Annotated in this window: 60 protein-coding genes and 1 pseudogene (2 of these 61 cut by a window edge); 27 read left to right on the forward strand and 34 right to left on the reverse strand. The window is 58.9% G+C overall.

The window, feature by feature from the left end; genetic code table 11:
* Positions 1 to 755: the 3' portion of an aldehyde dehydrogenase family protein gene (locus IEQ42_RS22415; protein WP_210705276.1), read on the forward strand. The gene continues 748 nt to the left of window position 1, outside the view; 755 of the gene's 1503 nt are visible here — the last part of the coding sequence; its start codon lies beyond the left edge, outside the window; it ends in the stop codon at positions 753 to 755.
* A gap of 108 nt (positions 756 to 863) precedes the next feature.
* On the opposite strand, the gene IEQ42_RS22420 is transcribed toward IEQ42_RS22415, so the two are convergent.
* Together IEQ42_RS22420 and cynS are read right to left on the reverse strand one after the other, a co-directional pair.
* The gene (locus tag IEQ42_RS22420) at positions 864 to 1517 is read right to left on the reverse strand and encodes a carbonic anhydrase (protein WP_210705277.1); all 654 of its coding nucleotides are present in this window, start codon (positions 1515 to 1517) and stop codon (positions 864 to 866) included.
* A gap of 60 nt (positions 1518 to 1577) precedes the next feature.
* Entirely contained in the window at positions 1578 to 2045 is a 468-nt protein-coding gene (cynS, locus tag IEQ42_RS22425) for a cyanase (RefSeq protein WP_042559621.1), read from the reverse strand.
* A gap of 121 nt (positions 2046 to 2166) precedes the next feature.
* Here cynS and cynR point away from each other — a divergent pair, with 121 nt between their 5' ends.
* Complete coding sequence (cynR, locus tag IEQ42_RS22430; protein WP_210705278.1) at positions 2167 to 3054, forward strand: transcriptional regulator CynR; 888 nt, start codon at positions 2167 to 2169, stop codon at positions 3052 to 3054.
* A gap of 232 nt (positions 3055 to 3286) precedes the next feature.
* Here the strand turns inward: cynR and IEQ42_RS22435 are convergent, their stop codons facing one another.
* The 3 genes from IEQ42_RS22435 to IEQ42_RS22445 all read right to left on the reverse strand — a co-directional run bounded on the left by IEQ42_RS22435 (position 3287) and on the right by IEQ42_RS22445 (position 6624).
* Positions 3287 to 3616 carry a hypothetical protein gene (locus tag IEQ42_RS22435; RefSeq protein WP_150592228.1) on the reverse strand — a complete coding sequence of 110 codons (330 nt, stop codon included), beginning with the start codon at positions 3614 to 3616 and terminating at the stop codon, positions 3287 to 3289.
* Positions 3617 to 4125: 509 nt separating this feature from the next.
* Positions 4126 to 4629, reverse strand: coding sequence for a GNAT family N-acetyltransferase (locus tag IEQ42_RS22440; RefSeq protein WP_210705279.1), 504 nt, complete (start codon positions 4627 to 4629; stop codon positions 4126 to 4128).
* 48 nt (positions 4630 to 4677) lie between these two features.
* Positions 4678 to 6624, reverse strand: a complete 1947-nt coding sequence (locus IEQ42_RS22445; protein ID WP_210705280.1) for a DNA topoisomerase III — start codon at positions 6622 to 6624, stop codon at positions 4678 to 4680.
* 252 nt (positions 6625 to 6876) lie between these two features.
* Here IEQ42_RS22445 and IEQ42_RS22450 point away from each other — a divergent pair, with 252 nt between their 5' ends.
* Positions 6877 to 7245, forward strand: a complete 369-nt coding sequence (locus tag IEQ42_RS22450; protein ID WP_150615313.1) for a DUF427 domain-containing protein — start codon at positions 6877 to 6879, stop codon at positions 7243 to 7245.
* A 55-nt stretch (positions 7246 to 7300) separates the two neighbouring features.
* Here the strand turns inward: IEQ42_RS22450 and IEQ42_RS22455 are convergent, their stop codons facing one another.
* Both IEQ42_RS22455 and IEQ42_RS22460 read right to left on the reverse strand, forming a co-directional pair.
* A complete protein-coding gene (locus IEQ42_RS22455) occupies positions 7301 to 8923 on the reverse strand; it encodes an MFS transporter (RefSeq protein ID WP_210705281.1) in 1623 nt (540 codons plus the stop codon).
* Between the two features lie 175 nt (positions 8924 to 9098).
* A complete protein-coding gene (locus tag IEQ42_RS22460; protein WP_210705282.1) occupies positions 9099 to 10745 on the reverse strand; it encodes a GMC family oxidoreductase in 1647 nt (548 codons plus the stop codon).
* Between the two features lie 132 nt (positions 10746 to 10877).
* On the opposite strand from IEQ42_RS22460, the gene IEQ42_RS22465 reads away from it, so the two are divergent.
* The 6 genes from IEQ42_RS22465 (at position 10878) to IEQ42_RS22490 (ending at position 15101) form a co-directional block, all read left to right on the forward strand.
* Positions 10878 to 11762 carry a LysR family transcriptional regulator gene (locus tag IEQ42_RS22465; RefSeq protein WP_210705283.1) on the forward strand — a complete coding sequence of 295 codons (885 nt, stop codon included), beginning with the start codon at positions 10878 to 10880 and terminating at the stop codon, positions 11760 to 11762.
* Positions 11763 to 11970: 208 nt separating this feature from the next.
* The gene (locus IEQ42_RS22470; RefSeq protein ID WP_210705285.1) at positions 11971 to 12318 is read left to right on the forward strand and encodes a metalloregulator ArsR/SmtB family transcription factor; all 348 of its coding nucleotides are present in this window, start codon (positions 11971 to 11973) and stop codon (positions 12316 to 12318) included.
* Between the two features lie 26 nt (positions 12319 to 12344).
* Positions 12345 to 12815: an arsenate reductase ArsC gene (locus IEQ42_RS22475; RefSeq protein WP_210705287.1), complete on the forward strand. Its 471-nt coding sequence runs from the start codon at positions 12345 to 12347 to the stop codon at positions 12813 to 12815.
* A gap of 12 nt (positions 12816 to 12827) precedes the next feature.
* The gene (gene arsH / locus IEQ42_RS22480; protein ID WP_210623646.1) at positions 12828 to 13526 is read left to right on the forward strand and encodes an arsenical resistance protein ArsH; all 699 of its coding nucleotides are present in this window, start codon (positions 12828 to 12830) and stop codon (positions 13524 to 13526) included.
* Between the two features lie 88 nt (positions 13527 to 13614).
* Positions 13615 to 14454 (forward strand): AraC family transcriptional regulator, encoded by an 840-nt coding sequence (locus tag IEQ42_RS22485; protein ID WP_210705289.1) that lies wholly within the window; start codon positions 13615 to 13617, stop codon positions 14452 to 14454.
* Positions 14455 to 14522: 68 nt separating this feature from the next.
* Complete coding sequence (locus IEQ42_RS22490) at positions 14523 to 15101, forward strand: LysE family translocator (protein ID WP_210705291.1); 579 nt, start codon at positions 14523 to 14525, stop codon at positions 15099 to 15101.
* A gap of 31 nt (positions 15102 to 15132) precedes the next feature.
* Here IEQ42_RS22490 and IEQ42_RS22495 read toward each other — a convergent pair whose 3' ends face one another.
* The 7 genes and pseudogenes from IEQ42_RS22495 to IEQ42_RS22525 form a co-directional block, all read right to left on the reverse strand.
* Entirely contained in the window at positions 15133 to 16503 is a 1371-nt protein-coding gene (locus IEQ42_RS22495; RefSeq protein WP_210705293.1) for an ATP-binding protein, read from the reverse strand.
* Positions 16500 to 17161: pseudogene (locus IEQ42_RS22500) on the reverse strand (response regulator). Before IEQ42_RS22500 ends, IEQ42_RS22495 begins: the two are co-directional and overlap by 4 nt.
* Before the next feature lie 11 nt (positions 17162 to 17172).
* Positions 17173 to 17817 carry a tetratricopeptide repeat protein gene (locus IEQ42_RS22505; RefSeq protein ID WP_210705294.1) on the reverse strand — a complete coding sequence of 215 codons (645 nt, stop codon included), beginning with the start codon at positions 17815 to 17817 and terminating at the stop codon, positions 17173 to 17175.
* Entirely contained in the window at positions 17814 to 18623 is an 810-nt protein-coding gene (locus IEQ42_RS22510; protein ID WP_210705296.1) for an SDR family oxidoreductase, read from the reverse strand. Before IEQ42_RS22510 ends, IEQ42_RS22505 begins: the two co-directional genes overlap by 4 nt.
* The gene (locus IEQ42_RS22515; RefSeq protein ID WP_210705297.1) at positions 18610 to 19284 is read right to left on the reverse strand and encodes an iron-containing redox enzyme family protein; all 675 of its coding nucleotides are present in this window, start codon (positions 19282 to 19284) and stop codon (positions 18610 to 18612) included. The genes IEQ42_RS22510 and IEQ42_RS22515 overlap by 14 nt, the downstream gene beginning before the upstream one ends.
* A complete protein-coding gene (locus IEQ42_RS22520) occupies positions 19281 to 20762 on the reverse strand; it encodes an AMP-binding protein (RefSeq protein WP_210705298.1) in 1482 nt (493 codons plus the stop codon). Before IEQ42_RS22520 ends, IEQ42_RS22515 begins: the two co-directional genes overlap by 4 nt.
* Positions 20752 to 21429: a thermostable hemolysin gene (locus IEQ42_RS22525; protein ID WP_210705299.1), complete on the reverse strand. Its 678-nt coding sequence runs from the start codon at positions 21427 to 21429 to the stop codon at positions 20752 to 20754. Before IEQ42_RS22525 ends, IEQ42_RS22520 begins: the two co-directional genes overlap by 11 nt.
* Before the next feature lie 209 nt (positions 21430 to 21638).
* Here IEQ42_RS22525 and IEQ42_RS22530 point away from each other — a divergent pair, with 209 nt between their 5' ends.
* The 7 genes from IEQ42_RS22530 (at position 21639) to IEQ42_RS22560 (ending at position 27576) form a co-directional block, all read left to right on the forward strand.
* The gene (locus IEQ42_RS22530) at positions 21639 to 22193 is read left to right on the forward strand and encodes a cytochrome b (RefSeq protein WP_210705300.1); all 555 of its coding nucleotides are present in this window, start codon (positions 21639 to 21641) and stop codon (positions 22191 to 22193) included.
* A 228-nt stretch (positions 22194 to 22421) separates the two neighbouring features.
* Complete coding sequence (locus IEQ42_RS22535) at positions 22422 to 22637, forward strand: DUF4287 domain-containing protein (RefSeq protein ID WP_210705301.1); 216 nt, start codon at positions 22422 to 22424, stop codon at positions 22635 to 22637.
* 880 nt (positions 22638 to 23517) lie between these two features.
* A complete protein-coding gene (locus IEQ42_RS22540; RefSeq protein ID WP_042559596.1) occupies positions 23518 to 23880 on the forward strand; it encodes a DUF6124 family protein in 363 nt (120 codons plus the stop codon).
* Between the two features lie 138 nt (positions 23881 to 24018).
* Positions 24019 to 25560 (forward strand): DUF2235 domain-containing protein, encoded by a 1542-nt coding sequence (locus IEQ42_RS22545; protein ID WP_210705302.1) that lies wholly within the window; start codon positions 24019 to 24021, stop codon positions 25558 to 25560.
* A complete protein-coding gene (locus IEQ42_RS22550) occupies positions 25560 to 26219 on the forward strand; it encodes a DUF2931 family protein (protein WP_210705303.1) in 660 nt (219 codons plus the stop codon). Before IEQ42_RS22545 ends, IEQ42_RS22550 begins: the two co-directional genes overlap by 1 nt.
* 32 nt (positions 26220 to 26251) lie before the next feature.
* On the forward strand, positions 26252 to 26908 hold the full coding sequence (locus IEQ42_RS22555) for a DUF2931 family protein (RefSeq protein WP_210705305.1): 657 nt from the start codon (positions 26252 to 26254) through the stop codon (positions 26906 to 26908).
* Between the two features lie 11 nt (positions 26909 to 26919).
* On the forward strand, positions 26920 to 27576 hold the full coding sequence (locus tag IEQ42_RS22560; RefSeq protein WP_210705307.1) for a DUF2931 family protein: 657 nt from the start codon (positions 26920 to 26922) through the stop codon (positions 27574 to 27576).
* 166 nt (positions 27577 to 27742) lie between these two features.
* On the opposite strand, the gene IEQ42_RS22565 is transcribed toward IEQ42_RS22560, so the two are convergent.
* From IEQ42_RS22565 to IEQ42_RS22585, 5 genes are all read right to left on the reverse strand, one after another.
* Positions 27743 to 28480: an NUDIX hydrolase gene (locus IEQ42_RS22565; protein ID WP_210705310.1), complete on the reverse strand. Its 738-nt coding sequence runs from the start codon at positions 28478 to 28480 to the stop codon at positions 27743 to 27745.
* A 3-nt stretch (positions 28481 to 28483) separates the two neighbouring features.
* Positions 28484 to 28975, reverse strand: coding sequence for an NUDIX hydrolase (locus IEQ42_RS22570; protein ID WP_210705349.1), 492 nt, complete (start codon positions 28973 to 28975; stop codon positions 28484 to 28486).
* Positions 28976 to 29149: 174 nt separating this feature from the next.
* Positions 29150 to 29629, reverse strand: coding sequence for a YbaK/prolyl-tRNA synthetase associated domain-containing protein (locus tag IEQ42_RS22575; protein WP_210705312.1), 480 nt, complete (start codon positions 29627 to 29629; stop codon positions 29150 to 29152).
* Positions 29630 to 29645: 16 nt separating this feature from the next.
* Positions 29646 to 30404, reverse strand: coding sequence for a sulfite exporter TauE/SafE family protein (locus tag IEQ42_RS22580; RefSeq protein WP_210705313.1), 759 nt, complete (start codon positions 30402 to 30404; stop codon positions 29646 to 29648).
* A 3-nt stretch (positions 30405 to 30407) separates the two neighbouring features.
* On the reverse strand, positions 30408 to 31493 hold the full coding sequence (locus IEQ42_RS22585) for a TauD/TfdA family dioxygenase (protein ID WP_210705314.1): 1086 nt from the start codon (positions 31491 to 31493) through the stop codon (positions 30408 to 30410).
* Positions 31494 to 31602: 109 nt separating this feature from the next.
* Here IEQ42_RS22585 and IEQ42_RS22590 point away from each other — a divergent pair, with 109 nt between their 5' ends.
* Positions 31603 to 32523, forward strand: coding sequence for a LysR family transcriptional regulator (locus IEQ42_RS22590; protein WP_210705315.1), 921 nt, complete (start codon positions 31603 to 31605; stop codon positions 32521 to 32523).
* A gap of 247 nt (positions 32524 to 32770) precedes the next feature.
* The gene (locus IEQ42_RS22595) at positions 32771 to 33256 is read left to right on the forward strand and encodes a P-loop nucleotide/nucleoside kinase family protein (protein ID WP_210705316.1); all 486 of its coding nucleotides are present in this window, start codon (positions 32771 to 32773) and stop codon (positions 33254 to 33256) included.
* Positions 33257 to 33313: 57 nt separating this feature from the next.
* On the opposite strand, the gene IEQ42_RS22600 is transcribed toward IEQ42_RS22595, so the two are convergent.
* From IEQ42_RS22600 to IEQ42_RS22615, 4 genes are all read right to left on the reverse strand, one after another.
* On the reverse strand, positions 33314 to 34402 hold the full coding sequence (locus tag IEQ42_RS22600; protein WP_210705317.1) for an NAD(P)/FAD-dependent oxidoreductase: 1089 nt from the start codon (positions 34400 to 34402) through the stop codon (positions 33314 to 33316).
* Positions 34403 to 34612: 210 nt separating this feature from the next.
* The gene (locus tag IEQ42_RS22605; RefSeq protein WP_210705318.1) at positions 34613 to 35719 is read right to left on the reverse strand and encodes a DNA alkylation repair protein; all 1107 of its coding nucleotides are present in this window, start codon (positions 35717 to 35719) and stop codon (positions 34613 to 34615) included.
* A 2-nt stretch (positions 35720 to 35721) separates the two neighbouring features.
* Positions 35722 to 36327 carry a glutathione S-transferase gene (locus IEQ42_RS22610; RefSeq protein ID WP_210705319.1) on the reverse strand — a complete coding sequence of 202 codons (606 nt, stop codon included), beginning with the start codon at positions 36325 to 36327 and terminating at the stop codon, positions 35722 to 35724.
* A 62-nt stretch (positions 36328 to 36389) separates the two neighbouring features.
* Complete coding sequence (locus IEQ42_RS22615; RefSeq protein WP_210705321.1) at positions 36390 to 37298, reverse strand: MurR/RpiR family transcriptional regulator; 909 nt, start codon at positions 37296 to 37298, stop codon at positions 36390 to 36392.
* A 411-nt stretch (positions 37299 to 37709) separates the two neighbouring features.
* Here IEQ42_RS22615 and IEQ42_RS22620 point away from each other — a divergent pair, with 411 nt between their 5' ends.
* The 3 genes from IEQ42_RS22620 (at position 37710) to IEQ42_RS22630 (ending at position 40260) form a co-directional block, all read left to right on the forward strand.
* Positions 37710 to 38114, forward strand: coding sequence for a TraR/DksA family transcriptional regulator (locus IEQ42_RS22620; RefSeq protein WP_047301757.1), 405 nt, complete (start codon positions 37710 to 37712; stop codon positions 38112 to 38114).
* Between the two features lie 605 nt (positions 38115 to 38719).
* Positions 38720 to 39943 carry a methyl-accepting chemotaxis protein gene (locus tag IEQ42_RS22625; RefSeq protein ID WP_414704714.1) on the forward strand — a complete coding sequence of 408 codons (1224 nt, stop codon included), beginning with the start codon at positions 38720 to 38722 and terminating at the stop codon, positions 39941 to 39943.
* A 113-nt stretch (positions 39944 to 40056) separates the two neighbouring features.
* Positions 40057 to 40260: a hypothetical protein gene (locus tag IEQ42_RS22630; protein ID WP_210705325.1), complete on the forward strand. Its 204-nt coding sequence runs from the start codon at positions 40057 to 40059 to the stop codon at positions 40258 to 40260.
* Between the two features lie 5 nt (positions 40261 to 40265).
* On the opposite strand, the gene IEQ42_RS22635 is transcribed toward IEQ42_RS22630, so the two are convergent.
* Together IEQ42_RS22635 and IEQ42_RS22640 are read right to left on the reverse strand one after the other, a co-directional pair.
* Positions 40266 to 40505, reverse strand: coding sequence for a DUF2789 family protein (locus IEQ42_RS22635; protein ID WP_210705326.1), 240 nt, complete (start codon positions 40503 to 40505; stop codon positions 40266 to 40268).
* A 49-nt stretch (positions 40506 to 40554) separates the two neighbouring features.
* On the reverse strand, positions 40555 to 40830 hold the full coding sequence (locus tag IEQ42_RS22640) for an RNA-binding protein (RefSeq protein WP_210705327.1): 276 nt from the start codon (positions 40828 to 40830) through the stop codon (positions 40555 to 40557).
* Positions 40831 to 41230: 400 nt separating this feature from the next.
* On the opposite strand from IEQ42_RS22640, the gene IEQ42_RS22645 reads away from it, so the two are divergent.
* The 3 genes from IEQ42_RS22645 (at position 41231) to IEQ42_RS22655 (ending at position 43051) form a co-directional block, all read left to right on the forward strand.
* Entirely contained in the window at positions 41231 to 41701 is a 471-nt protein-coding gene (locus IEQ42_RS22645) for a hypothetical protein (protein WP_150592188.1), read from the forward strand.
* Positions 41702 to 41709: 8 nt separating this feature from the next.
* Positions 41710 to 41907, forward strand: a complete 198-nt coding sequence (locus IEQ42_RS22650) for a hypothetical protein (RefSeq protein ID WP_210705328.1) — start codon at positions 41710 to 41712, stop codon at positions 41905 to 41907.
* A 127-nt stretch (positions 41908 to 42034) separates the two neighbouring features.
* Positions 42035 to 43051, forward strand: a complete 1017-nt coding sequence (locus IEQ42_RS22655; protein ID WP_150592186.1) for an ABC transporter substrate-binding protein — start codon at positions 42035 to 42037, stop codon at positions 43049 to 43051.
* 116 nt (positions 43052 to 43167) lie between these two features.
* Here IEQ42_RS22655 and IEQ42_RS22660 read toward each other — a convergent pair whose 3' ends face one another.
* On the reverse strand, positions 43168 to 45300 hold the full coding sequence (locus tag IEQ42_RS22660; RefSeq protein WP_210705329.1) for a TonB-dependent receptor: 2133 nt from the start codon (positions 45298 to 45300) through the stop codon (positions 43168 to 43170).
* Positions 45301 to 45392: 92 nt separating this feature from the next.
* Positions 45393 to 45782 (reverse strand): DUF2946 domain-containing protein, encoded by a 390-nt coding sequence (locus IEQ42_RS22665; protein WP_210705330.1) that lies wholly within the window; start codon positions 45780 to 45782, stop codon positions 45393 to 45395.
* Positions 45783 to 45875: 93 nt separating this feature from the next.
* Between IEQ42_RS22665 and IEQ42_RS22670 the strand changes: the two genes are divergently transcribed.
* A complete protein-coding gene (locus IEQ42_RS22670; RefSeq protein ID WP_210705331.1) occupies positions 45876 to 46316 on the forward strand; it encodes a DUF3995 domain-containing protein in 441 nt (146 codons plus the stop codon).
* Positions 46317 to 46474: 158 nt separating this feature from the next.
* On the opposite strand, the gene IEQ42_RS22675 is transcribed toward IEQ42_RS22670, so the two are convergent.
* The 7 genes from IEQ42_RS22675 to IEQ42_RS22705 form a co-directional block, all read right to left on the reverse strand.
* Positions 46475 to 46837 (reverse strand): Na+/H+ antiporter subunit G, encoded by a 363-nt coding sequence (locus IEQ42_RS22675; RefSeq protein ID WP_150592182.1) that lies wholly within the window; start codon positions 46835 to 46837, stop codon positions 46475 to 46477.
* Positions 46834 to 47112, reverse strand: a complete 279-nt coding sequence (locus tag IEQ42_RS22680) for a K+/H+ antiporter subunit F (protein ID WP_042559573.1) — start codon at positions 47110 to 47112, stop codon at positions 46834 to 46836. The genes IEQ42_RS22675 and IEQ42_RS22680 overlap by 4 nt, the downstream gene beginning before the upstream one ends.
* Positions 47109 to 47597, reverse strand: coding sequence for a Na+/H+ antiporter subunit E (locus IEQ42_RS22685; RefSeq protein ID WP_210705333.1), 489 nt, complete (start codon positions 47595 to 47597; stop codon positions 47109 to 47111). Before IEQ42_RS22685 ends, IEQ42_RS22680 begins: the two co-directional genes overlap by 4 nt.
* Positions 47594 to 49273, reverse strand: a complete 1680-nt coding sequence (locus IEQ42_RS22690; RefSeq protein WP_047301749.1) for a monovalent cation/H+ antiporter subunit D — start codon at positions 49271 to 49273, stop codon at positions 47594 to 47596. Before IEQ42_RS22690 ends, IEQ42_RS22685 begins: the two co-directional genes overlap by 4 nt.
* Positions 49270 to 49614 carry a Na+/H+ antiporter subunit C gene (locus tag IEQ42_RS22695; protein WP_210705334.1) on the reverse strand — a complete coding sequence of 115 codons (345 nt, stop codon included), beginning with the start codon at positions 49612 to 49614 and terminating at the stop codon, positions 49270 to 49272. The genes IEQ42_RS22690 and IEQ42_RS22695 overlap by 4 nt, the downstream gene beginning before the upstream one ends.
* The gene (locus IEQ42_RS22700) at positions 49614 to 52532 is read right to left on the reverse strand and encodes a monovalent cation/H+ antiporter subunit A (protein WP_210705336.1); all 2919 of its coding nucleotides are present in this window, start codon (positions 52530 to 52532) and stop codon (positions 49614 to 49616) included. Before IEQ42_RS22700 ends, IEQ42_RS22695 begins: the two co-directional genes overlap by 1 nt.
* 218 nt (positions 52533 to 52750) lie before the next feature.
* Positions 52751 to 53689 (reverse strand): DMT family transporter, encoded by a 939-nt coding sequence (locus IEQ42_RS22705; RefSeq protein WP_210705338.1) that lies wholly within the window; start codon positions 53687 to 53689, stop codon positions 52751 to 52753.
* An 85-nt stretch (positions 53690 to 53774) separates the two neighbouring features.
* On the opposite strand from IEQ42_RS22705, the gene IEQ42_RS22710 reads away from it, so the two are divergent.
* Positions 53775 to 54338: a helix-turn-helix domain-containing protein gene (locus IEQ42_RS22710; protein WP_210705340.1), complete on the forward strand. Its 564-nt coding sequence runs from the start codon at positions 53775 to 53777 to the stop codon at positions 54336 to 54338.
* Positions 54339 to 55355: the 5' portion of an FAD/NAD(P)-binding protein gene (locus tag IEQ42_RS22715; protein ID WP_210705342.1), read on the forward strand. It continues 378 nt past the right edge of the window; 1017 of the gene's 1395 nt are visible here — the first part of the coding sequence; its start codon is at positions 54339 to 54341; its stop codon lies beyond the right edge, outside the window. It abuts the gene before it with no gap.

The raw sequence follows: 55355 nt of genomic DNA on the forward strand, positions 1-55355 counted from the left end.
CGGTGGCTCGCGGATCGGGACGTGCGGTCAGTCAGTTGGGCAGCATTGCGCAGCAGGCGGGGACTGCGGTCAGCCTACATGGCACCGGCGGTGCGTGGTTGGTTGCCGATCGAGACGCTGACGCTCAGCGCTTCGCGGCAGTGGTGCGCAACTCGCTGGATCGCAAGGTCTGCAACACCCTGAATGTCTGCCTGATTCAGCGCGAACGTGCTGCTGAACTGGTGCCGCTGTTCCTTGATGCGTTGCAACAGGCCGGCAACGCACGCGGGCAGGGCTGCAAGTTGCACATCGTCGAAGGCAGTGAAAACTGCCTGCCGACCGAATGGCAGAACGCGACGGTGCAGGTTTATCGCGCCGAGGGTTATCAGACTGAAGCACTGGCCGAACCACTGGCGGAATCTGCGTTGGGCCGCGAGTGGGAATGGGAGGAAACGCCGGAAGTCAGCCTGATGATCGTTGAAGATCTGGATCAGGCGATTGCGCTGTTCAACCGTTATAGCCCGCAATTCACCGTGTCGCTGATCAGTGAAAGTGCGCAGGTTCAGGAGCGTTTTTACAACGCAGTCAACGCGCCGTTCGTGGGCAACGGCATCACCCGTTGGGTCGATGGCCAATACGCCCTGAACAAGCCGGAACTGGGGCTTTCGAACTGGGAGAGCGGGCGGTTGTTTGCGCGCAGTGCGATCCTTTCGGGGGATGGGGTGTTTACCGTGCGCAGTCGCATGACTCAAATTGATCTCACCGTAAAACGCTGAACGGCATACCTTGTGTAGGAGCTGCCGCAGGCTGCGATCTTTTGATTTTGGTTTTTTAAAAGCAAGATCAAACGATCGCAGTCTTCGGCAGCTCCTACAGGCGTCTATTCAGGCAGCGGCTTTTGCTTGAACTGCGCAAACTGCCGGTTGCTCGGCCAGCGGTACAAAGGTGCGGCGGTCCGACGACAACGCATCAATCGAGCCAGTCTCGATGTCGTACACCCAGCCATGCAAATTCAGCAGGCCTTTCTCCTGCGCCAGGCGCACACTCGGATGGGTCTGGATATTCGCCAGTTGCGCGATCACGTTTTCGCGCACCATCGAACTCAATTTCGCCGCGTCACTGGCATGCGGCCGCGCCTCATTCACCACTTTCGCCGACTCGGCATGCTGCAGCCAACCGCTGACGGCGGGCAGGTGATCCATGCATTTGCACTGGGCAATCGCCGTCATCGCACCGCAGTCAGAATGGCCGCAGATCAAAATGTCGGTGACGCCGAGCACCGCCACGGCGTATTCCACCGTCGCCGAAACCCCACCCGGATGCGGGCTGTAGGACGGCACGATATTGCCGGCATTGCGGATCACAAACAGTTCGCCGGGTTCTTGCTGGGTCAGCAGTTCCGGCACGACACGGCTGTCGGAACAGGTGATGAATAATGTGCCGGGCTGTTGGGTGGTCGCCAGGTGTTTGAACAGTTCGGTGCGTTGCGGGAAGGCTTCGTTCTGGAACTTCAGGAAACCGTCGATCAGGGCTTTCATGTGCATGTCCTCTTCAATGGAGATCGGTGGGCCCGCACGCGAGGTGCGGGCCGGGGCGCATCAGAACGGACGCAGGGGCAGGAACTTGCCGTCGAGGGTGACCACGGCGCGGGAACCGCCTTCCGGGTCTTCGACTTTCTTGATGTCCAGTTTGAAGTTGATCGCGCTGATGATGCCGTCGCCGAATTGCTCATGAACCAGGGCTTTGAGGGTGGTGCCGTAGATCTGGATCATCTCGTGGAAACGGTAGATGGTCGGATCGGTCGGCACACCGCTGAGGCTGCCGCGCAGCGGGATGATTTGCATCGCCGATACATCGGCTGCATCCAGCTCGAGTTTGTCGCCGACCACTTGGGCAGCGTTTTCCGGCAGTGGATGCTGGCCGAGCAGGGCGGCGGTGACGAACGCCAGGCTCAGGCCGGTACCGTCGGTGAGATCCTGCCACGACAGATTTTTGCGTGCCTTGGCGTCGAGAATGCGGGTGGTCAGGGCCAGGCTGGTGTCGTTGTAGGCGTGGGACTGTTGCATGGTGTCACTCCTTTCAGGGGTTGGCTTGCTGTGTGGGATTGATCTTCTGCCGATTGGCCCATAGCGTCCAAGACCCATATACAATGCTTTGCATAAGCCCTGCCTATAGATGGTCTGCCCGATGCTGTTAAGACATTTGCGTTATCTGCTCGCCGTTGCCGATCACGGCGGCTTCACCCGCGCTGCTGAAGCGCTGCATGTGTCACAGCCGACGCTGTCACAACAGATTCGCCAGCTCGAGGAAACCCTGGGGGTGAACCTGTTTGATCGCACCTCACGATCGGTCAAGCCGACCGATGCCGGCGAGGCCTATATCGAATGCGCGCGGCGGGTGCTGGTGGAGCTGGAGGCGGGCAAGCGGGCGCTGCATGACGTGAAGGATCTGTCGCGTGGCACCTTGCGTCTGGCCATGACGCCGACGTTCATGGCGTATCTGGTCGGGCCGCTGGTACGCGACTACATGGCGCGATTTCCGGGGATTCATCTGGAAATTTTCGAGTTGTCGATGGATGACATTGAGGCGGGGCTGGCGGATGACTCTCTGGATATCGCCATTGCCTTCACCCCGGTGCGCAATGTGGATATCGAATGTATTCCGGCGTTCACCGAAGCTTTGGGAATCATGGTCGGGCGCGAGCACCCGTTGTACGACAGCACGTTGAGGCTGACACCGGATGACATCGCACAGCTGGATTTTGCCTTGCTGGCGCCTGACTACATCACGCGCTTATCGGTGGATGAGTATTTCCGTCAGCACGGCATCACGCCCAAGGTGCGTATTGAAGTGAATTCGGTCAGTACGCTGCTGGAGGTGGTGCGCCATTCGCCGACTGCGACGATGTTGCCGGAGGCGATTGCGACTGAGGATCGCGCCTTGCGCAGGCTGCGGGTAGAAAGCGAAGCGCCGCAGCGAGGGGCGGCGTTGTTGCGGCGCAGGAATAATTATCACAGTGCGGCGGCGGAGGCGTTTGTGGAACTGGTGTTGAGCATGGGAAGCCCCTCACCCTAACCCTCTCCCGTAGGGAGAGGGGACTGACCGAGGTGTTTGTAGCTCATGCGCCGACCTGAGATATTCAAGTTTAATGTAGATCAAACGAACAACGGCGATCGACTCCCTCTACCTCCGGGAGAGGGCTGGGGTGAGGGGATAGATTGAACTAACACTACAAAGCTCACGCCACACGCAAAAAAGGGCCTGCTCCATCGCTGGAAGCAGGCCCTCTTGTTATTTAAGTTGTAAATCAGCAGAACCGATCAATCACCCGAACTTCATTCTTGTTCTGCATCGAGTCCCACGCCTGTTTCAGCGTCTGCAGAACATTACCGATGAAGTCCTTGTCGGCCGCGGCTTTTTTGCCGACATAACCTTGGCCGCGGCGGTACATCTTCAGGCGGGCCAGCAGGTTCTGATTGTTGCGGTCGAACTCTTCTTCGCCAGCGTGGGGCGTCAGGCAGTCGATATGCACCTGGCCCGATTTGCTGATCCAGAGAATATGGCTGTCGAGGCTGTCTTTTTGCGCAGCGAACATACGAGCCAATTCTTCGACAGTAGGTTGATTGTTCAGATTCATGATTTTGCCCCTTGACCAGTTTGGTGATCTTTCTAAGTTGATTCGCTAATACAGGTAGCCCATCGGTTAGTTGATCCCTGGCACCGAAACCAGGACGTCAGCGGTCGCCCGTTTGAAATACGGGGTCGTGCATCTGTTGCATGTAGTCGTGTTGAATAACTGCTACGCGATAGCGTCACAACGAGGAGAAGCAGCGAAAACCGGGAGGCCCTTGTCGACGTTTTCAGGGTCGACCACAAGCGTCTTGAGAATTTTCGCCAGCGCTTCTCGTCCTTGTACTGGACGTTCAGGCCAGGTCAGCTTCTTCAATCTGCCTTGTGGGCAGCGTGTATCCGGAAAAAACAACTCGGCGGTCAGACGAGTTTGCTCAAGCGTGTTACCCGTGTTCCCGATCGGGGAACGTCTTCATCATGCAAAAGCAAAACGACGCCGTCAACGGTTTTGTAGTGATTATTTTTGAGCACTACATATTGTCGGACAAAGCTGTTTTGGAATGAGAACGGATCCGTTCAGGCAACGGAAACGGGGCTGCGCAGGGTGTAGAAGGTGCACGGGTAGCCGTCTACATCGCGGTGGCTCAAGGTGAATTCGACGCCGACCAATTCCGGCATCAGCCTGGCCCAGAAGCGTTGTGCAGGCAGGTTGGCGTCGATATGGAAAATCTGCCACCGACCGGGGATTTGGCTCAAGAGGGTAGAGACGACAAACTGCGCGACGCCTTGGCCACGCATGCGCCGGGTGACGAAGAAGTAGCCGATATTGAATTCGGCGCCGTCGATGTGGGTTTCTTCATCCACCGTGATGAAGCCGGCGAGTTCGCCATCGACGCGGATCAGAAAAGGTCGGGTGGCCGGATGGCGCCAGTAAGCGTCTTCTGGCTGGAGGGCGAAGAAGCCATGCCCAGCGAGCTTCAGCGGTAGCCATTCGCTGAAGTCGTACATGTAGAACTGCATCAGGTTTTCGATGATTTGCAGTTCGTCACGCTGGGCGGGGTGGAGTTCGATGTCAGGCATGCTTTGGGTTCCTGAGGGTGATGAACCTTTCAGGAACAGTAGCGCGTTTTACTTTTTGGCTGCCGGTTTCGCCGTGCGTTTGGTTGTGCCGGTTGATTTGCTACGCGTCGATTTGCGCTTGTTCTTCCACGGCGTAGCAGCCTTGCCGGCAGGCGGTGGGCCGCTGATGGTCAGGCTCAGGCCGGAACAGCGAGTTACCTGCTTGCTCATCCACGCCGCTTGCTTGGTGACGAATTCTTCCAGACTCATCTCACCGCTCTGCACCATGTCCAGCGCCTGCTCCCAGATCGCCGTGGTGCCGGGGTCGGCAATCGCTCGGGGGACGGCGTCGATCAGACTGAACGCCGCCGGTGTTGCCGCAAGTGCCTTGCCGTTTTTCACCAGATAACCGCGATCGAGCAAACCCTGAATGATCGATGCACGGGTCGCTTCGGTGCCGATGCCGGTGGTGTCCTTGAGCTTCTGTTTGAGCAGCGGATCTTCCACCAGTTTGGCAACGTTCTTCATCGCCTTGATCAGATCGCCTTCGGTGTAGGGCTTGGGTGGCTGCGTCCACAAATCCTTGAGCTTCACATCAGCAACGGCGCAATCGATACCTTGGCCAAGCGTCGGCAAGGTTTGCGGTGCCGGTGCTTCACGGCCCTTGGTCGGTGCCAGTGCCTCGGGCAGTGCGCGCTTCCAGCCCGGTTCGATGATCTGTTTGCCGACGGCACGCAACGCTTCACCGGCGCAATCGAAATCAGCCTGGGTGCGGTCGTATTCGTGGTTGGGTAGAAACTGCGCCAGATACCGCGCGCGGATGAGTGTGTAGACCGCGCGGTGCTTGCCCGTCAGGCGTTCAAGGTTTTTCGCCGCAGCGGTCGGGATGATGCCGTGGTGCGCGGTGACCTTGCTGTCGTTCCACGCCCGGGAGCGACGTTGCGGCTCGAGAAAGCCTTGCAGCGCTTCGAGGCTCGGGTCGGCCTGACGCAATGCCGCGAGAATCCCCGGTGCCTCACCGTGCTGGCTCAGCGGCAGAAAACCGCAATCGCTGCGCGGATAGGTGACGACTTTGTAGGTTTCGTAGAGTGCCTGGGCGATGTCGAGGGTTTCCTGCGCACCGAGGCCGAGTTTTTTCGAGCAGACTTCCTGCAACGTACCGAGGTCGAAGGGCAGGGGCGCCACTTCACGCATGCGCTCGGTGCGTAGCTTGACGACCCGAGCAGTGGCGGCGCTACCGATCGCGGCGGCTGCTTGTTGCGCGAGTGCCTGATTCAAACAACGATCCTGATCATCACAGACGTCCGACGGCGCGCGCCATTGTGCGGTAAACGGCGTGCCGTTGTGCAGCAGTTGCACGTCGATCGCCCAAAACGGCACCGGCACGAAGTCGGCGATGCTGCGATCGCGATCCACCACCAGGCGCAATGTCGGCGTCTGTACTCGACCGACCGGCAACACACCTTGATAGCCCGACTGCCGACCGAGCAGGGTGAACAGGCGGCTCATGTTCATGCCGATCAGCCAATCCGCCCGGGAGCGGCCCAGTGCCGAGTGATACAGGCTGAACGTCTCGGCACCTGGCTTTAACGCGGCCAGGGACTTGCGAATCGACGCCTCGTCCAGTGCCGACAGCCACAAGCGGCGGATCGGCCCGCGATAGCGGCAATGCTCGACCAGTTCCCGGGCAATCATCTCGCCCTCACGGTCGGCGTCGGTGGCGATGATCAGTTCGCTGGCCTCGCCGAGCAGGCGTTTGACGGCTTTGTACTGACTGGCGGTTCGCGGCTTGACGGTCATTTTCCATTTGTCCGGAATGATCGGCAGATCCGCCAGTACCCAGCGCTTGTAGCGTGCGTCGTAGGCGTCCGGCGGAGCGGTTTCCAGCAAATGGCCGATGCACCAGGTCACCGTGACGTCTGTTCCCAGCCAGCAGCCGTCGCCCCGGCGCCTGGCACCGAGTACGGCCGCAATGTCTTTGGCCTGGGAAGGTTTTTCACAGAGGTACAGCCGCATAACTGCCACGTCGATCAATGTCCGAAGAGGTGCACAGAATGGCCGCACTTACGCCCAAGGGCAACTTTTATCTGTATGGATATACAGATAAAAATCATTGCTGATAATGACCTGCGTGATGCCCGAAAAGCAGCCCTCTCCCTCGGGAGAGTGTTGGGGTGAGGGACTTTTGCCGTTCGGCCGTAATCCCGACCGCATCCGCGGTCATCAGCTATACCTGAACCGGTCTGTTCGCCGTTTTAGGAGAACCTCATGAAAACCTCCGGCCCCAGCCCCGTCATCACCCTCGAACAACTTACAGGTTGCCTGCTGGTGAAATTCCATGGCATCCAGGTCGCCGCATCCTCCCACGCGATGATCCTCAACGAGGCCAACTACCCACCCGTGTACTACGTTCCCCGCGAAGACATCGACGAAAAGTATTTCGCCCGAACCGACCACACCAGTTATTGCCCGTACAAGGGCGACGCCAATTACTTCAGCCTGCAGGTGCCGGGGCATGAGGGGGCGAATGCGGTGTGGACTTACGAGAAACCGAAAATATCGGTCGATCAGATCAAAAACTATGTGGCGTTTTATCCGGATCAGGTGAAGTTTGAGGTGATCAAGGCTGATGCCTGAAAAAAGGGTGGCGAGAGAGCAAGCGCTCTCGCCACCGATGGTTCAGGCGTTAACTTCAGTTCTTGTCCAGATCGATATTCTTCGTCTCCCGCAAAAAGATCAGCCCCACCACCAGGCTCACCCCGGTAATCAACACCGGGTACCACAGCCCATAAAAAATATCCCCGGTGTACACCACCAGCGCGAACGATACCGTTGGCAGAAAACCGCCGAACCAGCCGTTGCCAATGTGGTACGGCAGCGACATCGAGGTGTAGCGGATGCGGGTCGGGAACAGTTCGACCATCAGCGCCGCGAGCGGGCCGTAGCACATGGCGGAGATGATGATCAGCGCCACGATCAGGGCGACGATCATCGGTTTGTTGGTCTGCTGCACATCGGCTTGTTGCGGATAGCCGGCGAGGGTGATTGCGCCGCGTAAGGCAGATTCATCGAAGCCGTCGAGTTTCACGTCGCCAACACTGACCTGTACGGCGCTGCCGGCCGGTGCGGCGGCGCTGGAGTAGGGCAGGCCTTGTTTGACCAGGAAGGTTTTGACCTTGTCGCACGGGCTGTCAAATTTCGCCTTGCCCACCGGGTCGAACTGGAAGGTACACGTCGCAGGGTCGGCCAGCACCGTAATCGGCGCCTGACGGCTGGCCTGATCGATCGCCGGGTTGGCGTAATGCGCGAGGGATTTGAAAATCGGGAAGTACAGCACCGTCGCCAGCAGCAGGCCGAGCATCAGTACCGGTTTGCGTCCGACCTTGTCCGACAGCCAGCCGAAGAAAATGAAGAACGGCGCGCCGATCACCACGCTGATAATCAGCAAGGTGTTGGCCAGCGCCGGATCCATTTTCAGAAACTGGGTGAGGAAGAACAGCACGTAGAATTGCGCTGCGTAGAAGGTCACGGCTTGCCCGGCGTTAATGCTGAACAGCGCGATCAGCACGACTTTGAGGTTTTCCCATTTGCCGAAGGATTCGCGGATCGGCGCCTTCGAGGTTTTGCCTTCCTCTTTCATCTTCAGATAGGCCGGCGACTCGTGCAGGCTCAGGCGAATCCAGGTGGAAATGCCCAGCAGCACAATCGACAGCAGGAACGGAATCCGCCAGCCCCACACTTCAAACTGATCGCCAGTGAAATAACGGCAACCGAGCACCACCAGCAGCGACAGCAGCAGGCCTAGGGTCGCGGTGGACTGAATCCAGCTGGTATGGAACCCGCGTTTGCCCATCGGCGCGTGTTCGGCCACGTAGGTTGCGGCGCCGCCGTACTCGCCACCGAGCGCCAGGCCCTGAAGCATGCGCAGCACCACCAGAATGATCGGCGCGGCGATGCCGATGCTGGCGTAGGTCGGCAACAGCCCGACACAGAACGTCGCCACGCCCATCAAAATGATGGTCGCGAGGAAGGTGTATTTACGTCCGATCATGTCCCCCAACCGACCGAACACCAGTGCCCCGAACGGCCGCACGATGAATCCGGCGGCAAACGCCATCAGCGCAAAGATGAACGCCGTGGTGTCGTTGACTCCGGCGAAAAACTGCTTGCTGATCACCGCCGCGAGGGCGCCATAGAGGAAAAAGTCATACCACTCGAACACCGTTCCCAGTGATGAAGCGAAGATGACTTTGCGTGTATCCGGGCTGGTTTGCGCGCTGTACGCGGCGTCCAGCGGCTGAGCGTGTTCTGACATATCGGTATCCCTCACAGTGATTGTTTTTGTTGTTCCACTGGTGTTGCCTGTCCGGGTGCTGCGCGATGCCTTGAATTAACGCGGTTCCCTGTAGGAGCTGCCGAAGGCTGCGATCTTTTGATTTTGTTTTTTACAATCAAAAGCAAGGTCACAAGATCGCAGCCTTCGGCAGCTCCTACAGGGTTTCGGTGAGTTCGGGTTTTTGGGTTTGGCTCCTTTTTTCCGGGTTGAGGATCAGTTGCGCGGCCTTCTCGGCAATCATCAGCGTAGGCGAACAGGTGTTGCCCGAGATGATCCTCGGCATGATCGAGGCGTCGGCAACGCGCAAGCCGGGCACGCCGTGGACGCGCAACTGCGCATCGACCACCGCCTCGCCGTCGTTGCCCATGCGGCAGGTGCCGACCGGATGGAAAATCGTCGTGCCGATCCGCGCCGCCGCTTCGTGCAGTTGCTCTTCGCTTTGCAGGCTGTCGCCCGGCAAATACTCGACCGGTTTGAACGCTTGCAGGGCAGGGGCGCTGACGATGCGTCGGGTCAGGCGGATGGCGTCGGCGGCCACGCGCAGGTCTTCGGGGTGGCTCAGATAATTGGGTTGGATCAGCGGCGCCTCTTGCGGATCCGCCGAGCGAATGTCGATGCGGCCACGGCTCTGCGGACGCAAATCGCACACCGACGCGGTGAAGGCTGGGAAGCTGTGCAACGGCTCGCCAAAGCGCTCCAGCGACAGCGGCTGCACGTGGTATTCAAGATTTGCCGACGTCTGCTCCGGCCCCGATCGGGCAAACGCGCCCAACTGACTCGGCGCCATCGACAACGGCCCGCTGCGGTCGTACAGATAACGCAGGCCCATGCCCATCTTGCCCCACACGCTGCCGGCGATCTGATTGAGGGTGCGGGCGTTTTCCAGTTTGTAGATCAGGCGCAGTTGCAGGTGATCCTGCAGATTACCGCCAACCCCCGGCAACTCATGAATCACGCCAATGCCGAGGCGTTCCAGTAATGGTCGCGGGCCAATCCCGGAGCGCTGCAGAATGCTTGGCGAGCCGACCGAACCGGCGCACAACACGATCTCCTTGCGCGCCTTGAAGCGTTTCACCTGACCTTCGTGACGCGCACTGACAGAAGCGGCGCGGCCGTTCTCAAGCAAAACACGATCGACCTCAACCCCGGTCAGCACCGTCAGATTCGCCCGGTCACGTATCGGTTTGAGAAAGGCTTTGGCCGCGTTCCAGCGCACGCCGGCCTTCTGATTGACCTGAAAGTAGCCGCAACCCTCGTTGTCGCCCTGATTGAAGTCCTCAACAGAGGCAATCCCGCTTTGTTCAGCGGCGCTGCGAAAGGCATCCAGAACCGGCCACGACAAGCGCTGTTGTTCGACCCGCCATTCACCCTTGGCACCGTGAAATTCAGCGCTGCCGGCAAAATGGTTTTCGCTCTGCTTGAACAGCGGCAGCACGTCGTTCCAGGCCCAGCCCGGATTGCCTTCCGCCGCCCAGCTGTCGTAGTCGTTGGCCTGGCCGCGCATGTAGATCATGCCGTTGATGGAAGAACAGCCGCCAAGCACTTTGCCGCGCGGATAGCTCAGGCTGCGACCTTGCAGACCGGGTTGCACTTCAGTCTTGAAGCACCAATCGGTGCGCGGGTTGCCGATGCAGAACAGATAGCCAACGGGGATGTGAATCCAGGCGTAGTTGTCGCGTCCGCCGGCTTCGAGCAGCAACACGCGCTGCTGTGGATCAGCCGACAGCCGATTGGCCAGCAAACACCCGGCGGGGCCCGCGCCGACCACGATGTAATCGTATTCATCGAGGGAAGTCTGCATTCCCTGACCTCGCTTTTTGTTTTTATTGTCGGACACTCTAGTTGTTAGCTTTCGTTAAAAGAATGTTAGTTTTTGCGCAGCCGCTGTGCGTTTTCGAACAGCCTTGATGACCCTCGCTGACAAGGACACTCCATGTTCGACTGGAACGACCTGCGGTTTTTCCTCGAGCTGCAACGCAGCGGACGCTTGCTCACCGCGGCCCGCCGTCTGAACACCACTCACGCTACGGTCGCCCGTCACATCGAGGCCATCGAAAAAAGCCTTGGCACTGCGCTGTTCGTTCAGCACGCCCAAGGCTATGAAATGACCCCGGCCGGGGAAGCGCTGCTAAAGCACGCCGAAGCCATGGAAAACGTCGCGTTGCTGGCCCAGGAAGAAATCACCCAGTCCACCGCACCACTGGGCAAGATTCGCGTCGGTGTCACCGAAGGTCTCGGCGTCAAGTTCCTCGCCAGTCGCATGATCGGTCTGTTCGAACGTTACCCGGGCCTGGAAGTGGAACTGGTCGCGGTGCCGCGCTTCGTCAGCATCCTCAATCGCGAGGCGGAAATCAGCATTCATCTGGAGCGCCCGGCGGCGGACATGCTGGTCACCCGCAAACTCACCGACTACCGCCTCGCGCTGTATGCCAGCCAAAGCTATCTCGACAACGCGCCGCCATTGCGCAGCCGCGAAGACCTCGGGCGGCATGCCTGGATTGGCTATGTCGATGATCTGCTGTTCAGTCAGGAACTGATGTTCCTCAACAGCTTCTGCCGCAGCCCTCGCGTGGTGTTCCATAGCACCAGCGTCATCGCTCAGCAGGAAGCGGCGCGTTCGGGGTTGGGCATCGCCGTATTGCCGTGCTACATGGCGGCCCCCGACCCGGACCTGGTGCCATTGCTGCCGGATGAGAGCATCGAGCGCAGTTACTGGATCAGCACACGAAGGGAATTGCACAAGTCGGTGCGGTTGCGCGTGGTTTGGGATTATGTGGTGGGGTTGTGTGAGGCGGAGCAGGGGGTGTTGCTCGGATAACCCAGCCAACCTGAATTCCCCTGTGGGAGCGAGCCTGCTCGCGAAGGCGTCGTGTCAGTCAACGCTAATGCTTAATGATCCACCGCTTTCGCGAGCAGGCTCGCTCCCACAGGATTAGTGTCCGGGAATGATTGGAGTGTAGATTCCAGGGTTGATTAATATATGGATATCCGTATATTCGGATTTCCATATGTACGAAGCCTGTCCCATGATCACGCCCACCGATGTCTTCAAAAGCCTGGCTGACGAGACCCGCGTCCGCGCCACCCTGTTGATTGCCGATCAGGGTGAGTTGTGTGTTTGCGAGCTGATGTGCGCCCTCGACGACAGTCAGCCAAAGATCAGCCGTCACCTGGCGCAATTGCGCAGCAACGGTCTGCTGCTCGATCGCCGCCAAGGCCAATGGGTCTATTACCGCCTCAATCCGCATCTGCCGGATTGGGTTCGCGAAATCCTGCAAGTGACGTGCAAAGCCAATGCCGACTGGCTCAAGGACAACGCCTCGCGTTTGCAGAAGATGGATGGACGTCCTGTCCGCGAAGCGGCGTGCTGCTAACTCATTAATATCTGCTGGAGCAACCCATGCGAATCCTGTTCATGTGCACGGCCAACAGCTGTCGCAGCATCCTCTCAGAAGCAATGTTCAACCACGTGGCGCCGTCGGGATTCGAGGCGCTGAGTTCCGGAAGTTTCCCCAAAGGCCAGGTCTTGCCGCGCAGTCTCTTGACCTTGCAGCAGGCCGGCATAGCCACCGATGGCTTGTACAGCAAGGGTAACGACGCCTTCGAAAGCAACCCGCCGGACATCGTCATCACCGTCTGCGACAAGGCTGCCGGTGAAACCTGCCCGGTGTACTTCGGCCCGGCGCTGAAGGCCCATTGGGGGCTGGAAGATCCGTCCGAAGTCACGGGCGACGAAGCGGCGATCGATGCTGCTTTCCGCGCCACGCTGGCGCACATCGAGCAACGCTGCAAAGCCTTCCTCGAACTGCCCTTCAACCGCCTCAGCCGCGACGAACTCAAACTCGAACTCGACCGAATCGGTACGCTTTAAGGAGGCATGACAATGTCAGACCACTTGCCCAATCTTGATCCAACCCTGTTCGAAGGCTTGCCAGCCTCCGCCTCGGGCGAGCACAAACCACGCATCCTGTTGCTCTACGGATCGACCCGCGAGCGCTCGTTCAGTCGCTTGCTGGTAGAGGAGGCCGCGCGCCTGCTCGAGCACTTTGGCGCCGAGACGCGCATCTTCAATCCGTCCGGTTTGCCACTGCCCGACGACGTCCCGGTCGACCATCCGAAAGTGCAGGAACTGCGCGAACTGGTGCTGTGGTCAGAAGGCCAGGTCTGGTGCTCGCCGGAACGCCATGGCGCGATGTCGGCGGTGTTCAAGGCGCAGATCGACTGGGTGCCGCTGGAGCTTGGCGCGGTTCGCCCGACTCAGGGCAAAACCCTGGCAGTGATGCAGGTGTGCGGCGGTTCGCAGTCGTTCAACGTCGTCAATCAACTGCGCGTGTTGGGTCGCTGGATGCGCATGTTCACCATCCCAAACCAATCCTCGGTGCCGAAGGCCTGGATGGAGTTCGACGAAGCGGGGCGGATGAAACCGTCGCCGTATTACGACCGGGTCGTCGATGTGATGGAAGAACTGGTGAAGTTCACGGTGCTGCTGCGCGACCGCCAGGACTTTCTGGTTGATCGCTACTCCGAACGCAAGGAAAGCGCCGAGCAACTGATGGCGCGGGTCAATCAACGTTCGATTTGAAGGTAACCAGACGAACGTTGCACAAACCTTCTAGCCGCACGCAGCCGATTGTGGATTACTGCGTGCAGCCCATCACTGTACTCGAGCCATGAGCAACTGGATCAACCTCAGCCACGACCGCGAAACCGGCATTGAAACACTGCACGCGCATTTTGCCGGGCATGCGCACGCGTACGATCCGCACTGGCACGAAACCTACCTGATCGGCTTCACCGAGCAAGGCGTGCAGCGCTTCAACAGCCGCAGGGCGCGACATGACAGCACGCCGGGCAAGGTTTTCATGCTTGAACCGGGCGACATTCATGACGGCGATGCGCCGAGTCCTGAGGGTTTCACCTATCGCATGCTGTACCTGCAACCTTCGTGGCTGGAACAGGCGCTGGACGGTTTGCACTTGGGCGGTTACGGCAGCGGTTTGCCGGGCATTGGCAGTGTATTGAATGACGACCCGGAACTGGCTCGCGCAACGTTGTTTGCGTTCAATGCGCTGCACCAGCAAGACGTGCAAATGGTCCGTGACGTGGCGCTGGACACTTTGCTGGAACGTTTGGCTGCGCATTTGTACAAGCGCCCGCAGGTATCCGCCGCCAACCGGGCACCGCTGGTCGCCAGACAGGCCCGGGATTACCTCATGGCCTATCACGAACAAGACATCAGCCTGCACACCCTCGCGCAAGTCTGCGGCACTGACCGCTTTCGCCTTACCCGGGCGTTCAAAGCCGCTTATGGTTTGGCACCGCACGCCTGGCTGATCCAGCTGCGCCTCAGCCGTGGCCGCCAGATGCTCGCCGCCGGCGTGCAACCGGTGGACGTCGCCAGCAGACTTGGCTTCTCTGACCAAAGCCACCTCGGCCGCTGGTTTGTACGCGCCTACGGCATCACCCCCGGCGCCTATCAACAGCGCGCCACAGGCATCATCCGCCGCTGAACAAACGTTCAAGACGGCCGCTTACCCCAACCGCCACAGTACGCCCTGACTTCCTAAAGGGCCGTGCCATGCTTGCGTTCATCCTCTTCGCCTTCGTCGCCTCCATCACCCCGGGCCCGACCAACCTGATCGTCCTCAGCACCAGTGCCCGACGCGGCTGGCGGCCGTGTCTGCCGATTATCCTCGGCGCCGGTTTGGGCGCAGCCTCACTGGTTTGGGTGGCGGGCGCCGGCGCCAGCACGCTGATGCTGCCCGGTGTGCGCCCGATCATCAGCGGCCTCGGGTTGTGCTGGATGCTGTGGCTGGCGTGGCAGATATTCAGTGCGCCGGTCACGGCCATCGACCCTTCGGCCGCTGGAGAGAAAGTCGAGATGGGCCTGATTGGCGCGGCGTTGTTGCAGTGGGTGAACCCCAAGTCGTGGTTCATGGCGATTGCCGTGATCAGTGTGTTCACCGCTCAAGGGCAAGGGCTGAATGCGCTGTGTCTGGTGTTCTTTCTGGTGTCACTGCCGTGCCTTGCGGTGTGGGCGTTGTTGGGGCGGGGCGCTGCGCGATGGCTGAGTAATCCGGCGCAGTTGCGCTGGTTGAACCGGATTCTGGCCGTGCTGCTGGTGATCTCGTCAGCCACTGCGATCTTGCACACCTGACGCTCAGGATAAGCGTGCCGGGCCTGGCCAATCATTGTTCATGCGGCACCGACAACGTCGCGCGCAGGCCACCCTCAGCTCGATTGACCAATGTAATCCGTCCACCCAAACGCGTTGCAATGGTGTTGACGATGGTCAGCCCCAATCCCGCCCCCTGAGGATTGCCACGGCTGTAGAAACGTTCGAACAATCGCTCTCGATCCGCTTCATCGATTCCCGGCCCCTGATCGTCGACGCTCAAATGACAGAAGCCGTCGGCTCGGGTCAGGGTCACGGTGATGATGCCGTGCTCGGGGGAGAAGTTGGCGGCGTTGGTGATCAGGTTGTTCAGGGCGATATCGATGGCAGTAGCGCTGGCCATGACGTGGAACGGTTCGGCGCTGTCCTCGAAGGTCAGTTCCAGCTGTTTGCTCAGCAGCCACGGTGTCAGTTGCACCAGGCTGTTACGCACGGTTTCGCTCAGGTCGATGCGTTGCAGCGGCGGCGGGTCGGATTTCGGTTCGAGGCGTGCCATGGTCAGCAACTGGTTGACCAGACGGCTGGTACGGTCGACGCCGGAGATCAGAAATTCCAGGGATTCGCGGCGTTCCTGCTCGGTGCCGGCCTCCAGCAGGTTTTGTGCATGCACGCGCAGCACCGCCAGCGGGGTGCGCATTTCGTGGGCGGCATCAGCGATGAAGCGGCGTTCGCGGCCGAGCACTTCCTGGATCTGCGCGAGCATGCGGTTAAGGGCTGCTTGCATCGGCTCCAGCTCGCTGGGTAGCGGCGTGAGTTGCAATGGCTCCAGCGAACCACTGTGGCGGGCGCGCAGGGTGGCGGCCATGTTCGCCAGTGGCTTGAGGCCCCAGCCGATGGCGAGCCAGATCATCGCCGCCAGAATCAGGCTGCCGAGCATGTTCGGCCACAGGGTGTGCCGCACGATGCGGTCGACCAGATCGGCGCGCACATCATCGCGCTCGCCAACCCAGATGCGCAGGCCGTTCTGTTTGTCTTCCAGCATGAACGCCCGCCATTGCCGGCCTTTCAAATCCACTACGTCGCTGAAGCCCGGTCGGGTCGGTGGTGCGGTAAAGGAGGGCGCGCTGGCGGTGTGTACCAGCACTTCATTTTTGGGGTTCCATACCTGAAAGGCGATCTTGCTTTCGTAAGGATGGCCATCGACCCGTGGCTTGGCTTCGCCCAGGGCCTGATTGAACGCTTGATACAACTGCGCGTGTTCGGTACTCGCCATCGGCATGCGCATCACGCCTTGCAACAGACGCGCGTTCTGCGCCAGTTGAGCATCGTAGACTTCAGCGATTTCGTGGTTGCTGTCATGCACATTGAACGTGCTGAGCACTGCCAGGCCGGCCAGCAGCAGGCCGATGATCAGCGTCAGCGTGCGGCGCCGGATTGAAGTCATCGACGCTCCTCCACCAGATAACCCACGCCACGGATGGTGCGGATCAGGTCGGTGGAGAACTTCTCGCGCAGGTGATGGATGTGCACTTCCAGAGTGTTGCTTTCGGCTTCCTCGTTCCAGCCGTAGAGCAACTGGATCAGTTGGTCGCGGGTCATTACCCGACCCGGCGGTGAGAGCAATTCGTGCAGCAACTGATATTCCTTGGGGTCAGCGCCACAGGTTGGCCCTGATAACTGACCTGCTGGGTGCCGGGGTTGAGGCTGATGCCGGCGTGCTCGATCAGCGCCTGACCGCGCCCGGCACTGCGCCGCAACAGAGCGCGCAAACGCGCCTTGAGTTCAGCCAGATCGAACGGCTTGACCAGATAATCGTCGGCCCCGGCATCCAGCCCGGCGATGCGGTCTTCGGTGGCATCGCGGGCCGTAAGAATCAGCACCGGCAGATTCGAACCGCTGTCGCGCAAACGGCGCAGCACTTCGATGCCGTCCATGCGCGGCAGACCGAGATCGAGTACTGCCAGGTCGAAGGTTTCACTGAGCAGTGCATGCAACGCGCTGCTGCCGTCCTTGAGCCAGTCGACGGTGTAACCCTCACGCCCCAGCGCCTGATGAATGCCTTCACCGAGCGCGACGTCATCCTCAATCAGTAATAAACGCACGCGCACTCCTGTCAGTCGAGTTTCTTGTTGACGTCCACCAGCAGGGCGGCGATCTCTTTGCGGCGCCCGGCGTCGGCGATTTCCCGGCCTGGGCGCGGTGCGGCTTGCAGGGCTTTTTGCAGCGCTACCTTGGCTTCAGCGTAGCGTTTTTCACGGTAGAGGTGATCACCCCAGAAGTACAGGCTGTCGATGCCGTTCGGGTTCAGTTGCAACGCCTGCTTGAGCAATTGCTCGGCCTTGTCGCTGTCACCAAAACCGATCGGCCAGCCCGGCACTCGGTCGTACAGCGCGGCGAGGCTGGTGTAGGCCGAGCCATTCAAGGCTTTGGGATCGAGGGTCAGGGATTTTTCCAGGTCAGCCTTGGCGTCCTTGGCTTTGCCCAAGGCGCCGAGCCCACCCTCGGCACCGGCCCAACTGCTGGTGACGATGCCCTTCCAGATCCACGCTTCGGCCGCGGCGGGGCGTTGCGTGGTAAAGGCAGTCGCCTCGGTTGAGAGCTGTTCGAAGGCGGCGGCGCGCTGTTTTTCCGCGACTTCATATTGGATGTGCGCCCAGCTCTGCTGGATCCCGGCGAGGCGCTGTTGATCGGTGGCGTCCAGTGCCCAGACGGATTGGCTGAGGGCAGCGAGCAGCAGGCAAGCGAAGACTTTTTTCATGGTTTGAGGATCTCGTTGTCGGTTTTTTCGCTGAAGCGTCGGATCAGCGGCAACTGCTTGCGCAGGCCACGATCCACCAGATGCGGCAATAAATTGTTCAGGCGGACGAAGAACCGCTCCGGCCAGCCCAGATACACATCGCGGCGATCGCCGGCGATGGCGTGGATCACCGCCGACGCCACGGTTTGCGGGTCATCGACGTTGGCCTTGAGTGCATCGTTCAAGGCTTGCGCGGCCGAGCTGTTCATCGACGTGCGGGTGGCGCGCGGCGCGACGTAAAGAACGCTGACCCGCGTGTCAGCCAGCTCCCGGCGCAGCGCTTCGGAGAAACCGCGCAAGGCAAACTTGCTCGCGCAGTAACTGGCGTAACCGGCATAGCCGATCGAGCCATAGGTGGAGCCAACATTGACCACCATGGCGCTGTCCGCCTGCTTGAGCAGCGGTAACAGCAGTTTCGTCAGGCAGATCGGCGCACTGACATTCACCGCCAGCATGGCGTTGATGTCGCTGTCGTCCAGCTGTTCGAGCATGGCGAAGTGGTTGATCCCGGCCGCATTGATCAACAGGTTGATGCCGCCGATGCCCTCGGCGGCGGCCAGCACTTTGCGCCGGTCGCTGAGGAAGGTCAGGTCGGCGCCGACCCAGTACAGATTTTGCGGATACCGCTCAAGCAACGGCAGCAGGGCTTCCTGATGCCGGGCCACGGCCAGCACCCGCGCACCGGCGGCGCACAAGGCACTGGCGATGGCCATGCCGATACCGCCACTGGCACCGGTCAGGACAACACGCGCTTCATGCAGCTGCATGTTGAGCCTGCACTTCACGCGGCAATCCACGGAACATATCGGTGTACAGGCGATACACGACTTTCGAGGCGTGGATCACGGCGGCCTGGTCTTGCGGGTCCTCGAGCTGGTTCATCAAGCGGCGATAGGTCTGCATGTGCTCGATGTCCAGCGAACCGTGGGAACTGAGGTAGCTGAACGCCGTTTCCGGCAACGCCAGCCGCTCGCGAATGCTGCCCGCCGTGTGGGTGGCCAGGGCAATGCTGGTGCCTTCAAGCACATTGACCATGCCGAACAGCCCCACCGGATTGCCCCGGGCGATAAGGTCGTACAGAAAGCTGACCATCAACTCGATCGACAGCGACGGCTGACCATCGCGCACCGCATCTCGGTCACCGCCACATGCGGCAATATCGTTGAGCACCCACTGTTCGTGGCCGTATTCTTCTTCGATGTACTCGCACACGGCTTTGCGCAGCCACTCAAGGCGTGTCGGCAAACGCGCGCCGCAAGCCATCATTAACGGCACCGTGTGGCGCACGTGGTAATAGGCCTGGGCGAGAAATTCCCGATAGCTCTCAAGGCTGACCTTGCCTTGCAGCGCATCAACGATGATCGGCAGGTTGAACAGCTCGTGGCGTTCCCGTTGTGTGGCTTCTTGCAGGGTGTCGAAAAAACTCATGATGCGGATGCCTCGCAGATAACGGATTCGGTTAATTGGGTGTGGTAATGCGCGACGATGGCTTCGCGGCGCGGGCGGCCATTGGCGGTGAGCAGGCCATTGGCGGCGGTAAAGGGTTGCGCTAGACGTGTCCAGCGATGTACCTGGGCGTAATCGGGCAAGGCTTCGTTGGCTTCGGCGACGGCCGCAGCCAGATCAGCGTCGCTGCAATCGGCGCGATGCGGCCAGAGCAGGGCGTGGTTGTGCGGCATCGCTTCGCCGTAGACGAAGGCCTGGGCGATATGGCGGCGCTGGGTCAGCTCCGACTCGACCCATTCCGGGTTGACGTTGCGCCCGAAACTGGTAACGAACTGATGCTTCTTACGCCCCTTGAGAAAGAGGAAACCTTCCGGGTCGAACTCACCCAGATCGCCGCTCGGCCACCATTCTTCGGCGTACGGCGCATCCCCCAGGTAACCCAGCAGCGGCGAACCCTTGATCAACACTTCGCCGTCCTCGGCCAGCCGCACTTCGACATGCGGCAGGGGTTTGCCGACGCTGCCTGGGCGCCGGGCACCGGGACGGTTGAGGCACACCACCGACGCACATTCGGACAAGCCATAACCTTCATAAACCGGCAGGCCGACACGTTGCGCACGGTGCAGCAGATCCTCGGAAACCCGCGCGCCGCCGACGGCGGCAAAACGCAGTTTTTGTGGATCGAAGGCTTTTTGCTCGGCGGCGCTGACCAGCATCAGCAACAGTTGCGGCACCAGAATCAGGCTCTCCGGCGCACGGCTGGCCAGATAGCCCAGCAGGCGTGGCACATCGACGCCGCTGGCGCCCTGGATGCCGAGGGTTTTCTGGCTCGGCAGACTCAACATCGCACCGGCATACAGCGCCGCATAACACCCGAGGTTTTCCAGCAGGATCGCCAGTGGTAACAGCGCCAGATGATGCGCCGGACCGGTCGGCTCGCTCGCCTGATCCAGCTCGCGTGCAACCCGCAGTAAGCTGTCGGCGCTCAGGCATACCCCTTTGGGCGTGCCGGTGGTACCGGAAGTGAAGGTCAGTTTGGCGGTGCCGGCGGGCATGCGGCTCGGTCCACTGAATGTGCGGCACCAGAACTCGCCGTTCTTCACATAACCGGCGCCGAGCAACTCGGCCTCCAGTTCTGGCTCGGCAATCACCCGTTCAGCTTGACTCAGCTCCAGACAATGGGCGCGTTGTGCCGGGCTGAAAAACGGCGGCAGCGTCACACAGGTCAGGCCTTCGAACAGCACCGCCAAATCCCAAAGCATCGCGTCGACGCCGTTATCCAGCACCAGTGCGACCACTTGCACGTGTTCATCGCGCAAACGCTCCTGGCGATACAGCACCTCGGCGTACAGGGTCGTGTAATCGATTTTCAGCGTATCGCCCCACAGCGCGACCGCGTTGTCATTGCGCCCGGCATGGCTGCGCAGGGTTTCCTGAAAGCGTTGCAGTTCAAGCGACATGGAAAGCTCCTTCAATCGAAGTCGGCAATCCCAGCCGGTTGAACAGTCCGATATTGCGCAAATGGATAAACCCGGCGCGGATATTGCCGACGTGAACCCAGGGTTTGCTCTCGTAATAACTGCCCCAATATTGACGCTCGTCACCCAGTCGCTCCGGGTCTGCGGCGCACAATGTCACTGGATTCAGGCCGAGACGATGGAAGCTGTTGACCAAGCCGATGTTGCCGGTGAACGTCACCCACTCCAGACCGCCCATGGCCAGTAAATAGGTGATGGCGATGATGCTCAGACGCGCACTGCCGGTGTCGCTGGCGGCAAGGTTGCCGACTTCGACGATGCCGTTGCGCGTCACCGGGCGATCCGCCGCCGCGCTGATCACCGGCTCGATCGGTTCATCCAGGTAGCGCTCGAGAAACAGCGGCTCCACATGGGCGCGACGGACACCGGCCACCGCGCACAGCTCACCCACGGCGTTGTGCATGCCGAACAGCTCGGGCATGAAATGGCGGATGTCAGCGCCGTGGGCTTTGCGAAAGCGCTGCTGAATAAACGTCTCGAATGCCGACCGTTGCCCGTCATCCGGCAAGGCATTGGTCAGCGTCATCTGCGGCGTTTCGGCTTGGCCGAAGTGCAGGGGCAGGGGGATGTTCCAGTCGAAATCGGGCATGGGCAGAACGCCTCCCTCAATAGGTTTGAGAGGAGTATCCAAGCCATTTCTTAACGAAGTCTGAAGGTGAAAAAAGGTTAACCTGTGAGCCGATCTTCAGACTGTCTTAAGACTGGCCGGGCAGGCTCACACCGTCGGTTCGCCCGGCCCAAGGAACGTGACCGTCGAGCGCATCGACCGTCACTCACGACAATCACGAGGCGCTATTTATGACCCGCGACAACGCCGTAAACCGTTATGGAAAACTTTCAATCATGATGCACTGGCTGATGCTGGCGCTGTTCGTCGGCGTCTACGCGTGCGTCGAAATCAAGGGCTACATGCCCAAGGGCAGCGAAGCGCGCGGCCTGCTGATGGGCTTTCACGGCCTGTTCGGCGCCAGCATCTTCGCCCTGGTATGGATCCGCCTGCTCGGTCGCCTGACCCCGCGCCCACCGATCACCCCCAAACCCCCTGCGTGGCAAACCGGCCTCGCGCACCTCACGCACCTGGCCCTCTACGGCCTGATGATCGCCACCCCGATCCTCGCCTGGCTGATGCTCGCCGCCGGCGACAAACCGTTCCCGTACTTCGGCTTCCACGTACCGGCCCCGGTCGCCATCGACCCGGACTTTGCCAAACGCCTGAAGTACTGGCATGAACTGATCGGCAGCACCGGCTACTGGCTGATCGGCCTTCATGCGTTGGCGGGGTTGTTTCACCATTACTGGGTGCGCGATAACACGCTGGTGCGCATGCTGCCGGGGCGCACAGGTTCACGCTGATCACCTTCCACCCCAATCCCTGTGGGAGCGGGCTTGCCCGCGATGGGGCCGTAGCAGCCGACATTATCAGTGGCTGACACACCGCCATCGCGAGCAACCTCATGCCACGGGTTTTGCGCTGTCGGGTAGCGCAAGGCAGTTGCCGGATCCGCACTTCGCGTCCACGCTTAGGCCTTGCCGACAAGGAGCGTCCGCCGACCCTCCGTCGCGACCCACGGAGCGTTTAGCATGAACGAAGACAACAAAGTAAAAGGCCCGGCGTCGTACTTCCCCTCCATCGAGAAAAAGTACGGCCAACCCATCGACCACTGGCTGAACCTGCTCGCCAGCGTCACCGACAAAAAACACATGGAACTGGTGGCGTGGCTCAAGGAAGAACACGGCATGGGCCACGGGCATGCCAATGCGTTGGTTGCGTATCATCTGGCCAGCGGCAAAAAGTGAGGGCAGGGCAGTGATGAACTACCAAAAATCCAAAACCAGCCGAACCCCCTGTGGGAGCTGGCTTGCCAGCGATGGCGCCGGCCCAGCCACCACCTGAATCCAGACCAGCCCCAAAACCTGTGGGAGCGAGCCTGCTCGCGAAGACGCCAGCCCAATCACCAAAAATCCAAAACCAGCCGAAACCCCTTTGGGAGCTGGCTTGCCAGCGATGGCGCCGGCCCAGCCACCACCTGAATCCAGACCAGCCACAAAACCTGTGGGAGCGAGCCTGCTCGCGAAGACGCCAGCCCAATCACCAAAAATCCAAAACCAGCCGAAACCCCTGTGGGAGCTGGCTTGCCAGCGATGGCGCCAGCCCAGCCACCACCTGAATCCCAGACCAGCCACAATCCTGTGGGAGCGAGCCTGCTCGCGAAGACGCCAGCCCAATCACCGAAAATCCCAAACTAGCCGAAACCCCTGTGGGAGCTGGCTTGCCAGCGATGGCGCCAGCCCAGCCACCATCTGAATCCCAGACCAAAATAAACAGACAATCCCGATGCTGTTTAAACGAAGCCTCCAGTAACGACCCAAGCCCTACAACGTCTTGCGCCATCGCCTACGACTACGCCAGAATCCGCCGGCTTGTGCGCCTGGAACTCCCCCCGTAACTTGATTCCCGTCACTGCTCATCAGTGATCGGGTCTGCAAGCCCGCCGAAACCAGTCGCATAGCCCTGCCAAGGGACACTCACTTGTGTCCACTCAATGGCGGCTTTGTGCGGGAGACCCTCGGGTCTGCCGGGTGCCTGGTTTCCCGGTCTTGCAGACCCGCGCATAGCTGCCACCCATCATCTGCAAGTGATGTTGGTAGCTCCTATTGAAAAATCAGGAGTTTCACCATGTTCAAACCAACACCCAATCCGCCAGAAACCGACCCCACATCCCCCTACGAATCCCCCGATTCCAGGAAATTTCACGAAGCCGCCGAACGCGCCCTCGACCACTACCTCAAGCCTGCCGACCAAATCATGGCCAGCACCAACGAACCTGACCGCATGTACTTCGCCAACCCGAAGTACGACACCGAATCCCTGCTAGCCAACGCCAGCGAAACCCTCGGCTCGGCCAGCGAAATGCTCAACAACTTCGCCGCCATGCTGGACATCTCCCACCGCAAAACTGCGCTAGGAATCGCGCAGGTCGTAATGCTCGGCGAACTGGCCGTAAACCAAGCGCTGGACAACGTCGTAATCACGAAATAGCCCTCCGCCAAGACGAGGGGAAACCCTCGTCACATCACACTGTCTCAACCGCGCTGGCACACGGCCACGCCTTGCGCCCCCAGGCCTCGGCTGTCACCCTTCGGGCCGTTCTCAAGGATCAGAGCAAGGAATCAAGGATTGAGCGGCTACGTCCCCAACCCCCCGAAAAATTATCGCTACGAAGAAGCCAAACCCGTCGATATCCACGCCCAGCGTTGGGCTGAATACGAAAAACACGGGAAAGAACCCGCACCCGAGCCTGAGAAAATCGGCATTGCGCTGCGGATTGGTGTGTTCTTTGATGGCACTGGAAATAATGCGAACAACACGGCAGCTGGGTTGCTGTGTGGTGCGCAGCATCCGATTGCGCCGAAGGATATTCCTGCGAGCTGTCAGCCTTATATGGGGGACCCTGATAGTAGCTACGCCAACGACACCAGTAACGTATACAAGCTAAGTGAGCTGTACTTTGCACCTCAAAAAAGCGAAGGAGGCAGTTCGCAGAAGCAAGCCTTCCGCATGATCTATGTCGAGGGAATCGGTACGGAATCAGGCAAGCAGGACAGTACGCTTGGTGCAGGCACCGGCCGAGGAGAAACCGGCGTTGCCGGGCGAGTTCAGCATTCGTTTACAGAAATCAAACTGCGTATCAAGGATGTGTTGGACAACCATCCCAATAGTGAAATCACCTCTCTGACGTTTGACACATTTGGTTTTAGCCGAGGTGCCGCTGCAGCTCGACACTTTGCCAATGAAGTCGTACGAGGAAAGCAAGGTCCGCTGGGGGATGTTTTGCGAAGTCACACCACAGCCTTCAGCCGAACGTTCATTGACCAATACCATGGCAGCATCAACATGGGCTTTATTGGCCTGTTCGACACTGTCCCGTCGATTGCTGGTTGGTCAAATGTGGGCGATATCAAAAGCCCCATCGCTACGGGCATCAAGTTGTATCTTGATCGTCGTTTTTTCACAGATGTCATTCAACTCTCTGCTCGCGACGAATACCGGGCCAACTTTGCTTTGAGTCGAGTTAAGGCCGATCACTTGGAAATCACTCTTCCGGGCGTTCATTCTGACATTGGCGGTGGTTACCAGGACGAGGTTCAAGAGTGCGTGCTCATCAGCCCAATGCAGACGCTTGAGGTCTCGCAGTTCACCGATATTTCCACCACGTCGATCTACCGTGATGCTGTAGTTGTGAAAAGTCAGTGGGTCGCCAAAGGTTGGCCAGATGAAATGTTGGAGATCGTCACCCCCGATGCGCTTTTCCTGCCAACAGATCACCAAGATCGGCTCGGCCCACGTAAAAAACGAGTCTACGCCGCAGTGCAGCTCAAACGTCCTGTGAGTGGCATGCTCTCCAGGGTATATCTACGAGTGATGCACCAATTGGCAAAAGAGAAGGGTGTTCGGTTCAATGACATTCCAGATACGCCTGAATTGGCAGTTCCGTCAGAGCTTCAGGAGTTGTGTGATCGATTTCTTGCAGGTAACTACGTCACGTCATTACAAGAAGACCAGATGCTGAAACTGAAGTACATTCACATGTCCGCAAACTGGAATCATCCTCTTGGCCGTAGAGATGGCAGCGGTGTTCGCGCCGTTTACATCAATGCTCCAACGGCGGATTCGATTCGCGTCCAACACCCTCACGTAGCTGATTGGAAGCTCTGGTAATGAAATTACTTCTCGTCTTGCTATGCGCGCTATTCATCACAAGTTGCCAGTCTGCTGATCCACTTTCAGCAAAAAACGATCCGAAATCTGGATGGTGGGAGTTGGCCTTTATTGAGCCGGACTACATGAAAGTCTGGGTAGAAAATAGTTCTGTTCAAGACATTACTGGCAAGATTTTTCTCAAAACTGGCGGCGGAACCGCAGCAGGGGGAGAGCCTGAAGACGGCACCGACTCTGCCCGGGGGTGGACGGGTGGAGTAGGTGGTAGCGGAAGGAAAGTAATAGGTGCAGATTTACCTGCTCGTATCTGGGTTCGCTGGCAATCAATCGTTGAACGAAAAACTTGGCAGGCATGGGTAGATATTCCAGAGCAGGCCAGGCAACTGATGGTGTCATCCGTTAATCAACGTTGCCCGCAGACGCCTGAACAGGAAGCAAGGTATATGGCCTCGGTGTATCTGGGACTGGCCCCCGGTGGTGTCGTGCAGGTTTGGGTTCGAGACTCATGTAATCACCCGGTCAAAGTCGCACGCGCTCAAGCCGAGATCGAGCCATTGGGACCAAGCCAAGGCAAAAATCAAGGGCGATACGCGTATCCGGTTAGTGAAAAGTCCAAACGCTATATTGAGAAATTCGGCATTCCATACGGAAGTTGGTAGTCGTGACACGTACCTGAATGGACGCTTTAGTGATGAAAGCAGTGATTGCTCTGCTGGGTGGTTTGCTGGTGTCGGGCTGCCAAATCGGAGGCCCAGAAACCGGTGCAAATGACCCTAAATCACCTTGGTGGCAACTAGGGTTCGTTGAGCCTAGTTACATGAAAATCTGGGTGGAAGACAGCTCAGTCCTGGACATCAAGAACATGATGTTTTTCAACGTTGGCGGAAAATCTGCCTCCGGAGGCGAACCAGATGACGGGACAGAGTCTGCCCGAGGTTGGGGAGCCGTTGGCGGTTCTGGTGTTCCAGTTACCGGCGCTGATCTACCAAGAATGATCTTCGTCCGTTGGCAGTCCATATCAGAGCAAAAAACCTATCAAGGCTTTATCGAGATTCCAGAAGATGCGAGGCAACTGATGGTGAAGTCAACACACCAGCGCTGCCCGGAGACTCCAGAAAGAACCGCCCGATACATGGCAACGCTGTTAGTGGGTCTAGCCCCGGGCGGTGTGCTTCAAGCTTGGGTCAGAGACTCGTGCCACCGCCCAATAAAAGTTGCCCACGCCCAAGGCGAGATCGAACCACTCGGGCCGGAGCAGGGGAAGCACGGTGGACGTTATGCCTATCCAGTGAGTGAAAAGGCTAAGCGCTATATCGAGAAGTTCGGCATCCCTTACGGCAGTTGGTGAGTGGCAACCCAATGAAGCTACCCCTCGGGCTGCTATGCATATTGTTTCTGGCAGGTTGCCAATCCGCAGATCCGCGATCAGGCAAAACCGATCCCAAATCTGAGTCGTGGGAGTTGGCGTTTACTGAGCCCTATTACATGAAGATGTGGGTTGAGGACAGCGCCGTCGAAGACATAAACGGCAAACTGTTCAAGCGTACAGGAGGAGGTACGGCTGCCGGCGGGGAACCAGAAAACGGTAAAGAATCCGCGCGAGGTTGGCACGCTGTAGGAGCTGCAGCAAAAGCTGTGATTGGCGCAGATTTGCCTAAGCGCATTTACGTGCGCTGGCAATCCATTGTAGAGCCGCAGACCTATCAGGTTTGGGTGGATGTGCCCGAAGAAGCGAGACAACTGATGACGGCTTCCGTTAATCAGCGATGCCCTGAGACTCCAGAGGAACAGGCTAGCTATAGCTCGTCTATTTACTTGGGCCTGGCACCCGGTGGCGTCGTGCAGGTTTTTGTTCGGGATTCATGCCATCGTCCAATCAAAGTGGCAAAGGCCCAAGCTGAGATCGAACCGTTAGGCCCTGGTCAGGGCAAGAACCAAGGGCGTTACGCATACCCGGTTAGTGAACAGTCCAAGCGCTATATCGAGAAATACGGCATCCCGTACGGAAGTTGGTAATCGGTGGACCAATGAAGCTAAGCATCACGCTGCCATGCACATTGTTCTTGGCCGGATGCCAATCCTCAGATCCACTATCAGGCAAAACCGATCCCAAATCCGAGTCTTGGGAGTTGGCGTTTACCGAGCCCTATTACATGAAGGTGGAGGCGGCTATTTCGATTAATCAGCAAGCCGCCGTGAAAATCTCTTGTTTTTTGTGGAGCCCGATGTTGGCGGAATACTCGGTGCACACGAGCCCTTGGCTGAACGCTACGTCGCTGACCAGCTGCCGGTTGGACAGGCTGTTGCCAGAGTCTGCCAGGTAGGCTTGCAGCGCTACCCATTTAGCTTCTTCGATCTCGGCGGTGTCCAGTATGTTGATACGCTGCGTCAAGGCCGTCATTCGGCAGATAAAGTGAATGTTCGATTTGCCAAATTGGTAGGGGTGTTTGGTGGTAAATGCCACGATGGATTCGCACTTCGATTCGATCCCAGTCTCCTCCAGCACCTCGCGCTCGATCGAATCCTGAATTCGCTCGGCGGCGTCTACATGACCCCCCGGTAGCTTGAACCCGGTGGTACCTCGCTCCCTTATGACGAGGAGTTCCCCAGCGTCGTTAATGACGATGGCGCCCGCCCCTATGGTATGGGTGGGTATGAATGGGACGAATGCCTGCTCGAATGGGCGGCGCACGAGGGTCAGTTGATCGGTCAGACAGCTATGGAAGGAAAAACCGGCAGCGGTGAAGACCGGGATGCCTTGAGCATTGCTGATCGGCAGTGTGACCCAGGCCAGAGCCAGGCGCTCGTGCTCGATGAGGGCGACTAACGCGTCGACGGCGCCACACAATGCTTGCGGGTCGTCCGGCAGCGAAGCAGCGTCGACAATGATGCCGTTGAATCTGTCCCGTTTGAATTCCACGGTTCACCTTTGGATTGGTCGATCTGCCGAGATTGTATTGAGGAGGGCGTTGCTTTGCGAATGCTCGTGAGCCAACACATACCCTTTCGCGGTCAACTTGGCAGTCAGGAACCGTAATGCTCGACGGAAGACCGGATGGCAGTCGGCAAAAGGTAAATTATCGAATGGAGCCCAAAAAAAGCTGAAGCTATGGCCATGGTCATCGAGCGTAAGATGGTTCCATTGCTGCGGCAAATATTCCTGCGTGAAACACAGTTGGAATGACCATATCTGGTCGAGATGCTCTGCATCCCAGCAGCCGATATCGCTGACCAGCGAGGCAGCCCCTATGCCGGATTCTTCGCTCAATTCACGCAGCGCGGTCTGAGCTGGAGTTTCACCTGGCTCAATTGTCCCTTTTACCAGTTGTACACCTGCTGTTGGATGGCGGAACAGAAGGATATGGGTGGCAGGAAAACTGGAGAGGATGACGGGACAGGCCTTGTTCGGTGACATGGCGATTTCCTTATCGGCAACGATGCTCACATTTTTCGGCCTCATCTTCTGCGTGAGTGGGCCAGATATTCTGATGTTGGCTAATGGCGATGGCTGCCACCCAGCAGACTGATCTATTTTCAAGATCCGTTTTTTAATAAATATGAAAATAAATCCGTCCCTGAAAACATCTGCTCAAGTCTGGCTGATATCCAGCAATCGAGGCATGGCAATCGCCAGATAATCCTTCGTGTCGAGCACCATCGACGCATCCAGCCGCCCCGCGTTGAAGGCTATTTCAGCGTAGCGTGTGGTCAAGGCCGGATCGACGATCAATTGAATCCGCTCATCGAAGACAAAAGGAGGGATGGCGCCGATCCGGCACCCGGTCAGCTCCATGGCGGTTTCGGCCTTCACCAGCTCGGCTTTTTTCCCGCCCAGGGCCGCTCCGACTTTCTTCATGTCCAGCTTCTGGTCGCCCGGCAGTATCACCAGTGCATAGGGCTCGGCCTGACCCTTGAGGGAGCAAAGCATGGCCTTCGCGCCTTGGCCGGGCTCGGTGCCGCGGATTTCGGCGACGCGCGACGACTGGCCCTCGGCATCGTGCATCAACACTCGGTAGGAGGCTGAGCGGGCATCGAGTAGTGCCACGAGGCGATCGAACATGGGGTGCATGTAGTTTTCCTCTGGTTTACAGGATCAGGTCGTAGGACAGTTTGCTGATCAGAATCACCAGCAACACCAGGAACAGAGCCCGGACAAAGGGCACGCCTTTATGAACCGCCAGCCAGGTGCCGGTGAGCGCGCCCAGGATGTTGAATGCCGCCATGGGGATTGCGATCAGGTAGAGCACGTTACCCGTCGGAATGAAGAACATCAGTGCCGCTACGTTGGTCGCGATATTCACTAGCTTGGCCGATGCCGAGGCATGGAGAAAGTCGAAGGCGAAGCAGCGGATGAACAGGAAGATCAGGAAGCTGCCAGTGCCGGGACCGAACAGACCGTCGTAGAAACCGATGGCGCCGCCGATGAGGATCGCCAGCAGTTTTTCCTTGGTACCGATGTGCATGGGTTTGTGCAGGGCGCCGAAGTCTTTTTTCCAGAAGGTGTAGATCGCCATCAGTACGATCAACACCAGCACCGCCGGCCGGATCATCGACTGGGGTACGAACGACACCGTGGCGGCTCCGAAGAAGGCCATGACAAAAGCCGCACAGGCGGCGGGGATCACAAGACCCCAGTCGATCACCACCTTGCGCACGAAGGACCGGGCCGCGAATGCGGTGCCGCAGGCGGCCGCGACCTTATTGGTACCCAGCAGCGCCGCTGGTTGAGCGGTGGGCAGCACGTTGAACAGCGCGGGAATCTGGATCAGTCCGCCGCCGCCCACCGCCGCATCGATCAGGCCGGCGGCGAAGGCGAACACGCAAAGGATGACAATATCGACCATGAATCAGGCTCTGACTATATAGGGTTGATGAGGGTCCAGCGGCATCACGCGTGCCGGATCATTGACCCCGAACACGCGCAACATCCAGCGATCACGGCCGTCGTAGCGGGGTGTAAAACCATCCCGGGCATGCAGGGTTTGCTGGTTCTTGAAGATCAGCATGTCGCCTGGTTGCAGCAGTATGTGGTGCACGACATCGGCATGATTGGCCGCGGCGGCGAACAGTTGGAGGGCGAACTGCGCATTGGCGCAGGTCGTTTCGACACTCGCTTTGTTGTAGCGGCAATACAGGCCATCGGTTGCGCTTCTGTACAGCAAGGGTACGTTTTCCAGCACATTCCCCTGTTTGCCGAAGGAGGCCGGTCGGCGAACGGTGAATTTCGGTCGTGACAATTCTTCTTCGACCCAGGTCGGCAGAATGGCCAGCACCTCGTCAATGGCGACGATGCGCGTCGGCACGTCGAGCTCGCAGCGCAGGCCGGTCAGGGACAGGTACTCCGGACAGGCCGACAACTGCGAGACCGGTTCGCAGGTCAAAGGCAGGTGAGGGTTGTCGACATGCATGTCCAGATCCGCGCGCGAGCCATAGGAGCTCTTTTCGGTCTCTCGCTTGTGCTTGGGCGATACGTGACGGAACACGGTGTCGCTGCTTTCACCCTCGTACGCCAGCGGACGGGTTTGCAGCGTTTGCAGCACAGATAAAATAGCCCCGGCCAGCGTCGACAAGTTCTCGATGCCCGGCTCCAGGTCATAGGGCGTGGCGGGCAGGTGCGGGTCCAACGGCAGCCCCCTGACGATCATTGCCACTTCAGGGGACTGTGGGAAATTGCGTAGCTGCTGGATTTTCTCGGTGCACAGGACACTTTCCAGCAACTGCCCCAGGACCGGCATGTGGCGGATACCCGAGGTGCTATCGGTCACGTCCAGCGATGCCAGACCGGCCTGAAGTGTGCGTTGTTCTTCGAGCGACAGATGAATTTGCGGTATCTCCCGTCGGATAGAAGTCACTGATTGTTTTTCCAGCCATTCATGAATGACTTCATCAACACAAGCTGCGGCTTTCCCGATTTCTTTATCCAGCTTCGACACGTCCGTGCGCTCCTGTTTGCCCAATCCTTGTGGGTTGAGCGGGAAGGTTAACGGAAGGGACTTTTTTGTGTTGCAATGCCGCGTTGTGAAAAATGCAATGAGGTGGAGAGTGGCATTGAATATGTTGGGGGAACTTGAAGCCTTCGCGACGGTGGCTCGCAAGCGCAGCTTCGTCGCCGCAGCACGGACTCTGGGGCGCTCTCCCAGCGCACTGACCCGCGCCGTTCAAGCCCTGGAGGAAAGTGTGGGGCTCAAGTTGTTCAATCGCTCGTCCAATGCCGTGAGCTTGACCGAAGCGGGTGAATACTTATTGCCCCACGCGTACAAAATGCTCGATCTGCAACGTGAGGTGGATGAAGACCTGGCCGGTCTCAGCGGCCTGGCCTCCGGCTGGATCCGTTTTTCCGCCCCCGAGGTTCTCGGAAACGGGGTATTGCCCCGGTTGATCGCGCAATACTGCGAGCGTTATCCAGACGTAAACATCGATGTGATTTTCACCGATGAGATCATCGATCCGGCCAAGAGCAAGCTGGACTTCTCGATTCGCGGCGCGTTTCCACAATCCAGCGAATTGATCGGCTTTGCGCTCTGGAGTTACTCACGTTATCTGTATGCCAGCCCCGATTACCTGGAGCGCAACGGCATGCCCGACTCCATCGAGGCGCTGGAGTCGCATTCGCTGATCCTGCATACGGCGCCACGGATTCTCAAGGAGTGGAATTTTCGCAGTGAGGAGCAGGCCATCAGCTTTCGGGTTCACCCCAAATTTCGTTTCAGCTCCGGTCTGGCGGTATTCCAGGCAGCCCTGGCAGGCGTCGGAATCGCCCGCTTGGCGGATTGGATGGCCGAGCCCGAAGTGGAAGCGGGGCGCCTGTGCCGGGTTTGTCCTGAGTACAAACTCACCTCCAGCAGCGGCGAGAGCCCACAGATGCACGCGGTGTATCCAGCCGGAAATTTGCCACTGCGGGTGAAGGCATTGATGGAGATGATCCGTGGCTTGGGTGAAAGCCTCGAATGTAAACGCGGGTGAGCACTGATATGAGGTTAGGGGGCGTTTAGCTCTGTCCGCTCACTATCGAGAGCACGCTGGGTTTTGATGTTTACCGGACGACGTCATGAGTGCTTGGCCGATTGTGGCCTGTTACGAATGGCTGTAATCGGCCAATACCGGACGTTCATGACGACCGCTTCCGCCCCAAAGCTGACAGTGGACGATCTGCGGTTGCTTCGACGCTTTTCAATGAGCATCATCAGTACTCGACAAGGAGACGTCCCCCATGACTCAACCAATGCTTCATTTAATGTCAGGCAAGATTGCATCCGGCAAATCGACGCTGGCCAAGTCCTTGGCATCTGAACGGTCGGCTATTTTGATGAGTGAGGATAATTGGCTCTCAAGGCTTTATCCTGACCAGATCCATTCTGTGGCCGATTACGTGCGGCTTGCACGTCAGATTCGGGCGCTGGTGGGCCCGCTTGTCACCGATGTGCTGAAGGCAGGCGTGACTGTGATTTTGGATTTCCCGGCCAACACTCCAGAGGATCGGCAATGGTTATGCGGTCTGGCTGACGCAGCCGAAATTCCCCACTGTTTCCACTACATCGAAGTGGATGATGAGATCTGTCGGGGGCGGCTACATCAGCGCAATGGCCGCGCAGAGCATGAGTTTGCAGCAAGCGACGCTGAGTTCGATTTGATCACGAGCTACTTTCGTGCTCCGGATGCAGATGAGGGAATCCAGATTAAAATTCACCGCTTCTGAAGGGCAGTGATACCTGAGCAAATTATCTAAAAAGTCCGCTTTTGGCCGATTGCTGCCTCACAAGAGGATTCCCTCCGCTTGCAAAAATCGATCGGGCCGGCATGGGCAAAGGGCACTGGACATCTTGTCATCGATGATCTCCTCGCTGGCCAGACGTCCCACTGCCGCCGCCAAAGTAATTCCAGGATGCATTGCGCAAACGTAGACGCCACCCACTTTGGGTAGATAACCGATGATGGGGATGCCATCGGCAGGCATGGGTCTGAGTCCGACACAAGCCCGTTCCGTATCTATGGAAACAACACCATGGAGTTCGTTCTGGATCGTCTTGGCAGTTCGAAGCGCTATTGCTGCCGGCTGATTTTCCACGGCGTCGTCCAGGTAATCCTCTGCTGCCAGCAACGTACCATCCGAACTTTGCCTCACTTCCATTTCAGGGCTGGAGATGAGGGTATGCACGAGGTTGGGTTGTGACTTGTAACGGATGAAAATGGCAGGAGATGCCGCTATTGGCAGGGACACTCCAAGCATGTCTGCCAGCTTCGTGATTGCTGTCCCGGCTGCCAGTACGACAATATCGGCATCGAGGATGCCTATTGTTGTTTCGACTCCAGTCACCGTTGCACTCTGGGTTACAAAACCGAGCACTCGCGTCTGAGTGAGAATCTTCGCCCCATATGCCTGGGCACCTGCGATCAACGCATGCGTAGCTGCCACTGCGTCCAGCGCTCCTTCTTCAGCCGCATACAGAGCAGACTGGGGAGGGTTCTTGAGATTTGGTTCCAAGTCGAGAATCTGCGATCGAGACATCAGGTTTGCCGAAGCTTGGTGACCTGAGGTTGGCAGCGCTTCAATCGCCATCACGCTGTAAGACAAGGCGCCTGTCCATCTTATCTCCAGACCTGGCAGCTGCGTTTCGAGTCGGCGGTACTCCTTGATGGCCGAACAGCGCAGTTGCGCGATTGGGTCGGGTTCAAGGTGTGAGGCATTGAGCCAAGCGAATGAGCTGCCAGTCACTCCCGAAGCTATATCTTCAGCTTCTACCAAAGTGACATTCGCGCCTTTATCTGCCAAGTGATACACCAATGACGCGCCAACGATGCCTGCACCAATGACAACGACTCGTTTGCCCTGACCATTTCCCATATCAACCTCCTTTTTGTTGATGTACCGATGGTACGACAGCTGGATGATTTCATAACATGAGAACCTGATCGTTCAGGACGCTTTCTGAGTGTCTGCTACTGGCCGATAGCAGTCCTTCGTGAATAGCTGCCCAATATGGGCTAAAACTGGCCCACCCTCGATTTCGCACCTATTCAACCTTCCCCAAACCCACTAAATCTCTTTGTGGCGTCATCCCCCAATGATGTTAAACGCGGTACCTGCCAACACTTCCCCATTAACCATCACTCTCACCCCATGCCCCCCAACAAAATGCTTCCGCGTCGTAAAATCCTTAATCACCTGCCTCCGTCCCACCACCACACTCCCAAACCCCGGCAACACCACCGTCTTCAACTTGAAAACCTTCCCCGAAACCCCGCCATTCGCCTTCACATAGTCAATCGCATAATCAATCACCAACCTCTGCTCGTCAGCCACCGTCGACTTCACCACAAACGACAACGTAATCGCTTCCCCCAGTCTCACCACCGCCGGTTCAACCTTCACCTCCAGCAACTCAACCTCAGGCTTCCCCCCAGCGCCAATCACCGTCAACGCACGCAAATCCCCCTGTTTGATCAAGCTGCGCAACGCATGCTTCGCAATCCACGCCGTGTGTTTGTTTTCCAGTGACCAGCCTTCGATCGTGTCGAGCACCCATTCCGGATGCACTTTCGTCACGTCATTCAAGTGATTCGCCACGGACTTGCGCACGTACAGGCTCTCATCCGCCTTCAACCTATCCAGTATCCCGGCGGCCAATTGCGGATCCGCCTGCACCGCTTCCAGGCGAAACGACCACGGCAGGCGAGGGCGGCTGCCTTCGCTGGCGAGTCGGCGGACGTGGTGGTTCTCGTCTTGGGTCCAGTCGTGCATCCGTTCCAGGGAGCGTTCCAGGTCGCTGCGCAGGAAGTGGCGGATGGCGAATTCGGAGGAGCCGAAAGTGGTGAAGTACTTCAGGGCTTCCATGGAGGTATCGAAGGCGTGCGCGCCGTAGATGGCGACGTAGTGCGGCAGGCACATGCTGACGAATCCACTGTTAAGTCGTGGTGCGAGTTCGCGCAGCACATCGAGGGAATCTTCGTAGTCCAGCGGCAGCACAGCGTGCAGGCTTTCGCTGACGCGGGCCATGCGTTGCATGACGGACAGGTCGGCGAGTCCGTCATTGGCGTGTTTCAAAAAAGCCTTGGCGTTGAACGCCGGGTACACGGCGCTCATTTCTGTGGCGATGTGTTGCAAACGCTCAGTGTTAAAGATCTCTTTCAGTGCCGGTGCAGCGGTTTCAGGTGCGCTCATGATCAGGACATCGGCGTGCTGACGAACGCTTCAAGCGTTTCAGCGTAGGCAGTGTATTGGGCGATACGCGGGTAGCGCGCGACATCAATCTGGTCGGGGACAACGAGGTCGGTGAAGCTCCAGGCGACGGCGAGACTGATGCCGGCCTGGGTGAGGGTGCCGTCGGTGGGCAGGCCGGTTTTTTCGAGTTCGTGTTCGAGGGCTGTGAAGGCGGCGGCGAGTTGGCCTTCGACGCGTTCGATCCACGGTTGGTACTGGATGTCGGCCGGGCGCAGGTTGCGTTCGTAGTAGAGCTGCACGGCTTTTTCGCAGGCGGCGAGGCTGAGGCCGATCAGGCGCAGGGCTTGGGCGCGCTGGTTCAAGTCTTTCGGCAGCAGGCTTTTGCCGGAGGCGGTTTCGAGGTAGTCGAGGATGAGGGTCGAGTCCATGAGGACGACGCCGTCGTCGAGGATCAGGGTGGGCGCCTTGACCACCGGGTTGATCTGCTGGAATTGCTCGAAGTGGCGGAACACCGAGACTGACTCGTGTTCGAGGTCGATCCCTAAGCGTTTGGCGGAGATCGCCACGCGGCGCACGTAAGGGGAGTCCAGCATGCCGATCAGTTTCATGACGCGTTCCTTCAAGCCAAACCGGTGGGGTAGGCATAACCTAGCCGAGGTTGAAGGAATTGTCAGTCGTCGAATCCGGCTTGTTCGTGGATCTCATCGACATTCAATTCCAGTCGATAGGCCACGGCCACAAACAATGCCTGGCACAAACACAATGTCGCACTCAACGAACGAAAAGCCAGCGCACTTCCTTCATTGACCAACAACACGCTGTTGGCGCGTTTGGCCAGTGGCGAGAGGAGGCTGTCGGTGAGGATCAGGGTGCTTGCCTGTTGTTCGCGGGCGTGGCGCAGGCAGTGTCGGGTTTCCTTGGCGTAGGGGGTGAAGCTGATGGCGATGACCAGGTCGCCTTCGCGGATGCTGCGCATTTGTTCGCGATAGCTGCCGCCGAGGCCGGAGACGAGGTGGATGCGTTTCTGAGTGTGTTGCAAGTTGTAAACGAGATAGTCGGCGACGGCGAAGGAGCGGCGCACGCCGACGACATAGATGTTGTCGGCGTTGACGATCAGGTCGACGGCTTTTTCAAAAGCGGTGTCGTCGAGTTCGCGGCCCAGACGTTCGATGCCGCAAAGCGTGGCGTCGATGCACTCGCGGGCGAGGTCGCCGTCGCTGGCTTTCTGCGACTGGTTGGCGATCATGTGGCGGATGCGTTGCTGGTAGTTCTGCACTGGCGAGGCTTTGTGGGTGTAGGCGGTGCGAAACAAGGCCTGCATTTCGCTGAAGCCGCTGAAGCCGAAACGCTGGGAGAAGCGCACGATGGCGGACGGATGGACTTCGCATTCGCGGGCGATGTCGCTGATGCGGTCGACCATGATCCGGTCACTCTGCTGGCTCATGTAGCTGGCAATGCGTTTAAGCTGGCGCGGCAGGGTTTCGTATTCTTCGGTGATCAGTTGCAGCAGACGCTCGGCAGTGATCGGGGGGCTGGCGAGGGTAGGCTCGTCGGTGGCCGGCAGATCGGGGCGGGGCATAAGTCATCCTTCTGGCTGATCGATAACGCTGTGGCGAGGTGTGGCTGATGTTAGTGGTGGTTTACCGGGTCTGCTTGGCTGAAACGATGCACTTGCAGGCGAAAAAATCGCGATCAAATGGCGCTTGGTTAGCCGTTTGTCTTCTATATACAGCCGCTCGACTGAATTTCTTGCTATAAACGCACTCCGATAACCGCAATGAAGCCTGTGTCAGAGCCATTTCCGGGCCTTGTCGGACAAATTCCCAGTATTTAGAGTTGCTGATGCCTGAAACGGGCCTTAGACTGCCGCCCCTCGTAAATTGAGTGCCGGGTGGCATTTGCAATAAACGATGCCTTTTCGTCGACCGGACACGGTTCGCCGGAACGCTCCCTATTTCGCCTTAATGCACGTTTTTTTATAGAGATATCAATGACAAAGGACAAGTTGCTGGCCATGCCGGCAGATGACTACATGAATGCTGAGCAACACGCTTTCTTCGCAGAGCTGTTGCAGAACATGAAAGTCGAAACCCACGAGCGCATTGAGCAAAACCGTATCGCCATCGAGAGCCTGGATACCCCGGCTGATCCGGCGGACGCGGCTTCGGTTGAAGAAGAGCGCACCTGGCTGGTCAACGCGATCGATCGCGACCAGCGCATGCTGCCGCAACTGGAACAAGCCCTTGAGCGCATCAAGGAAGACAGTTTTGGCTGGTGCGACGACAGCGGCGAGGCCATTGGCCTGAAGCGCCTGCTGATCAGCCCGACCACCAAGTACTGCATCGAAGCTCAAGAGCGTCACGAGCAGATCGATAAGCACCAGCGTCAGGCCTGATTCTGTGCGGTGACCCATGAATGTGGGTCACCCTGAAAAGATCGCAGCCTTCGGCAGCTCCTACATGGGGTTGCAGAGGCTGCGATCTTTGTTTTTGCTCGTCTGCGATTCCCCGATTGTTTCATTGACCTGACTCAGACCCCGCGACTAACGGACCATAGATAATGGCGTTGTAGTGGCGTTTAATGCAGTCACAATAATGAGAACAAGCGTGGGGTGTTGATATGACGAGAGATGGATCTCTGGTTGGGGCTTTGCCTGCACCAGTGCTTTTGCCGAAAAACCGCTGGATCGCACCGACCCTGCAAAGCATCGCCCTGATGCTGTTGTTGGCCGGCATGACGCTGGGTGAATGGTCGCTTTACATTGGCATGCCCTTGGCGGTGCTGATTGTCTGGCTGCCGCGCCTGCGCACCCGAGCCGTCCCCGATGCACCGCCTGCCGACACCGGCAGCGCCATGTCCGAACTGACCCGCGACCTTTCCTACACCACCAGCCATAACGCCCTGTCGGCGGCCGGCGTGGCGTTTTCGGTCAAGGAGCTGGCGAGCAAGCTCGAATCGCAACTCGATGCCGCGGCACGGATTGTCAGCAACGCCGAGGTGATGATCGCCACCGAGCACGCGACTTCGCAGCTCAGCCGCGATGCACTGGCAGCCGCCAGCGAGGCACATCACAGCAGTGCGGCGGGGCGCACCGAATTGATCGATTCGATTTCGCGCATGCGTCAGCTCAGTCAGCGCGCCAATGCCAGTCGTGAATTGATCGAAGCCTTGAGCCTGCGCAGCGATGACATTCAACGTGTGACGTTGGTGATCCAGTCGATTGCCAGCCAGACCAATCTTTTGGCGTTGAACGCGGCGATTGAAGCTGCGCGGGCTGGCGAGCATGGCCGCGGGTTTGCGGTGGTGGCGGATGAGGTGCGTGGGTTGGCGGCGCGGACGGCGTCGGCGACTGGCGAAGTGGGCGAGATGGTCGCCGACATTCAGCAGCGCACCGCGCAGGTGGTGGAGCAGATCCGCGAGCTGTCCAGTGACTTGCACACTGGCGTCGAACAGGTCGAGCACACTGGCCAGCACCTGGAGAACATTGCTCGGCTGGCGGCCGGGGTGGAAAGTCAGGTCGGCGAAATCGCCCGTGGTGCCGAGACCAATCGTGAGCAACTCGACAGTCTGTTCAAGGCCATCGAGCAGATGCGCAGCGATCTGGCGATCAGCGATCAACAGACCCGGCGCCTCGCCGATGCGGCGGTGCAGATGGAGGGGCAGGCAGAAACCATCAGCGAACGTCTCGCCGAAGTCGGTCTGGATGACTATCACCAGCGCATCTATGATCTGGCGCGCGAAGGGGCGAGTCAGATTGCGGCGCGTTTCGAAGCGGACGTCGAGCAAGGGCGGATCAGTCTCGAAGATCTGTTCGACCGCCAGTATCAGGCGATCGCGAATACTCAACCTACCAAGTATCAAACCCGATTCGACCGCTATACCGATCAGGTTCTGCCGGCGATTCAGGAACCGTTGTTGCCGCGTCACGAGGGTCTGGTGTTCGCCATTGCCTGCACGCAGCAGGGGTATGTGCCGACGCACAATCAGGTGTTCAGCCAGGCACTGACTGGCGATGCGCAGGTCGATGCGGTCAACAACCGGACTAAGCGCAAGTTCGCCGACCGCACCGGGATTCGCTGTGGCAGCCATCAGCAACCGGTGTTGTTGCAGACCTACACCCGTGACACCGGCGAGTTGATGCACGACCTGTCGGTGCCGATCACGATAAAGGGCCGACACTGGGGTGGTTTGCGTTTGGGTTATAAACCGGAAAGTCCGCGCTGATCGATTGTTACGCTGGATGCAACGAATCTGTGCACGAGGGTTGCTGTTTCCGCTGTGGCGAAATCATTAACATGCCCGCTTAGTTAGGTAGCTAATGAATTTCGGAGGTCCACATGCAGTGCAGGGTTGATGTTGCCGTGATGATCGGCAGTGGTGTGCCCGCCGGTTTGCGCGCGATGGGGCAAAGCGTTTGCTGGGTCGTTTTGCTCAACGGTGAACGACGTGGCAGCGCGTTTGCCAGTCGCGATGAGGCCGAGGAGTGCAGGGCTGCGTGGCTCGCGCAGTTGAAGGCGGAGGTTGGCGACAGCCTGCACTGATCAGGTCACTTGCCGTCGTGATGCAAGCGCAAGTTGAGCTCATCGACCACGACTGCCTCTTCGCCGTCGCCGCGTAGCCATTCTTTCAGCAACTGTGCCTGCGATTCGGTCCAGAATTCGGCGTCAATCAGTTTGGTGTCAGCGTCCAGTTGATGCTCGTCGATGAACTCGTCGATTGCATCGCCTTCTGAAGGCAGTCCCAGTTGATCGAACAGGGTTTTCAGATCATAGGTTGGCAAATCCATCACGTACTCCTTTTGATTCGCGCCGATATGGCGCAGTCAATTGCTCTCTCTATCTGAGGCAGCCACTGGCCAGGAGTTCGATTTGTAATTCGAGTGAGCGGGCGAGCGCGCAAGCTTCGTTATGATCCTCGCGGAAACCTCTTACACGGCCGGTCGACTTTTCTTTAATGTGAAAGAAAGCGTTACCTGCAGGTACCACCTGAAAGCGTGGCGTCTGGTCGTTCGTTGCGGATTCCGGCAGATCTTCCATACCGGTGATACGCAGGATCACAGGCGATTTGAGTCGGGCCTCAGCGGGCATGGCGAAATGAGTCAGAGTGCACATATGAAGTCCTTTTCATCAGTTGGCCGATATTTACAGGCCGTTGTGGGTAGTCTTGATGAGCATCGCTGCTCTAGAATCGCCAGTACCTGTTGACGACAGCGCTTATCTAAAGCAATTTTTCGCAAGCGATATGTCGGAAAAGAGCTTTTCTTCGTGAGAATTTTCCCTAAAGTTCGTAGTCAACTTTCTCTCATGGCGAGTGAGGATTTTTCCTTCAGGCTTTGGCGACGTTGGAGTGAGTTTCGCGAGTGACAATCCAGTAGTCTTACGAACCTCGCGTTGAACGAGCGCTCTGCTCAGTTCAGGTTTTTATTTGAGTCAATTGGCAGTGCCATCGGCCTGGCCGTTTTTTGCCGTGCGCGTTTCCCGTGTGCGGTTTTTCAGATGTGGGGATGTTTCTTTGGCAGTCAGTAATCTCGATATGCATGCTTTGTTCGTGCTGGGTGATTTGCGTGCAAAGCTGGTCAAGCAGTTCCAATCGCGTTTTGTTTACATCACCGAGCAAAGCGCTGAAGGTATTTATGTTGCCGAGCTCGACACGCAAAGTGCGTTGGTAGTCGATGACAAACCGGGGCTGAAGCTCAAGGTCGGCGACCACTTCAGTGCATCGGTCTTGCCCAGCCGTGAAGGTGGCAAGATGGATATTCGTTTTCGTGAAATAAAACTCACGGTTTATGGGCTTGGCGATTACGCCTTCGTTGATAGCGCCGATGGCCATGCGATCCTGTTCAAGGAAGGTCACAGCGTGGTGACCGTATTCGCCGCCAATGAGCAATTGCAGGAAGGCCTGACCAAGACCCTGAAAGCCGTCACTGGCAAAGCCGCGAAGTGGCGCAAGGGCGAACTGGTGACCTTCAAGGCCAGCGAGTGATCGGCGGTTTGAGTCGCGCCGATTTTCATTCGCAGAACATCGACAAGGCGCGTGACGAGGCCAAGCGATTGTTTGCCATGAAGGCCGAGTTGCAAGGCGCGTGGCTGGGATGGGTGGCCTCGCAGATCTATGAGTTGCGTCCAGCGGAATACGCCAGCATGGTCAGACGCGAGCTGCAAAGCTTGCAGGAAAAGTCTGAAAGCTAACCTCGTCTGGGGCAAGGTCCTAAAAAAGCAGGAACCTCGTCTACAGTCAGTTGACTGAGTATTCAGAGGCTTGCGGTCTTCTGTCAGGCCATCCTGTCATTGCTGTGAACAGCACGAGGTGTAATGCATGAACGGATTTCGACGGTTATTGGCCGCCAGCGTGGCGACATTCGGCTTGCTGGCGTCAGCGCAATCGACGATGGCAGCACAGGCGCCGATCCATTTCGCCGACCTGAATTGGGAAAGCGGCAGCCTGATCACCGATGTCTTGCGGATCATCGTCGAGAAGGGCTACGGGTTGCCAACCGACACCTTGCCCGGCACCACCATTACTCTGGAAACCGCGCTGGCCAACAATGACATTCAGGTCATTGGCGAGGAGTGGGCCGGGCGCAGCCCGGTGTGGGTCAAGGCCGAGGCTGAAGGCAAGGTGGTGAGCCTGGGCGATACGGTCAAGGGCGCCACCGAAGGCTGGTGGGTGCCGGAATACGTGATCAAGGGGGACCCGGCCAAGGGCATCAAGCCGCTGGCGCCGGACTTGCGCAGTGTCAGTGATCTGAAAAAATACAAGGACGTGTTCAAGGACCCGGAAAACCCGAGCAAGGGGCGCTTCCTCAACAGCCCGATTGGCTGGACTTCAGAAGTGGTCAACAAGCAGAAACTCACGGCTTACGGGTTGCAGGACGACTTCACCAATTTCCGCAGTGGCTCGGGTGCGGCGCTCGACGCCGAGATCAGTTCTTCTATTCGTCGCGGTAAACCGGTGCTGTTTTATTACTGGTCGCCGACGCCGTTGCTGGGCAAGTTCAAACTGGTGCAGCTGGAAGAGCCGCCGTTTGATGCCGAGGCATGGAAAACGCTGACTGACGCCGATAATCCCAACCCGAAACCAACCCGCTCGCTGGCGTCAAAACTGTCGATTGGCGTGTCTACGCCATTCCAGAAGCAGTATCCGCAGATTGCCGAGTTCTTCAGCAAAGTCGATTTCCCGATTGCTGAGCTGAACAAGGCGTTGGCCGACATGAGCGAGAAGCACACCGCACCGCGTCAGGCCGCTGAAGCGTTCATGAAGGCGCATCCGGATGTGTGGCAGGCGTGGTTGCCGAAGGATGTGGCGGATAAGGTGTCGGCTGATCTGAAATAGAGGGTTGATGCCACAGGCCTCATCGCGGGCAAGCCCGCTCCCACAGGTTTTTCTGTCGAATACAAAATGTGTGTACGACACCGGTCACTGTGGGAGCGGGCTTGCCCGCGATGCTTTTAGAACCTGGTCTGCACCGCCAACTCAAAGGTGCGTGGTGTACCCAGGTAATACGCCGGCGATACATGCGCAAACTCGGCATACACCTCATTCGTCAAGTTACGCACCCGACCGGTGAGGGTGGTGTGCGAATCGACTTTGTAGCTGAGGAAGCTGCCGAATAACGTGTACGACGGCACGGTCAGGGTGTTGGCGCTGTCGGCAAATACCGATGCCACGTATCGCGCATCGACCCCACCTTGCCATTGCGGCGAAAAATCATAAGTCAGCCAGAGATTGCCAACCCGGTCCGGAACATTGGTGGGCGTGTTGCCCTTGCGCGAAACCACGGCGCCCGCCGCGTTTTTTTCGGTGAAATCATCGTACTGCGCGTCAACCCAGGCGAAATTGCCCTCGGCCAGCAGTCTGTCGGTAATGCGCAAGGAGCTGGCAATCTCGATTCCTTTTGACGTCTGCTTGCCCACCGCAATGCTGCGGGTCGGGTCCAGTGGATCGGTGACGGCGAAGTCTTTTCGCTCAATGGTGTAAGCCGCCACGGTCGCCGAGCCTCGTCCGTTCAGGTAGTCGAACTTGCTGCCGATTTCCCATTGTTTGCCGGTCGATACGTCGAAGTCCTGTGTGCCATTGGGTTGCTCGGCCGCGGTGCTGTATTGCACGTAGACGTTGGCCGAAGGGATGAACTGGTAAGTCAGGCCCGCGCGCCCCGTGACAGGCTCCCAACTGCGCTTGAGGTGCCTTGGATTGGCGGCGGTCACGGCGCGGTGGTTGGTCACGTCGAGATCAATGTCGTCATAACGCAGGCCGGTGAGCAGCGACAGTTTGTCGGTCAACGCCAGACGGTTTTCCACGAACAGCGCTTTGGTGGTGACCTCGTTGGTCTTGTCACTGATCAGTGCGGGGTTGGTGCCGGGAATGTCGTAGAAATACCCAGGACGATAGTGGTTCGGGTTTACCGCGCTCGCGTCTTTTATGTTGAGCGGCGAGTTGGAGGTTTGGTTGACCTTGTATTCGAAACCGCCGGACCACGTCGTATCAAGTCCCAACAAAGTGTTGTCGTGGCGCAGTTCGAACTGGTTGCCGTTCTGTTCGCCTTGGTGCCGCACCTGGTACGCCGTCGAACGATTCACTGCCGAGTTGTCGGCGTTGTATTGGTAGGTCTCGAGATTGCGGTAATCGCGTTGGCTGTCGAGGTGGTACAGCGTGTTGCGCAGGGTGGTGCTGTCGTTGATCCGGTAGTCGATGATCGACCGTACCCAGATTGTCCGCTGTTCGTAGCGGCCGTCCTCGACGTTGTAGTTGTTGAAGCGATTGTGTTTATCAATCTTCAACTCGCCGGCCTTGGGGTTAAGTACGGGCGTGCCCCAGTACGGGCTGTCTTCGTGTTCGTCCTGATACTCCAGGGCCAGGGTATGCGACAGGTTTGGTGTGAAATCGCTGAGTATCGAAAACGCCACGCTCCAGGCATCGCGCTCCTGTCGATCGATGTAGCCATTGCTGGTGTTGTGGCTGACGTCTAGCCGCGCGTAGTGCTGCACCTCGCTGCCTGGATCGGTCAGCGCATGGTTGAGGCCGAACGCGGTTTCGGTGGTGTCGTAGGTGCCGTAACTGACCCTGCCTTCAACGGCCTGTTCATCGCGGGTCGCCAGTTTGGTCACGTAGTTCAACGAACCACCGACCGAACCTGCGCCATTGATCAGTGACGACGGACCGCCCACCAACTCCACTCTGTCATAGATCCACGCATCGACAGGACGGGCGAGGCCTCCGGAAACGTTGATGCCGTTGAACATCTGCGTGATCTGGCTGCTGGTGAAGCCGCGATAGGAGATGAATCCGCCGAAGCCTGGCGGTGCGCTGGCATTGACGCCGGGCAGGGTGTTGGCGGCGTCCTGGAAGTTCTGTGCGCCGTGGCGCTCGATGTCGTTGCGATTGGCGATGGCCACCGAGGCGGGTGTGTCGCGGACGCTCAAGCCGAGTCGCGAAGCCATGCCGCTGGACTGGTCGAGGCTCAGGCCCGGTTCGTTGCCGGATTCGCCATCAATGTTGATCGGCGTCAGTTCCATGGTGGATTGCGCCCAGACGCTAACGGACAGGCAGCCGCACAGGCTCGCCAGCAAAGTGAGTTGTTTCATCATTGAATCCTGAATGCATGTCTAGGAGTCAGCGCACAGGCAAACGCCGCGCGTTGGCGCAGTGGGCCGACAAATCAAAAAGGCAGTAACACTCAGGCGAGCGGTGGGGCGCGTGGGTTGGCCGAGGGCCAGGTGAGGCGGGCGGGGAGGTCGGCACTGGCGATGGGCGCCAGCGGCGGGCTGTGTTGTTCTGGGAGGATCGCCAGGGTCAGGCTGGAGTTGAACGCCGGCCCCATGCCGCCGCCGACAGAACACAGCGGACAGCCGAAGGCTTTGGACAGCGTCGGCAGTTGTTCTTCGCTGGGATTGGAGGCCAGCGGCGCTTGAGTCGCCGGGTCGACTGTACAGAACTGGCCGCCGATGCCGTTGAGCTGCATGCCGACCATTTGCCCGTGACCGATGCTGCAAGCGAACACGTTGAACAGGACGCAGCAATAGAGCGTCCAGGCCAGCAGTGATCGATCGGAACGGGAGAATTTCATGGGCCGGCACTTTACCGTACCGCTGATCGGTCGTGCACTTGAAAAAAATGCGACTAGGATGATTTGTTCAAATCCCTTTCAAGGATTTCAACCATGACCTTTGTGTTGGCTCAATGGCTGGTGACAGTGTTTGCGGTGATCAGCCTGGTGCATGTGTATTGGGCGCTGGGTGGGCAATGGGCGGCGGTGGCGGCAGTTCCGCAGGTTCCGGTGGAAGGTTTGGTGGCGACGCTACGACCGGCGTTCAAGCCATCGGGATGGCTCACGTTGTTGGTGGCGGCTGTGTTATTGGCGATTGCTGCGCTGGTGTGTTTGCGGGTCGGGTGGGGCGTGGCGCCGGTACATCACAAGGCGTTGCAGTGGGTGATCAGTGTCATTGCGCTGCTGATGTTTGCCCGGGCGATTGGTGATTCGCATCTGGTGGGGTTTTTCAAGGAGGTGAAGGACTCACGTTTTGCGCGGCTGGATACGTGGGTTTATTCGCCGTTGTGTGCGGTGTTGGGGGCGGGGTTGCTGGCGGTGGCTTGGGTTTGAGGCTGAGCAGGTTTATGTGATGACCGGGCCAGTCTCTTCGCGGGCAGGCCCGCTCCCACAGTGGCCTGAGTCGTACACAAATTTTGTCCCTGACACAGAATCCTGTGGGAGCGGGCCTGCCCGCGAAGAGGCCAGTCCCGGCACCACAAGGTCTGAATTCAGCTACCGCTTTCAGTGGAGCGACTACTGACTTCAGCCGGTACATCATCCCCGGCCATGCGTTTGCGGAACAACGCCGCCCGCGCCAGTAGCAACGTGGTTACCGGTACCGTGATTGCCAATAAAATCGGGATCAGCCAGGCATGCAGCACCGGCCCGGACTTCAGCGCGGAAAAGCAAATGATTGAGGCCAGTGCCACGCACCACGCTCCCAGCGTCGACGCCAGTGCCGGCGGGTGCATGCGCTGGAAGTAGTCCTTCATCCGCAGCAATCCTATTGCGCCGATCAAGGCAAACACACCGCTGAGCACCAGTAGGATCGCCACAGGAATCTCAACCCAAAGAGACAGTTCCGCGTTCATTCGATGACCTCGCCACGCAGCAGGAATTTCGCCAGGGCAAACGAACCGACGAAGCCGAACAGGGCGATCAGCAGCGCCGCCTCAAAGTAAGTGTCACTGGAATAGCGAATGCCCAGAGTCAGCATCATCAGCATCGCAACGATGTACAGATAGTCCAGCGCCAGTACCCGATCCTGCGCCGATGGCCCTTTGAACAGACGCAACAGCGTCAGCAGCATGGCCAGACAGAATAGAAACAGCGTCAGCAGAATCGCATTCGACAGTAATGGGCTCATTCGAAAATCTCCATCAGCGGCCGCTCGTAAGTGCTCTTGAAGTGCTCGATGAATTGCGCCTCGTCATCCAGATCCCATACGTGTACCAGCAGAATGCTGCGATCCAGCGCCAGTTCTGACCACACCGTACCGGGCACTACCGTGCAGATCATCGACAATGTCGCCAGGCCATGGGCGTCTCGCAGCTCCAGCGGCACTTTGATGAAACTGGAGCGCGGCGGGCGACGACCTGCATTCAGTACGCCCCAAGCCACGATCAAGTTGGACATCACCACATCACGACCAACCAGAAGGAGCAGCCGCACGATTGCCCATGGACGGCGGATACGCACTTGCTTGGGACGCAATTTGCGCATCATCAACGGCGCAGCGAAACCAAGTATTGCGCCGAGCAACAGGTTACCGGGGCTGATTGACAGGTTCAGCGTCAGCCACAAGATACACAGCGCCAATGAAAGCAACGGTGCCGGAAATACACGCTTCATGGCTGCACCTCCAACAGGGCGGCCTTGCTTTCCGGGCTCGGTACGGCTCGAGTGCCGAGCACGGCATTGACGTATTGCTGGGGATTATTCAATGCGTCAGCAGTGGCCTGGGTGTAACGCATCAGCGGCTCGGCCTTGAAGGTCAGGACGATGCTCAGCCCCAACAGCAGGAAAATCGGCGCGCATTCGAGTTTGCGCAGCAGCGGTGACGGGCGCTCTTCTGGCGTCCAGAAGCGCTGAATACCGAGACGCGAGAACGCCATCAACGCTGCCAAGCCAGACAGGATCAACAGCGCCAGCAGCGCCCATGCCGCGTTGGAAATCGGCGCGGCGGTGCCCAATCCCAGCGGATTGAGTAACGCGCTGATCAGGTTGAGTTTGCCGATGAAACCGGACAGCGGCGGCATGCCGATGATCAGCAGGGCGCAGGCGATAAAGCTCAAGCCAAGAAACGCCATGGTCCACGGGATGACCTGACCGACCACGGCTTTCTGCTCGTCGTCGAGGTTGATGCCTTTGGGCGGTTGCAGGGATTCCTGTGGTCGCGGCAGCAGTTCGCTTTCGTCTTCCAGTGGGATTTCGTTGGCCGAGCGCGAACGCTCAATCAACTCGGCCAGCAGGAACAGCGCACTCAACGCCAGCGTCGAACTGACCAGATAGAACAACGCCGCACCAATCAGGTTCGGCTGCGCGAAGCCGACGGCCGACAGCAGGATCCCCGCCGACACCAGAATGCTCAGGCTGGCCATGCGCTCAAGGCGTTGCGCGGCAAGAATTGCCAGCGCCGCGCAGGCCATGGTCACCATGCCGCCGTAGATCAGCCAGTCGCCACCGAAGAACGCCGAGGCTCCGGCCTGGGCGGAGAACAGCAGCGTCCACAGGCGCAGCAGGGTGTAGACGCCGACCTTGGTCATGATCGCGAACATCGCCGCTACCGGTGCGCTGGCCGAAGAGTAAGCCGGCACCAGCCAGAAGTTCAGCGGCCACATGCCGGCCTTGGCCAGAAACGCTACAGCGAGAATGCCTGCGCCGGCGTGCAGCAAGCCTTGGTCGGCTTCCGGAACCAGCGGAATTTTCACCGCCAGATCGGCCATGTTCAGAGTGCCGGTGACGCCGTAGATCAACGCCGCGCCGATCAGAAACAGCGACGAGGCGAGCAGGTTGATCGAAATGTAATGCAGCCCGGACGAAACCCGTGCCCGGCCCGAGCCATGGAGCAAGAGGCCATAAGAGGCGGCCAGCAGCACTTCAAAGAACACGAACAGGTTGAACAGGTCAGCGGTCAGGAACGCGCCATACAAACCCATCAACTGGATCTGGAACAACGCGTGGAAGCTCGATCCCGCGCCGTCCCAACGTGCCATCGCAAACAGCAGGGCGCTGACGCCAATAACCCCGGTGAGCACCAGCATCAGCGCCGAGAGGCGATCAACCACCAGCACGATGCCGAACGGCGCCTGCCAGTTGCCCGGCAGGTAAACGCCGATCGAGCCGGGCACGCCGGTGGTTTGCGTCCATTGCAGCAGCATCACTGAGATGAACAGGCCGAGAAGGCTGGAGAACAGGTTGATTTTCGCCTTCAGCGGACGGTGCCGCTCGCCGAGCATCAACATGATCGCGGCAGTCAGCAGCGGCAGCAGAATCGGTGCGGCGATCAGGTGAGTCATCGCCATCATTCTTTAGGCTCCCGGCCGTCGACGTGGTCGGTGCCGGTCAGGCCGCGCGAGGCGAGCAGAACGACGAGGAACAATGCGGTCATGGCGAAGCTGATGACGATTGCGGTCAATACCAGCGCCTGCGGCAGCGGATCGGTGTAGTGCAGCAAGTCCTGGGTCACGCCGTCCTTGATCACCGGCTCCTTGCCGATGAACAGGCTGCCCATGCTGAAGATGAACAGGTTGACCGCGTAGGACAGCAGGCACAGGCCCATGACCACCTGGAATGTACGTGGGCGCAGGATCAGCCAGACGCCGGAGGCGGCGAGAATGCCAACGGCGATTGCGATGACTTCTTCCATCAGACGGCTCCTTTGCTGGCGACGGCCTTGGGCAGGGACGCGTTCTTGTGACCACGCACCGATTGGTGGGCGAGAGCGGTGAGGATCAATAGCGTCGAGCCAACCACCACGCCGTACACGCCGATGTCAAAGAACAGCGCGCTGGCGATATGGATGTCACCCAGCAGCGGCAAGGTGAAATGCCAGGTGTGGGTGGTGAGGAACGGATATCCAGCCACCATGGCACCAAGCCCGGTGGCGGTGGCGAAGAGCAGCCCCGTGCCCATCCAGCGCAGTGGCCGCAGGCTCATTTGTGCCTCGACCCACTGCGTACCAGCGACCATGTATTGCAGGATGAACGCCACCGACATCACCAGCCCGGCGACAAATCCGCCGCCCGGCTGATTGTGTCCGCGCATGAACAGGTAGAACGACACCACCAGCGCAATCGGCAATAGCAGACGCACCAGCACCGCCGGCACCATCATGAAACCGAGCGCGGTGTCGCTGGCCGAACGCGGGTTGACCAGGTCGGTGACCACGTCCGGTGCCAGCAAGCGCTGCTGGGCCGGCAGTTGCAGGCTTTCTTTCGGAGGACGGAAGCGGCGCAGCAGGGCGAACACCGTCAATGCAACAGCGACCAGCACGGTAATTTCACCCAGGGTGTCGAAACCTCGGAAGTCCACCAGCATCACGTTGACCACATTGCTGCCGCCGCCCTCAGGCAGGGCGCGACTGAGGTAGAACGAAGAAATGTCATTCGGCGTCTGCCGCGTGAGCATTGCGTAGGACAGCAGCGCCATGCCGGCGCCGACCGCAATCGACAGCATCAAGTCGCGCAGACGGCGAATACGTGCCTTGCGCAGCGTGCTCGGCAGTGGCGAAACCTCTTCGATCCGCCGTGGCAACCAGCGCAGCCCCAGCAGGATCAGCACGGTGGTCACCACTTCGACGGCCAATTGCGTCAGCGCCAGATCCGGAGCGGAGAACCAGACGAAGGTCACACAGGTCATCAAGCCGCAGACGCTGACCATGGTCAGGGCGGCGAGACGGTGATACTTGGCCTGCCACGCGGCGCCGAGGGCGCAAGCAATCGCCAGCAGCCACAGGGTCACGAAAACGATCGAGCCCGGAATCTTCGGCCGGTCACCCCAGCTCAGGCTGCTGTGCAGCATCGGAATCAGTCCCGCGAGCACAGCCGCCAAGACCATGAGGAACAATTGCATTTGCAGGCGTCGGGTGCCGAGTCGGCGTTCAACGCGACGGGCCATGCGCATCATCACTACCAGACTGCGCTCGAACAGACGCTTGCCGTTGAAGCGTCCCACCAGTGGCGGGTATTTGAAGCGGCCGTGTCTGAACTGATTACGCAGTAACAGGTAAAGCGCGATGCCACCGGACATGGCGATCAGGCTCATGATCATCGGTGCGTTCAGGCCGTGCCAGATCGCCAGGCTGTACTCCGGCAAGGTGCCACCCACTACGGGCTGCGCGGCGGCGGCGAGCAGCGGACCTACCACTTGTGCCGGGAAGATCCCCACGATCAGGCAGGTAAACACCAGCAACTCGACCGGTGCACGCATCCAGCGCGGCGGCTCGTGCGGGGTGTGGGGCAGGTCGGTGGCTGTTGGGCCGAAGAACACATCGACGGTGAAACGCAGGGAATAGGCGACGCTGAATGTACCGGCAATGGTTGCGACAATCGGCAGCGCGGCTTCGACCCACGCCGTGGCATTGATGAACACGGTTTCGGCGAAAAACATCTCTTTCGACAGAAAGCCGTTGAGAAGTGGCACGCCGGCCATCGATGCGCTGGCAACCATCGCCAGCGTTGCGGTAAACGGAATCAGCCTGATCAGACCGCTGAGCTTGCGGATGTCGCGGGTGCCGCTCTCGTGGTCGATGATGCCCGCGGCCATGAACAGCGAGGCCTTGAACGTGGCGTGGTTGAGGATATGGAATACCGCTGCAACGGCGGCCAGCGGACTGTTCAGGCCCAGCAGCAACGTGATCAGGCCCAGGTGGCTGATGGTTGAGTAGGCGAGCAAGCCTTTGAGGTCGTTCTGGAACATTGCGCAATACGCGCCGAGCAACAGCGTACACGCGCCAGCGCCGCTGACGATGTAGAACCATTCTTCACTGCCGGACAGCGATGGCCACAGGCGTGCGAGCAGGAAAACCCCGGCCTTGACCATGGTCGCCGAGTGCAGGTACGCCGAGACCGGCGTGGGCGCCGCCATAGCGTGGGGCAGCCAGAAGTGGAAGGGAAACTGGGCGCTTTTGCTTAAGGCGCCGATGAGAATGAGGGGTAACAGGATTGGGTAGAGGGCATGTGCGCGAATCAGATCGCCGGCGGCCAGGACCTTGTCAAGGTCATAGCTGCCGACGACATGGCCGAGGATCATGACCCCCGCCAGCAGGCACAGTCCGCCGGCCCCTGTGACCATCAGCGCCATGTAGGCGCCGCGACGGGCATCGGAGCGGTGGTGCCAGTAACCGATCAGCAGGAAAGAGAAGAGGCTGGTCAGCTCCCAGAAAAACACGATCTGGATGAGGTTGCCGGAGATCACCAGGCCAAGCATGGCGCCCATGAACGCCAGGAAAAATGCGAAGAATCGCGGCACCGGGTCGTCCGGTGACATGTAGTAGCGGGCATATAAAGAGACCAGTGAGCCGATCCCGAGTACCAGTATCGAGAACAGCCAGGCGAAACCGTCCATTCGCAGAACGAAGTTCAGCCCGAGACTGGGTAACCACATGAATTCTTCGCGAATGACACCACCATTGGCGATCTGCGGGTACAACAAAGCCACCTGGACGACGCCGATCAGAGCGACCAGACCTGCCAACAGGGATTCGGTGTTACGCGCATTGTGTGGCAGCACCGCTGCCAGACAGCTGCCAATGAATGGCAGAAGCAGTAGAACTATCAGGGACATAGGCTTCTAATCTGCGGAAGTTTGTGAAGCATCATACGTGCCAGCTCCCCGATCACCAAACGCCAGGATGTCTCAGAATCCTACAAAGTAGTCTGGATATTTGTGTTTGGCGTTGTTTCATGGGCGAAAAAAGATCGCCGCCTGCGGCAGCTCCTACAGGAAAACGCATTCCAATGTAGGGGCTGTCGAAGGCTGCGATCTTTTGATCCTCAAGATCCTCAGCGCTCAGTCTCGCGGTCAAAATCCTCCAGCACTTCCTCCGAATGCTTACCCTTGGTCTTCAACTCACTGACGATCACCGCCGCCACAATCAACCCGGCGCCCAACAGGGCAATCGCCGGCAGCCGCTCACCAGCAAGCCGTCCGACAATCCCGGCCCAAACCGGCTCGCCGGCATAGATCAACGTCGCTCGCGTCGGCGAAACACTCTTCTGCGCCCAGTTCATGGCTACCTGAATAGCTGCACTCGCCGCGCCGAGGCCCAAAGCCGTTGCGAGCAGCAGCCAGGAAAAGTCCGGAAGCGCTTCGCCAGTCGGCACCACCATCAAGAATGACAACACCGAGGTCGTTGCCAGTTGCACCACGGTCACCCGGCGCACATCCACCTGGCCGGCGTAGGTGCTGATCAAAATGATTTCAGCTGCAATGGCTACGGCGCTGATCAGTGTGGCGATTTCACCGGGGCTGAAATTCAGCGAGGCTCCGGACGGCCCCGACAACAGCATCAATCCGGTAAACGCCAGCATGATGCCAATGCTCGGCATCAAACCCGGTCGCCGCCCCAGCACCAGCCATTGCAGCAACGGCACGAACGGGACGTACAACGCAGTGATGAACGCCGACTGACTGCTTGGAATTGTCTGCAACCCGACCGTCTGCAGGCCGTAACCGAGCATGATTGCTACGCCAATGAAGGCGCCGGCCTTGAGTTCGAACAAGGTCAGCTCACGCAGGTGCCGCCACGAAAAAAGCGCCACGATGGCCGCTGCGGCGGCAAAGCGCAGGCCGACGAAGAACATCGGTCCGCTGACGGTCATCGCATGCTGCACCAGCAAAAAGGTGCAGCCCCAGATCATGGTGATCACCACCAGCACGCACTCGGCGTTGCTGAAGCGGGAGAAACGAGGGGAGGTGTCGGAGCGATTCACTGACGTCATGACCTTGCGCGCGGGAGAAGGAGCGACGCACAATGCGCCAAATGTTGCGCAGTATACTGCCCAACCCCACCGAGTGAGCAATATAGTGCACAAAGATTCCAGCCAACGCGCCTCCGTCCTGCAACACGTCAGCCAGAACGTCCGGCGCTTGCGGCACGCTGCCGACATGAGCCAGACCGCGTTGGCGGAAAAATCCGGAGTGAGTCGGCGCATGCTGGTGGCGATCGAGGCAGGCGAAAAGAACGTCAGCCTGACCACGCTTGATCGAGTCGCCGAAGCGCTTGAAGTGGCCTTCAGCGATTTGATTCAGGCGCCCGAAGCGCGAGATCCGAGCCGGATCAACGAGGTTGCCTGGGCAGGCAAGATCCCAGGCAGCAGAGCCGTGCTGCTGTCCAAAGCCACCGCAACCCGCGAAGTCGAACAATGGGAATGGTGCCTGCAACCGGGCGAAGTCTATCCGTCACAACCGGATGCTGATGGCTGGAGCGAGCAGATTTATGTGTTTGAGGGCTGTCTGACGCTGATGCTGGGCGATCAGCCGCAGCACATCGCCAAGGGAGAGTTTTTTATGTTCGCCAGCAATCAACCGCATTCCTACCGCAACGATGGCGACGTCGCGGCGCGGTTCGTGCGTAACGTGGTGATTTGAATGAGTCAGAGCGCAGACATCCTGATTATCGGCGGTGGCCTCAGCGGCACGATGCTGGCCGTGCAATTATTGCGACTGCCCGGCCAGCGCCAGATCTTCATTATTGAACCGCGCGCCGAACTCGGTCGAGGCGAAGCCTATAGCGCGGTTGAATTGGGTCATACGCTAAATGGCAACGCCGCGCGGATGAGCGTCGATCCGGATAACCCGGATGATCTGACGCAATGGCTGGCCGAGCATATTGCCGCCGGTGGCTGGCCGGAGTCGGCTGAGCAAGATGTGCCTGTCACTGAGTTGTTCCCGCCGCGTGGGTTGTTCGGCGTTTATGTGCAACAACGGTTAGCCGAAGCCCTGCGTGTCGGTGCGCAACGAGGCTCGACCGTCGAGCATATCCGCGCAGAAGCCGTCGACCTGCAAACCGATGCCGATTCAGTGCAGCTCACCCTTAGCGATGGCCAGCACTTGAGGGGCGCATACGCCGTGCTCGCTACCGGTATGTTCCCCGCCGCGCGAACCCCGCAAAAGCAATCCAGTGGACTCAACGCCGCCGCGCTTGATCCTTGGAATGTCGAGGCCATGCGCCAACTCGATCCGCAGTCGACCGTGCTGATCATCGGCTCCGGCCTGACCATGGTGGATGCGGTGGTTTCGCTGGAGCAGGCCGGGCATCGTGGGCCTATCGAAGTGTTTTCCCGTCATGGCTTGCTGCCCCATGTTCGTCGACAACCGCCGGGCTGGGTAGATTTTCTTGCTGAAGACCATGGCATTCGTTCCCCCCGACAGTTACTGCGCGAGTTGCGACGGCATTGCCGCGACGCCATCGCACAAGGCATCGATTGGCAAGCGCCGCTGGACACGGTGCGTGCACACATCGGCCGACTTTGGAGCCAGGCGACTGACGTGCAGCGTCGACAATTCGTACGTCATGTGCGGCCTTGGTGGGAGAGTCATCATCACCGTTCGCCGCCGTTGAGTGCCCAATTGGTCGAGCGGTTGCAGGGCGAAGGGCGGTTGCGG

The organism is Pseudomonas iridis, assembly GCF_017980685.1.
In the GTDB taxonomy this organism is placed as follows: domain Bacteria; phylum Pseudomonadota; class Gammaproteobacteria; order Pseudomonadales; family Pseudomonadaceae; genus Aquipseudomonas; species Aquipseudomonas iridis.

Coding starts and splice junctions, on each gene's coding strand:
- IEQ42_RS22490 (WP_210705291.1), top strand. CDS start 14,523: ATGCTTGCGTTCATCCTCTTCGCCTTCGTCGCCTCCATCACCCCGGGC.
- IEQ42_RS22605 (WP_210705318.1), bottom strand. CDS start 35,719: ATGAGCGCACCTGAAACCGCTGCACCGGCACTGAAAGAGATCTTTAAC.
- IEQ42_RS22460 (WP_210705282.1), bottom strand. CDS start 10,745: ATGCAGACTTCCCTCGATGAATACGATTACATCGTGGTCGGCGCGGGC.
- IEQ42_RS22680 (WP_042559573.1), bottom strand. CDS start 47,112: ATGAGCCCATTACTGTCGAATGCGATTCTGCTGACGCTGTTTCTATTC.
- IEQ42_RS22420 (WP_210705277.1), bottom strand. CDS start 1,517: ATGAAAGCCCTGATCGACGGTTTCCTGAAGTTCCAGAACGAAGCCTTC.
- IEQ42_RS22685 (WP_210705333.1), bottom strand. CDS start 47,597: ATGAAGCGTGTATTTCCGGCACCGTTGCTTTCATTGGCGCTGTGTATC.
- IEQ42_RS22705 (WP_210705338.1), bottom strand. CDS start 53,689: ATGACGTCAGTGAATCGCTCCGACACCTCCCCTCGTTTCTCCCGCTTC.
- IEQ42_RS22575 (WP_210705312.1), bottom strand. CDS start 29,629: ATGCACCCCATGTTCGATCGCCTCGTGGCACTACTCGATGCCCGCTCA.
- IEQ42_RS22535 (WP_210705301.1), top strand. CDS start 22,422: ATGAACGAAGACAACAAAGTAAAAGGCCCGGCGTCGTACTTCCCCTCC.
- IEQ42_RS22465 (WP_210705283.1), top strand. CDS start 10,878: ATGTTCGACTGGAACGACCTGCGGTTTTTCCTCGAGCTGCAACGCAGC.
- IEQ42_RS22560 (WP_210705307.1), top strand. CDS start 26,920: ATGAAGCTACCCCTCGGGCTGCTATGCATATTGTTTCTGGCAGGTTGC.
- IEQ42_RS22665 (WP_210705330.1), bottom strand. CDS start 45,782: ATGAAATTCTCCCGTTCCGATCGATCACTGCTGGCCTGGACGCTCTAT.
- IEQ42_RS22570 (WP_210705349.1), bottom strand. CDS start 28,975: ATGTCACCGAACAAGGCCTGTCCCGTCATCCTCTCCAGTTTTCCTGCC.
- IEQ42_RS22620 (WP_047301757.1), top strand. CDS start 37,710: ATGACAAAGGACAAGTTGCTGGCCATGCCGGCAGATGACTACATGAAT.
- IEQ42_RS22655 (WP_150592186.1), top strand. CDS start 42,035: ATGAACGGATTTCGACGGTTATTGGCCGCCAGCGTGGCGACATTCGGC.
- IEQ42_RS22440 (WP_210705279.1), bottom strand. CDS start 4,629: ATGCCTGACATCGAACTCCACCCCGCCCAGCGTGACGAACTGCAAATC.
- IEQ42_RS22555 (WP_210705305.1), top strand. CDS start 26,252: ATGAAAGCAGTGATTGCTCTGCTGGGTGGTTTGCTGGTGTCGGGCTGC.
- IEQ42_RS22695 (WP_210705334.1), bottom strand. CDS start 49,614: ATGGAAGAAGTCATCGCAATCGCCGTTGGCATTCTCGCCGCCTCCGGC.
- IEQ42_RS22485 (WP_210705289.1), top strand. CDS start 13,615: ATGAGCAACTGGATCAACCTCAGCCACGACCGCGAAACCGGCATTGAA.
- IEQ42_RS22595 (WP_210705316.1), top strand. CDS start 32,771: ATGACTCAACCAATGCTTCATTTAATGTCAGGCAAGATTGCATCCGGC.
- IEQ42_RS22525 (WP_210705299.1), bottom strand. CDS start 21,429: ATGCCCGATTTCGACTGGAACATCCCCCTGCCCCTGCACTTCGGCCAA.
- IEQ42_RS22505 (WP_210705294.1), bottom strand. CDS start 17,817: ATGAAAAAAGTCTTCGCTTGCCTGCTGCTCGCTGCCCTCAGCCAATCC.
- IEQ42_RS22615 (WP_210705321.1), bottom strand. CDS start 37,298: ATGCCCCGCCCCGATCTGCCGGCCACCGACGAGCCTACCCTCGCCAGC.
- IEQ42_RS22635 (WP_210705326.1), bottom strand. CDS start 40,505: ATGGATTTGCCAACCTATGATCTGAAAACCCTGTTCGATCAACTGGGA.
- IEQ42_RS22675 (WP_150592182.1), bottom strand. CDS start 46,837: ATGAACGCGGAACTGTCTCTTTGGGTTGAGATTCCTGTGGCGATCCTA.
- IEQ42_RS22600 (WP_210705317.1), bottom strand. CDS start 34,402: ATGGGAAATGGTCAGGGCAAACGAGTCGTTGTCATTGGTGCAGGCATC.
- IEQ42_RS22670 (WP_210705331.1), top strand. CDS start 45,876: ATGACCTTTGTGTTGGCTCAATGGCTGGTGACAGTGTTTGCGGTGATC.
- IEQ42_RS22690 (WP_047301749.1), bottom strand. CDS start 49,273: ATGATGGCGATGACTCACCTGATCGCCGCACCGATTCTGCTGCCGCTG.
- IEQ42_RS22625 (WP_414704714.1), top strand. CDS start 38,720: ATGATCGCCACCGAGCACGCGACTTCGCAGCTCAGCCGCGATGCACTG.
- IEQ42_RS22515 (WP_210705297.1), bottom strand. CDS start 19,284: ATGAGTTTTTTCGACACCCTGCAAGAAGCCACACAACGGGAACGCCAC.
- IEQ42_RS22455 (WP_210705281.1), bottom strand. CDS start 8,923: ATGTCAGAACACGCTCAGCCGCTGGACGCCGCGTACAGCGCGCAAACC.
- IEQ42_RS22630 (WP_210705325.1), top strand. CDS start 40,057: ATGCAGTGCAGGGTTGATGTTGCCGTGATGATCGGCAGTGGTGTGCCC.
- IEQ42_RS22495 (WP_210705293.1), bottom strand. CDS start 16,503: ATGACTTCAATCCGGCGCCGCACGCTGACGCTGATCATCGGCCTGCTG.
- IEQ42_RS22550 (WP_210705303.1), top strand. CDS start 25,560: ATGAAATTACTTCTCGTCTTGCTATGCGCGCTATTCATCACAAGTTGC.
- arsH (WP_210623646.1), top strand. CDS start 12,828: ATGTCAGACCACTTGCCCAATCTTGATCCAACCCTGTTCGAAGGCTTG.
- cynS (WP_042559621.1), bottom strand. CDS start 2,045: ATGCAACAGTCCCACGCCTACAACGACACCAGCCTGGCCCTGACCACC.
- IEQ42_RS22540 (WP_042559596.1), top strand. CDS start 23,518: ATGTTCAAACCAACACCCAATCCGCCAGAAACCGACCCCACATCCCCC.
- IEQ42_RS22640 (WP_210705327.1), bottom strand. CDS start 40,830: ATGTGCACTCTGACTCATTTCGCCATGCCCGCTGAGGCCCGACTCAAA.
- IEQ42_RS22475 (WP_210705287.1), top strand. CDS start 12,345: ATGCGAATCCTGTTCATGTGCACGGCCAACAGCTGTCGCAGCATCCTC.
- IEQ42_RS22470 (WP_210705285.1), top strand. CDS start 11,971: ATGATCACGCCCACCGATGTCTTCAAAAGCCTGGCTGACGAGACCCGC.
- IEQ42_RS22450 (WP_150615313.1), top strand. CDS start 6,877: ATGAAAACCTCCGGCCCCAGCCCCGTCATCACCCTCGAACAACTTACA.
- IEQ42_RS22510 (WP_210705296.1), bottom strand. CDS start 18,623: ATGCAGCTGCATGAAGCGCGTGTTGTCCTGACCGGTGCCAGTGGCGGT.
- IEQ42_RS22435 (WP_150592228.1), bottom strand. CDS start 3,616: ATGAATCTGAACAATCAACCTACTGTCGAAGAATTGGCTCGTATGTTC.
- IEQ42_RS22530 (WP_210705300.1), top strand. CDS start 21,639: ATGACCCGCGACAACGCCGTAAACCGTTATGGAAAACTTTCAATCATG.
- cynR (WP_210705278.1), top strand. CDS start 2,167: ATGCTGTTAAGACATTTGCGTTATCTGCTCGCCGTTGCCGATCACGGC.
- IEQ42_RS22445 (WP_210705280.1), bottom strand. CDS start 6,624: ATGCGGCTGTACCTCTGTGAAAAACCTTCCCAGGCCAAAGACATTGCG.
- IEQ42_RS22660 (WP_210705329.1), bottom strand. CDS start 45,300: ATGAAACAACTCACTTTGCTGGCGAGCCTGTGCGGCTGCCTGTCCGTT.
- IEQ42_RS22520 (WP_210705298.1), bottom strand. CDS start 20,762: ATGTCGCTTGAACTGCAACGCTTTCAGGAAACCCTGCGCAGCCATGCC.
- IEQ42_RS22610 (WP_210705319.1), bottom strand. CDS start 36,327: ATGAAACTGATCGGCATGCTGGACTCCCCTTACGTGCGCCGCGTGGCG.
- IEQ42_RS22580 (WP_210705313.1), bottom strand. CDS start 30,404: ATGGTCGATATTGTCATCCTTTGCGTGTTCGCCTTCGCCGCCGGCCTG.
- IEQ42_RS22700 (WP_210705336.1), bottom strand. CDS start 52,532: ATGTCCCTGATAGTTCTACTGCTTCTGCCATTCATTGGCAGCTGTCTG.